This window comes from Yoonia sp. I 8.24, assembly GCF_022096995.1.
Lineage (GTDB): Bacteria > Pseudomonadota > Alphaproteobacteria > Rhodobacterales > Rhodobacteraceae > Yoonia.
The window spans coordinates 455530-513200 of the sequence record NZ_JACXGQ010000001.1 but is presented as its reverse complement, the minus strand read 5'-3'; the positions used below and the strand labels follow the sequence as shown (position 1 = coordinate 513200).

Below are 57671 nucleotides of genomic sequence, written 5' to 3'. Positions count from 1 at the left end.
AAACTAACACGCAGACATACGCTGATGATGGCGTTTGGGTCCGTGGTTGCAACGATGCTACCAATGAGGGCCTTTGCAGCCCTGGACGATGAAGTGGCCGCCTTTACTGGTGGTGCCGAAATGGGGTCCGAGGGCATTACACTGATCGCACCAGAGATTGCCGAGAACGGCAATACCGTGCCGATCGAGGTCAGCGCGCCCGGCGCAGAAGCCATCATCGTTTTCGCCGCTGGCAACCCGACGCCAGCCGTTGCGACATTCAACTTTGGTCCGCTTGCTGCGGCACAATCTGCCGCCACGCGTATTCGTCTTGCTGGTACGCAAGATGTGGTTGCGATTGCACGGATGCCTGACGGCAGCTTTGTAGAAGCGCGTCAGGAAGTAAAAGTGACCATCGGCGGCTGCGGCGGCTGAGTGAAGGAAAGATAAAATGGCAGAAAATGTAAAACCCCGCGTCCGCGTCCCACGCGATGCAACAGCTGGCGAAGCGATCGTTATCAAAACGCTGATCAGCCACACGATGGAATCTGGTCAACGCAAAGACGGCGACGGAAACACAATTCCACGCTCAATCATCAACCGCTTCACTTGTGAGTTCAACGGCGAGCTCGTGATTGATGTCACGCTAGAGCCTGCGATTTCGACAAATCCATACTTCGAGTTTCAAGCGACGGTTCCCGAAACTGGGACATTCGACTTCACTTGGTACGACGACGACGGTGATGTCTACACAGACAGTAAAGACATTACAGTCGGCTAACGACTAAGCGAGCGCCGGGGAGGGCCAAGTACTATGAAATCATTGCTAAAGACAGGCGTTGCAGCTGTCGCGATCTTTGCGGCAAATGTGGCTCAGGCTGACGAAGAAGCCAATCTGGTCATTAACGAAGAAATCGAGATTACGGTACGTACGGACGCACCGGCACACGCAGAAAACCTCAGTACGATCTATTCGGGCTGGGTGTTCCGCTCGGATGAAACGCAGTCTTTGCAAATGGATGACTTTGAAAATCCGGGTATGATTTTCGTCGACGATGCGATTGACACTTGGAATACTGTTGAAGGCTCCGAAGGGAATTCATGTGCATCTTGCCATGGCGAACCCGAGAGCATGGCGGGGGTGCGTGCAGTCTATCCCAAGTGGAACGATGCGGCCGAGGAAGTGCGGACCATCGCGATGCAGGTCAATGACTGCCGGACAGAGCAAATGGGCGCAGAAGAATGGAAATACGACGGGGGCGACATGTTGAACATGGAGGCTTTGTTGGCGTCCTTTTCACGTGGCTTGCCAGTTAACGTTGCAATCGACGGTCCTGTTGAAGCGATGTGGGAATTGGGGCGCGATATCTATTACACACGCTATGGCCAACTTGATCTGTCATGCGCCAATTGCCACGAAGACAACTATGGCAACAACATTCGCGCTGATCACCTGAGCCAAGGTCAGATCAACGGATTCCCGACATATCGTTTGAAAAACGCTAAGCTGAACGGTGTCCAGTCACGTTTCCGGGGTTGTGTGCGCGATACACGCGCCGAAACCTTCTCGGTTGGCTCTGAAGAGTTCATCGCACTCGAGCTTTATGTCGCATCGCGCGGCAACGGTCTGTCGGTCGAAGGACCTTCCGTCCGTAACTAATCATCCTCCCTGAACTGCCCGCACCTCATCATGGGGCGCGGGTTTTTCTCTATCTTTAAACATTCAGCTTTCAGAATGTGATGGCTGTCAATCAGGATAAATCACATGATTTCGCGTAGGGATTTCTTGCAAGCCAGCATGGCAGCATCGGCCATCGTTGGCGCATCGGGTTTCGGAAATTGGGGCAAATTGTCAGCGCAGCAGGCCTTGACCCAAAGTGATCTTTTGCAGTTTGACACATTCGGTAATGTGTCTCTCATCCACATCACGGATATTCATGCCCAGCTGAAACCAATTTGGTTCCGCGAGCCACAGATCAATCTTGGTGTAGGCTCAAATAATGGCCAAGTCCCCCATGTGACTGGCGCGGACTTCCGCAGGCTTTACGGTATCGATGACGGCAGTGCCTCGCATTATGCGCTGAGCTATGATGACTTTTCGGCCCTTGGCCAAGCCTACGGAAAAATGGGCGGCATGGACCGCGTGGCGACTGTTGTGAACAGCATTCGCTCCGACCGCCCCGATGCACTGCTTTTGGACGGTGGTGACACTTGGCACGGGTCCTACACCTGTCACAAAACGCAGGGCCAAGATGTTGTTAACGTCATGAACCTGTTGAAACCAGATGCGATGACATTCCACTGGGAATTCACGCTTGGTTCCGACCGTGTCCGCGACATCGTCGGTGATTTGCCGTTTGCCGCACTTGGCCAAAATATCTTTGACGCTGAATGGGATGAACCTGCAGAAGATTTCGCGCCGTATAAGTTCTATGAAAGCGGTGGCGTGAAAATCGCCGTGATCGGGCAGGCCTTTCCCTACATGCCTATCGCCAACCCCGGTTGGATGTTCCCAGAGTATTCCTTTGGCATTCGCGATCAGCGCATGCAAGAAATGGTTGATGAAGTGCGCGGGCAGGGGGCTGAACTGGTTGTTTGCTTGTCGCACAATGGTTTTGACGTCGACAAAAAGATGGCAGAGCGGGTGACTGGCATCGACGTAATCCTTGCAGGTCACACACATGATGCGCTGCCGGAGCCTGTTTTGATCGGCGAAACGATTGTCGTCGCGTCTGGTTCAAACGGTAAGTTTGTGAGCCGTGTTGACCTTGATGTGCGTGACGGGCGCATGATGGGTTTCCGTCACAAGCTGATCCCGATTTTCGCAGATGTGATTGAACCCGATGCAGAAGTAGCCGCAGCTATTGATGCAGAACGCGCACCGTTCCTTGACGACCTGACCGAAGTTATTGGAAAAACGGCGGACGATACGCTGCTTTATCGCCGGGGCAATTTCAACGGATCTTGGGACGATCTTATATGCGAGGCCCTGATCCAAGAGCGCGAGGCAGACATTTCGATGTCGCCTGGTGTGCGCTGGGGCCCATCCATTATGCCGGGTCAGGATATCACGCGCGAAGATCTATGGAATGTCACATCGATGAGCTATCCAAACGCTTATCGCACTGAAATGACCGGTGAATTCATTCACACGATCATGGAAGACGTAGCAGATAACCTTTTCAATACCGACCCGTATTATCAGCAGGGTGGCGACATGGTGCGCGTGGGTGGCATGGGCTACCGCATCGACATCAACAAGCCGATCGGCGAGCGGGTCACTGAGATGACATTGTTGAAAACTGGCGAAGCGATTGATCCTTCAAAGTCTTACGTCGTGGCCGGTTGGGCATCTGTCAATGAGGGCACCGAAGGTCCACCGATTTGGGACGTGGTCGAAAGCCACATTCGCAATTTGGGCACCGTGAGCGTGAAACCGAACACAAGCGTCCAAGTGGTCGGCGCATAGGAGACAATGGCAATGGATGATTTTTTTAAACCTTCCCGGCGTTCATTCTTACGCGGAAGCGCCGCGATAGCAGCGGGCACCGTTGCGGGCGCGGCCTCAGCGCAAGAGGAGGCGGACCCGCTCATCACTGAGCTGCAAGACTGGGCGTCTTATACGGGCGTAGGTGTTGACGAAACGCCATATGGCTTGCCCATTCGCTTTGAGAGCGATGTTGTCCGTCGTAACGTTGAATGGCTGACCGCGTCGCCCATTTCATCGATTAACTTTACGCCAATTCATGCGCTAGAAGGGACGATCACGCCACAGGGTTGTGCATTTGAGCGTCACCATTCAGGTGCCATCGAATTGACCAAGGACGACTACCGGTTGATGATCAACGGGCTTGTTGATGAGCCGTTGGTATTCACCTACGCTGACCTAGAACGCTTGCCACGTGAAAACCATGTGTATTTCTGCGAATGCGCGGCGAACACAGGCATGGAATGGGCGGGCGCGCAGCTGAATGGTGCGCAGTTCACGCATGGTATGATCCACAATATGGAATATACAGGCGTGCCTTTGCGGACTTTGCTGCGTGAAGCAGGCCTTGATGCGGCTGGTGATATTGCGGACAAATGGGTCTATGTCGAAGGCGCCGATGCGTCATCTAATGGCCGCTCTATCCCGATGGAAAAAGCGCTGGACGATGTTCTGGTCGCGTTCAAAGCAAATGGCGAAGCGCTGCGGATGGAACACGGGTATCCCGTGCGTCTGGTTGTTCCCGGTTGGGAAGGCAATCTATGGGTCAAATGGCTGCGCCGCGTCGAAGTCACTGATATGGCCGTTGGTAGCCGTGAAGAAACATCAAAATACACCGATGTCTACGAGGATGGCACCGCCCGTAAATGGACTTGGGTGATGGATGCGAAATCTGTGATCACGTCACCAAGCCCGCAAATGCCCATTACCCACGGTCCGGGGCCGTTGGTCATTTCTGGCCTCGCTTGGTCCGGTCATGGGCAGATCACCCGCGTTGACGTGTCAAAAGACGGCGGCATCACATGGGAAACAGCGCGCCTTGGCAAACAAGGTGATACCAAAGCGCTGACCCGCTTCTACCTAGACATCGAGTGGAATGGTGATCCGATGCTCTTACAGTCACGTGCGATGGACGAAACGGGCTATGTCCAACCTACCAAAGATCAACTCCGGGACGTGCGTGGTGAAAACGCCGTCTACCATAACAATTGCATTCAAACTTGGTTTGTGAACGCAGAAGGGGTCGCCGAGAATGTCGAAGTCTCTTAATATTTTTATACCTGCAGTATGTGGGACAGGGGTCTTGCTTGGTGCCGCTTATGGCTGGACGGCGCGCGACTACAAGGACACGGAAGTTGACGCGCTTGCGCTCCAATTGGAGCAACTTCAAGCGAGTTCAGAAGCGACCCGCGCAAATGCGCAAGAGGGTGAGGCGCAAGCGCTTCGCCTTCAGTCAGAGCTGGAAACAGCGCAGGAAATGGTAAACGCTGCAACATCCCTTACAGCTCCGGCACCGATCAGCAACGGGTCTTATGACGTTGGGCGCACCGCGCATGAAGATGAGATCGCGGCGTGGGATGTCGACGTCTTGCCCGATGGGCGTGGGCTGCCTGCAGGCAGCGGTGACGTCTATACTGGCGAGGAAGTCTTTGTCGACAAATGCGCCTCTTGCCACGGTGATTTTGCGGAAGGTGTTGGGAACTGGCCCGTGCTTGCAGGCGGTTTCGATACGCTTGCTGACGAAGACCCGGTGAAAACAGTAGGGTCCTATTGGCCGCATCTGTCGACAGCGTGGGACTATATCAACCGGTCAATGCCATTTGGCGAAGCTGGGACGCTCACGGCTGATGAAACCTATGCGATTGTCGCCTACATCATGTATTCCAACGATATGGTCGACGACGACTATGTGTTGAGCCATGAAAACTTTGCTGATGTAGAAATGCACAACAGCGGTGGATTTGTGTTCGATGATCGCCCCGAGCTTGAGTATGCGCAATGGCAGACAGAGCCGTGCATGACCAATTGCAAACCCTCGGTCGAAATCACGATGCGCGCAACCTTCTTAGACGTGACGCCCGATGACGGCGGCGATTCAGTGATGAACGATGGGTCTGCCCATGACAGCCCCGTTTTCACCGCCACGGCGGATGCCTCCAACGACGCTTCGGCTGACGACGGTGAAGCCGAAGCAAATGCAGCGCTGATCGTTGCGGGCGAAGGCGCGTTTCGTCAATGTAAGACCTGTCACGAAGTTGGCGAGGGCGCGAGCAATCGAACCGGGCCTGCCCTGAACGGCATGGTTGGCCGTACGATTGGTACCGTCGATGGGTTCCGCTATTCAGGTGTTTTCCAAGAAGCCGCAGCAGCCGGGACTGTTTGGACCGAAGAAAGCCTTGCGGAGTTTCTGACCGATCCACGCGGGATGATGGCCGGGACAAGAATGTCGTTCCGTGGCGTCCGCGACGAAGCCGATCTTGCTGGACTGATCGCATATATTCAAAGCTTTGCTGAGTGATGCGCGCTGGGCTTCTTTCTGCGGCTATGATTACCATTGCCAGCACTGCCTATGGCGACGCTGGTGGCGATCCAAAAAACGGTGAACGCCTGTTTAATCAATGCAGCGGCTGCCATCAGGTTGGCCAAGGGGCGGTTGATCGGATCGGCCCCCATTTGAATAACATCTTTGACCGTGCAGCGGGGACCGCTCAAGGTTATCGGTATTCGGATAGTTTAGAACGGGCCGCTGCCGGTGGGCTGACGTGGAATTACGAGACCCTCAATAGTTTTGTCGAAAACCCACGCGTATTGGTGTCGCGGACACGGATGAGCTTTCGCGGAATGAACGACCAGCAGGATCGCGATGATCTGTTGGCCTATTTGCGGCAATTTTCGGCAAGCCCCGAAAATATTCCAGAAGCAGCGCCAACAGCGGCGGCGGTTGATCATGAGGTCGCGCCGGAGGTTCTCGCGATTGTTGGTGACCCGGCCTATGGCGAATATCTTTCTGGTGAATGCACCGCGTGTCACCAAACGAGTGGTGCGGGTGATGGCATTCCTGCAATCACAAATTGGCCCAATGACGATTTTGTCACTGCAATGCACGCCTACAAGGTTGGCGTTCGGGCCCATCCAGTTATGCAAATGATGGCGGGGAGGCTGTCAGACGAGGAAATAGCGGCGCTAGCTGCATATTTCGAAAGCATCGAGTGATCGATGCACAATGGGAGGACGATTAATGACATTTAATAGAAGAACGTTCCTAGGCTCAGCGGCACTTACCGCGGGCCTGCTGGCCGCACCAATGGTGCGCGCGCAAGGCAAACCGCGCGTTGTGGTTGTTGGTGGTGGCGCTGGCGGTGCAACAGCCGCGCGCTATATCGCCAAAGACAGTAATGGTGAAATTGATGTCACATTGGTTGAACCAACGCGCACCTATTACACCTGCTTCTTCTCTAACCTTTATCTCGGCGGGTTCCGCACCATGCAGTCACTTGGCCATAGCTATGGCACGTTGGCGGCGGAATATGGGATTAACGTTGTACACGATTGGGCCGTTGGCGTGGACCGTGATGCAAAGACAGTCTCGTTGGCGGGCGGCGCAAGCTTGCCTTACGACCGTTTGATCTTGTCACCCGGGATCGATTTTGTTGACGGCGCCGTTGAAGGCTGGGATGTGTCATCACAAAACGCCATGCCGCACGCTTACAAAGGTGGATCGCAAACTGAACTGCTTAAGGCGCAGATCATGGCGATGCCACAGGGCGGCACCTACGCAATGGTTGCTCCACCAAACCCCTTCCGCTGCCCTCCAGGGCCTTATGAGCGTATCTCGATGGTTGCCCATATGCTTAAGGAGACAAACCCAACCGCAAAGATCTTGATCGCTGACCCGAAAGAGAATTTTTCTAAGCAGGGCCTGTTCGAAGAAGGTTGGAACGACAATTACGCTGGCATGATCGAACGTGTCGGTCCTGACTTCGGGGGGGCAGATGTCGCAGTTGACCCGGCTGCAATGACCTTGTCGATCGACGGTGACGTAAACAATGTCGATGTCTGTAATGTTATCCCAGCCATGAAAGCTGGACGGATCGCCGAAATCGCAGGCATCACTGACGGCAACTGGGCACCCGTAAATGCGGCCGATATGTCTTCCAAGATGGATGATAGTATCCATGTCTTGGGTGATGCAGCGGCACAGGGTGACATGCCGAAATCTGGCTTCGCTGCAAACAGTCAAGCGAAGGTATGTGCGAACGCTGTCCGTGGCGCGTTGACGGGATCAACAGTATTCCCTGCGCGGTTTGCAAATACCTGCTGGTCCCTGATTGACACCGACGATGGAGTGAAAGTTGGCGCGACCTACGAAGCTACCGATGAGAAAATCGCCAAAGTGGACGGTTTCATAAGCCAGACCGGCGAAAGTGATGACGTGCGTGCGGCGACTTACCAAGAATCCATCGGTTGGTACGACGGCATTACCGCCGATATGTTCGGTTAAAAAGCAGGGCGGGCTTTGATTTGTATCATCGCCCGCTTCTGGGCACTCGGATACGCTCGGACCATGGAGGAAGTGATATGAAAAATCTTTATTTTTGCACAGTTTTGAGTGTTCTGGCATCGAATGCGGCGGCCCAAGAAGCGGTGACCTACCCGTTTGCCGGAAGCTTCGACGATGCGACGTTTTCTGTCGAAAGCGCAATCATCGGGCGCGGCCTGGTGATCGACTATGTCAGCCATACGGGGGACATGCTTAATCGCACGGCGGCCGATGTTGGCAGCGATAAGGTGCTTTTTGAAGGCGCCGACATTTTTTTGTTCTGCTCCGCACAGCTTTCACGCGAAGTGATGGAAGCCGATCCGATGAATATCGCGCATTGCCCATACGGTATTTTCGTGACCGATCAAGACGGCGAAGTATCGATTGGCCACCGGGCATACCCTGACGGTGAAATGCAAAAAGTCGAACTGCTGCTGACTGAAATCATACAAGACGCAATCGGCGACTAAGGAAGAAGATGAATTACGACGGTTTTTTTGCGACAGAGCTTCAGGCGTTGCATGACGAAGGCAACTACCGCGTCTTTGCGGACCTTGAGCGGCACAGAGGTAGTTTCCCGACGGCCACTAATCACAGCGCGCAATCGCGCGAAGTGACGATCTGGTGCTCGAATGATTATTTGGGCATGGGCCAGCATCCTGACGTTATTGCAGCGATGCATACTGCCCTTGATAAGGTCGGCGCTGGGGCAGGTGGGACACGCAATATTTCCGGCACGACACATAATCACGTGTTACTAGAAGCAGAGCTTGCTGATTTGCACGGCAAAGAGGCCGCGTTGTTGTTCACCAGTGGATATGTATCAAATTGGGCTGCACTGGGTACGCTTGCGAGCAAGATACCGGACTGTCTGGTTTTGTCGGATGCGCTTAATCATGCGAGCATGATCGAGGGCATTCGTCATTCCAAAGCAGAGCGGCAGATTTGGCGCCACAATGATCTGGAACACCTTGAGACGCTGTTGGCCGCGCAGCCCATAGACCGTCCGAAATTGATTGCGTTTGAAAGCGTCTATTCAATGGATGGCGATATCGCTCCGATCGCTGAAATCTGTGATCTCGCCGATAAATACAATGCCATGACCTATCTAGACGAGGTGCATGCCGTTGGTCTTTATGGGCCCCGTGGCGGTGGCATCGCAGAACGCGAAGGTTTGATGGGTCGGATCACCGTCATCGAAGGCACGCTTGGCAAAGCCTTTGGCGTGATGGGGGGCTATATTGCGGCCTCTGCAAGCCTTTGTGATTTTGTCCGCTCTTTCGCAAGCGGTTTCATCTTTACAACGGCTTTGCCACCCGCAATCGCCGCTGGCGCGACAGCATCGATCAAGCACCTCAAGACCAGCCAGATCGAAAGGCAGCTGCAGAAAGCCAAAGTATCCGACGTGCGCGCGCGGCTCGAGGCCATTGGCATTCCACATATTGACAACCCAAGCCACATCATCCCGGTGATGGTCGGTGATCCGGTCAAGTGCAAATACCTGTCTGACATCTTGATGCGCGACTACGGGATCTACATTCAACCGATCAATTATCCGACTGTTCCAAAGGGAACAGAACGATTGCGGATCACACCTTCGCCGGTCCATTCGGCTGCGGATATTGATCATTTGGTCTCTGCCTTAGAGACGCTGTGGACCCAATGTCAGCTGGCGCGATTGCCCATGGCCGCCCAATAGATTTGATACATATCAAGGCTGTTTGCGCATGTCTTGCTATGAACCAGCCCAATGGGGGGAAGGGGCAGGCCAATGCTAGAAGACTTGATTGAAACCTACGGGAACGGCCCTGTCTTGGCTGTCGTTGGTGGTTTTGTTGGCGTGGTCTTTGGCGCAGCCGCGCAGCATTCGCGCTTTTGCCTGCGTGCAGCCACCGCCGAAGTCGCTGACGGGAAGCTGGGACCGCGCCTTTCAATCTGGTTGATTGCTTTTTCAGCGGCAGTCCTTAGTGTCCAACTCCTCATTTCTACCGATCTTTTAGATGTTTCTGAAAGCCGCCAATTGGGCACAACCGGCAGCATGTCTGGCGCGATCATTGGCGGGGTGATGTTTGGCGTCGGGATGATTTTGGCGCGCGGGTGCGCAAGCAGGTTGCTTATCCTGTCAGCTACCGGAAATTTACGTGCTATCGTAACGGGGCTTGTCCTAACATTGGTCGCACAATCGGCGTTGCGTGGCGTGCTGGCACCCGCACGTGAAAGTCTTGCGGCGATTTGGACGGTACCCGGTGGTTCAGCACGCGACCTCTTGGCGCATCTGGGTGCGACCTCTGGTTTGGTTGCGATTCCCGCGACCTTTGCCGTCATTGGCGCAGTCGTTCATGCGCGCCGCCATGCCGTTCAGACCAGCCACATAATCGCGGCATTGGCCGTTGGCATCGCTGTCGCGTTGGGTTGGCTCGGAACTTACATGGTTGCGATGAATTCCTTTGACGTGGTGGCGATTTCATCGGTGACATTTACGGGTCCATCTACGGATACGCTGATGGGCCTTGTGAATAGCAGGCATATCCCACTGGGGTTTGGCGTCGGGCTCGTGCCGGGTGTCTTTGTCGGGGCAGGGGCGATGGCCCTATTCACAGGCGAGGCTAAAATCCAACGCTTCGGTGCTGACACACCAATGGAAGTCTATTTGGTTGGCGCGGCGTTAATGGGCTTTGGCAGCATGTTGGCGGGGGGCTGCGCGGTGGGTGCAGGCATGTCCGGTGGCGCGATCTTTGCGCTGACAGCTTGGGTCGCGGTCGGCTGTATGTGGGTGGGTGCGATGGTGACCTATCGGTTGATCCACCGCATCGCACCCGTGATGGCCTAGGGCTATTCGAATTCCATCTGTTCGTACACGCGACCGGCGTTCTTTGTTGCCAGCTCTTCAAATGTATCCAAATTCGCGTATGGCGATTGATCGACGTAATAGGCCTCGGCCAAACCGCCCCCTTCATCCAGATGCGCGGCAATTTGGGCGCGCAAGTATTCTAGGTAGCCTTTGGTATAGCGCCGGACCTGATCCATATTGGTTGGGTGCCCGTGGCCGGGAATGACATATGTCGCGTTCAAGGCCTCGAACTCATTATCCCAAGTCTCGAGCCAGTCCAGCGTATAGGTATCCTCGAAGATGGGGAGCATACGTTCATGGAACGCCATGTCGCCCGCGATCACGAGATCCTGATTAGGCAGCCAGACAACAACATCCCCGGCGCTGTGCGAAGGCCCAAGATAGCGGACTTCGATGCGATACTCGCCAAGCTCGACGATGTAATCATCGCTAAATGTCTCGGTCGGACCTTGTAGAAAAGTGCCTTCTGCTTTTTCAAGATTAAGCTGCTGCATCCCTTCAAGGATACGGAATCCACGTTCTTCAAATTCCGATGCGGCATCTTCATGCGCGATGATTGGGACGTTCTGTTCGGCCCAATAGGAATTTCCAAGCATTGCATGGCCTTGGCCGTTTTCATTCACGACTAAGACAACCGGCTGATCGGTCAGGGCTTTGATTTCGTCATGTAGTGCAGCGGCCAAGACATAGGCCCCACCGCCGTTTATCACAACGACCCCTTCGCCGGTAATAATGAAGCTAAGATTGTTGTTGTGGCCGCTGTTTTCATAGGTTGGGGGGGCGGTCGCGCCAATCGCACTATAGACACCGGGGATGAACTCTACCGGGGCGCTATACAACGCTGAGCCGGGGTATTGATCGGCAATATTTTCATTTGCCGTAGCCTGAGACGCACAAACAAGAGCCAGCAACGCTGTGGTTCGATTCATGATTGCTCTCCCACAAAATAATAGCCATCGCCGCGGCGTTCAACACGACCCAATCCGCCACCCGGGAAATGAAAGCCGATCAGGCGCATTTGTGATTGGCTCAGCTGATCGAGCAAAGAAACACGTGTTTCGGCGGCGAGTGGCGCATCTTGATCGGAGCCAGACAGCCATGTTGGCTGTGCGAATGCGATGTGGTGATTTACAATGCTGTCCCCAACAATCATCACGCTTTCGCCACCGATCTGAACCTCGAACGACATGTGGCCAGGCGTGTGCCCGGGGGTCAATCGCGACAAAACGCCAGGCAGAATTTCTTGATCGTCTTCGAAAAGGGTAATCTGTTCGCTTATCTGAGATAGCCGATTTTTCGCCCCCACGGCAAACGTCACGCGCCCTTGGTCAATCGTTGAAACGGTATTGGGATCCGTCCAATAGTCCCACTCTGACCGGCCAATATGATAGGCGGCATCTGGGAACATCAAATCTCCAAAATCATCCAATACACCCCAAAGATGGTCTGGATGTGCATGGGTAAACACAACATCGGTAACATCGTAGGGATCAACGCCCAAAGCATCAAATGCGTCTAGCACTTTACCTGCCGTTGGCATGAATTCCTGACCCGCACCGACGTCAAACAACACAGTGCGATCTGCTGTGCGCAAAAGTGTAACGTTGCAATCGGGGGTGAAGGCGTCACCGGTAATGCCATATTCGGCGAGAATGGCATCCGTCCCTGCAGGTGGGGTTTCGCCCAATGAGAAGCTTCTTGGTAGCACCAGATTACCATCACTGAGCGTGTCGAGCCGCGTTTCGCCGCTATCCAAGGAACTTTGCGCCCAAGTGGTTGTCGGAAGCGCAAGTGACATCGCTGCTGCTGAAGTGCTGGAAATCATCTGTCGCCGGGAAAAAGTCATAACGGTACCTCATATTCAGTTTTTTGAATAGTATCACGAAGTTTGAGATTAGGAAGGATTCATACCCACACAAATCTGATGCCGTTTCCCAATGCTTTTTGCATGCAGTAACGCTGAAGTTGGCCGTTAGGTGGGCTGTTGGCGAATAGCTAGATTCTGTTCGTCACCGTCAAAATTACTTCTACTCCGCGAGTTTCCATACCGGGCAGCTGCAGTCTCAATGCAATATCACGAAACCATCATCAACCACGCGCCATTAAGGGGGGGGCGGGGATGCTACATCTGCCGTTAAGTATTATTGCATGATGGCGGAGGCTCAGGCAGCCGTTATGCTGTGTCGTCCAATAACAGCACGAACCATAACGCTATAAAAATATAGCGAGGCATCGCGGTTGCTGTAACATTGCGTTGCTTCGTGTTTGTCCCAATGCTACTTGTGATGGCGGGTAGGTTGGGTGGTACGTATTGTAACGGCTTGCCGCGCGTCCTGCGTGTCTTAAGGAATAGCCATGCCTAAAAAAGCAACTGAACTATCAACAGTAGAAGTTAAACGGCTCAAACATTCGGGCAAAGGTCGCAATCAAACCTTTGCGGTCGGTGGTGTTGATGGTTTGTTGTTGCAAGTGACGCCTGTGAATGGGCGGTCATGGTTGTTGCGCTGTAAAATCGGTGACAAACGGCGAAGCATCGGTTTGGGCGGTTATCCCGACGTGACATTGGCACAAGCGCGTGAACGAGCAAGAGAAGCACGGGACCTAATTTGGCAGGGAATTGACCCAATTGAACATCGGAAGGCCAACCGCGCTGCGCTGCTGACGGCGCAACGTCGTGGTTTGTTATTCGAGGATGCGATGGAACGCTATCTTGAGGGCAAGCTGCAAGAGTTTAAAAACCCAAAACACTGTAAGCAATGGCGAGCCACGCTAGACAAATATGCAATTCCGACTTTAGGTAAGATGCTCGTCGCAGATATAGATGTCTCTGACATTCAACGAACGCTGGAACCGATCTGGACGAGCAAGACAGAAACGGCGTCTCGGTTACGAGGGCGTATTGAGGGTGTCATGGCTTGGGCAAGTGTGGCGGGGCATCGGTCCGGCGACAATCCGGCGAGGTGGAAGGGCAATCTTGATGCAGTTTTGCCAAAGCCGTCCAAGCTGGCAAAGGTCGTGCATCATCCAGCTTTGGCAATGGACGACGTCGTAAGCTGGTTTTCTGATGTGCAAGGCCGTGACGGTTTCGCGTCACGTGCCTTAGAGTTTATGGCAATGGTCGCGGCGCGATCCGGTGAAGTGCGGGGAGCAGTGTGGTCTGAGCTGGATTTGGATAAAGCTGTTTGGACGATACCGTCTGAGAGAATGAAGGCGGGGTCCGAACATCGCGTTCCGTTGACACAAGAAGCTGTTGATCTGTTGAAAAGTCTGGACCGGTTTGCCGGGTCCGACTTCGTCTTTCCGGCTCCGCGCGGTGGCAAATTATCGGACGCAGCCCTATCGGCCTGCATGAAGCGAATACACGCGCGTAAGCCAAACCAATATTTAGACAGGCAATCGGGGCGTCCAGCGGTTCCTCACGGGTTGCGTAGTACGTTCCGCGATTGGGCGGCTGAACGCACAGAATATCCACGCGAGATGGCAGAAATAGCTTTGGCGCATACAGTAGGATCGGAAGTTGAACGGGCTTATCGACGCGGTGACATGGTTGAAAAACGGCGAGGCATGATGGCTGCGTGGGGGCGTTTTTTGCGTGGTGAGGTTGGCCAAAAAGTGGTGAGTATGGGAGCAGTCGGTTGATGGATTTTTCGCATTTTGATGATGGCCCCTTACGCAAAGCCAAAGAGGGTGATTTGAAGGCGCTCATTGACCGTCTTCGTGAAGAAAAATGTCTATTGCGTCAGGACGAACGAGAGTTTTTAGCGAATTTTCTTGAGGCTAAGCCAAAAAAGCGAGGGCCAAAGGGAGAAATTTCTAAATCTGATAAGAATGTTTTCGAAGCCGTTACCTACCTCGTGGAAGAACAGAATATAAAAAAACAAGCTGCCGAAATGCAGGTTGCTGAGATTGTCCGTATATCTGACCGCGCGGTAAGGAAGATTGTCAAAAAGTGCAAAGACGACCATTTTTTCTTGTTTTTCCGGGATATTGAAGCGATGGCTGAGACGTCTCTGCTGCCTGCGTACGCTACTCCATCTATGCCTAAGGCCATTAAAGCTGCGTCATGTTTCGGTAAGAAAATTGAGCCGGAACCGGAGACAGCAACAGTCCCTTATCTACTTAGGAACGAGTTTCACGACAAATAAGTTCCGACGCTTTCTTTTGCTTTTGTTGAATCTATGTGAATATTGGGGAGCATCTTGTAACAATGAGGTGCCGCCATGGCCGAAACATATCTAGCCGATACTGATCTTGCGGGACGGTACAATATCGCCCGAAATACTGTCTGGCGTTGGCATCGCGAGAATGCAAAATTTCCGCGCGCTGTCCGGCTTAGCCCTAACTGTACACGGTGGAAGCTATCCGAAATCGAGGTTTGGGAAGCTACTCAAATTGATGCAGCATGATGGTCTTTCAATATTTTCCTGACCTGACATCAGCATTAATAAGAAGCACCACTAAAATTCCACGTGTCGTTCGAATTTTACAAAACGATACGGTAGATTTTCGAGCGTATAAGCTTTTTTCTGAAAATGAGGCTAATGAAAATAGGCGTAATGACTAAATAATTTCAGTTCCAAATTCCATGTGATCCTCTTCATTCTCAGTTGCGCTACACAATTAGCTCCATGAAGCGTCCATTAAATATGATTTTCTGGATATCTTTTCGGGGGATTTGAAAATGAGAATTCAGGCGCGAAATTTTGTTTAGCAAGATGACCAAATCACGTGCGTGATCAAACATTGCGGATCGTCAGCGCGCGGCCCCAAAACTTAATCTAATCTACCTTAGCACGAAAAATTTCAAGTTTTGTCCAAGACCGCATTCGAACAGCCAAGAGCTGCCGTTAGCTAAAAGGGGCATGTAACACCCCCCTCCACGAATACGAAAGAGAAGTAAAATACATATGAACGGACAAATTTTACATAGCGGTTTTGATGGGTTGCGGTTCACAATTCAGACCGAGATCACGGTGAAATTGCGTAATAAACTGGATGAGGCAAAAATCCACGCGGAACAATCCGGTAGTGATTGTGATCTGTACTTTGGCAATCGGGTTCTTTCGGTCACTAAAAAGGGCGGGCGTAATTATAACTGTCATACCGGCCAACATGGGGCCGTTTGGATATTTCAAGACCCCGAAAATCGTATTCCGAACAACCCCGGCGTCACGGTTGACTTTCGCGCGCTTGGGTTGGCGACTGGCGGGCTTGACCACGCAGAGCTGCATTTTCGGGATATGATGGTTGCGTTTGAAATTCCTTACACCGAAAATCAGTTGCGTGTATCCCGCGTAGATTTCGCCGTAGATATTTTGGCTCCGTCATTTGAACTAGACAGGCGCGCTCTGATTACGCCGCCCGGCACTCAGATCACCGAATACGCTGGCATAGTAACAGAGGCGACGAACGGACGTGCTACAGGCTTGCGTGCCGGAGCGATCAATAGCCGCCAAATTGCGATTTACGATAAACGCGGTGAAATCATGCAAAAGGCTAAACTTGGTTGGCTGGAAATCTGGCACGCGGAGCGAAAAAAATGCGGACAACCTCTCCTCGATTTGAATAATCGTTTAGAAAGCCAAATTTGGCGATTTGAACTACGCTTGGGACAAAAGCAATTACGCGGTAAATTTGCAATGCACACGTGGCTAGACCTGCGCGACACCATTGGTGACGCCTGCAATGACGCACTGGGCCGCATGCGATATTGTGTCGTTGGGAACGACAGCAATCGTGCCCGTTGGCCCGTGCATGAGTTATGGCAGCAATTTGTCGATACTATCGGCAGCGACCTTTCCGCGCATTGTTGCGGCGTCCAGCCTGATCAGGTGATCCATGCCAACCGGAGTGCAAAAATGCGCGAATTGGATCGGCAGTTGCTTGGGTTGTTTGTTAGTCGGGCGGCTATTTCGGATGTACCTGTAGATGAGTTTTATGCGTTTATGGAACGCCATGTGGATGCGTTGCAACACTACAGCGAAGAGCACCCAAAGGCGCTAAACGAACGGCTGCAGAAAGCGAGTGGTCGGTATCAATTGACCTAATGTTGGGCTTCGTTCGTCTTGTTCTCGCTGCTAGTTGTTTTAAGCTGACGGTTACCTAGTCCACCCAGTTTGACTTTGACTATGGATTTATTGGGCAGTATCCGCCCAGATTTTTGGGCTCTTCGCCTTTCGGCTCGGGAGTAACTAGACACTTCATCTCTTTAGAGCATGGCCTTGGGTCAGTTTATGACGCAAAGGTCAAAGTCATCTGACGTTCAACATTGTGTGGAACGACACATATTTCTACCTTTTTCACAACGTTACGTCGTTGATTTTGTATCAATCCCATTTTGGCCGACGCATTACTTTTACCTTTTGCGTCTCATAGTCTTAGCTTTTGGGAAAAGCAGCCGTTATCATCAGTGTATTGAGTTTAGGTTTCAAAGGTCTGTGCAGCGGGCAATACTATTGCGATTCGCGTATTTGTTTTGTCGTGGGCGGTCTGCGGATTATCTACTTTGTGGCTGTTTCCCCATTGACATCAATTGGATAAAATAGCCTCAATTAATCCACTTGGAGCTATCAATGATCGTCCCATTGCATCACTTTTGACCGTTTCCGCCTTTACCTTTGCAATCTTCGGTTGACGTTGCTCGCCTAGATTGATCTTAGAGGAGCTAACATTTTCTTAAGGAATTTATTGATGCGTTTGAATGTCTTGGCTTCTTTGACTGTTGCGACTTTTTCTTTTGCCACCGCTGTCTTTGCTGATGTTGATGATGGAATTGCGTTTTTGGATGCGGGCGATGTCGCCTCTGCGGCGACGGAATTTGCGGCGGCTTACGAGGCTGGTGTGCCTGAGGGCGCGTTTTATCTGGGTCGTTTGTTTGAATTGGGCCTGGGGACTGAGCAAGATGAGATGCGGGCTGCGAACCTTTATAGTGCGGCGGTTGATGCGGGATCTGTTAAGGCGCAGGTGCGTTTGGGGCTGATGTATCACGAAGGTCGGGTGCTTTTGCGCGACTACGTTGAGGGATCACGCCTGTTGTGCGCAGCGGCCGAGGCGGGTGACGCGGACGGGCAATTGAACTGCGGTTTGGCCTATCAGATTGGACGCGGGCTTCCTGCGGATGACGCTAAGGCGGTGGACTATTGGCAGCGCTCTGCGGATCAAGGCAATATTTTAGCGATGAATGTGCTGGGGCAGACAGCCTTGGACGCGGGCGATATCAGTGCTGCGGGCACGCATTTTAAACAGGCGGCCGATTTGGGCAATGCGGGCGGTATGTTTGAATACGCCAAGCTGGTGTCAGAAACCCACCCTGTGGCGGCTTATTCTTATGCGAACTTAGCTGTTGTGCGCGGGCTCTCTGAGGCTGCGGTTTGGCGGGATCAATTTGAGGCGGGCTTGAGCGCTGCTGATATTGAAGCCGGGCAAGCCATGGCGCGCGCGTGGACCGAAGAACGTATCTTGGCCGAAGCCGAGTAACCACGCAGATGCGGTGGTTTATTAGCCCTATAGCAATCATCGCGGCGCAACCGGCACTGGCGCAGGGTTTTTGCCTGCCGATTGACACGATCGATGTCTCTGGTGCGACCATTATCAGTGATGCGCAGATGGCCGAGGCGGTTGCGCCGTTTGCCGGCAATTGTTTGGGTATGGAACAGATCAATGCGGCGCTTGAGGCGGTGACGTTTCTATACGTGGATCGCGGCTATATCACGGCGCGGGCCTATCTGCCGGAACAAGACATTGCGGATCGGGGCTTGGATATTACGGTTGTCGAAGGCGAACTTGCGGGCATCCGGTTTAATGGTGAGGCCCGTCCGCTTTGGGAAAAGATCGCATTTCCTGGGCTGATTGGGCAGACGGCAAACCTGCGCGATATTGAACAGGGTTTGGATATTATCCGGGGCATGCCAGCCTATACGGCGACGATGGAAATCACCGCCGGAGAGGCCGAGGGGCAGTCGATTTTAGATGTGGATGCGACCGCCGACAAACGCTGGACGGCCCGGTTTGGCATGAACAACCACGGCACGCCGGGCAGTGGCGAATATAATGCGACGGCTGATTTTACCTATGATCACCTATTGGGTTTGAATGAAACCTGGTCGTTGAACATATCGCGCGGCGCCGAGGCAAACCCGCTTGGGTCTGACACGGGCGGTGCTGCGACCTTGAACTATGGTGCGGGGCTGCGTCTGCCGTATGGGCCATGGACGTTGCAGGGAAACTACAAGCATTCTTATTATGAAACCGACACATTGGGTCCGATCACCAGCATCGGCACGGATGGCTGGACCGATACTGCTGATATCAGCCTGTCGCGTGTGGTTCATCGCAACCAAGATAGCAAAACCAGTGTGACGGGTGTCGTGAATTGGCGCGATAATGTGAACCGGATTGCCGAGATCGAAATCAACGCGTCAAGTCGTACATTGGCAAGCGCGCGTCTTGATCTTGATCATGAACGCAGCCTTTGGGGCGGCCATTTAGCGGCGCGGCTAGGATATGAGCAAGGGCTTGATGCCTTTGATGCAGAGGTTGCGGCAGATCCGCTGGTCGGTCCAAACCCGCAGTTTGCGCTGGTTGATTTTGAACTGCGGTATAATCGTGGCTGGGCACGCGAGGGCGGTAATATCAACGCGTCGACAACACTGCGGGGGCAGTGGAGCGATGACACGCTTTATGGCGCGTACCGCATGGGGCTTGGTAGTCTCTCATCGGTGCGTGGGGCAAAAACCTATGACTATGAAACCAGTGACGCCGGGCTTTTTAGCGGCGACACAGGGTTGATTTGGCGCAATGATGTGTCCTGGACGACACCGCTGCCTTTGCCGACAATGCTTGGTGCCTTACAGGTCTATGGCGGTCTTGATGCCGGGGTTGTTGAGGTGGATGACAGTGATCAAGCTAAACCGCTTGTCGGTAGCGCGGTCGGGTTGCGCACAGTGGGCAGCACGGTTGCAATTGATTTGGCTTGGCAGCAGGTTTTGACGATGCCAAACGGCGCAACACCGCCTGATGGCATTGCGCTTCTTTCTATTTCTACACATTTTTGACCTATGCATTAGGATAGCCTTTATGAAACGCCGATTGAACAAAGCGATCCATAACTTCACCAGCTGGCTCAGCATTTTCTTGATCACGGCGCAGCCGATTATGGCGCAGTCGATTGTGTCTGATGACACCGGTCCGGTGGTGATTGAATCGGCCAACGGTACCACGATGGTGATGATCAGCACGCCTGATGCAAATGGCGTGTCGCACAATACCTTTGTTGAATTTAGCGTGGGCCCAGATGGCGCGATCCTCAATAACGTCGGCGAAAACACTGCGACAACCCAGCTTGGCGGGATTGTGCAGGGCAATAGCAACCTTGCGGGTGGCACGGCCTCGGTTATCATCAACGAGGTGACCAGCACCAATCCGTCCGTCTTGAACGGCTATCTAGAGGTCGGTGGTGACCGCGCGGATGTGATTGTCGCGAACCCTTACGGGATCACCTGCGATGGCTGCGGGTTTATCAATACCGACCGGTTGACGGTCACGACGGGCAGCACGACTTATGACGGCGATACGTTCACCGGGTTCTCGGTGGATGGTGGGGCTGTCAATATTTTGGGCGGCGGGCTTGATGCGACTGATACGACGCGGTTTGACCTGATCTCGCGTCAGATCACAGTTGCAGGTGCGGTACATGGGCAGCGTATTCGTGTGATCGCGGGCCGCAATGACGTGATTTACGCCACGGGTGAGGTCACAGAAAAGGCGGATGATGGGTCGACGGCCCCGACATTGGCGATTGATTCCACGGTTGTTGGCGGCATGTATGCCAATGCGATCACGATTACCTCGACCGAAGACGGTGTTGGCGTGCGCGCGCCCACAGAAATGGCGGCAAATGCCGGTGAGATGATGATCACAGCCGATGGCCGTTTGGTCATGGGCAGCGCCAGTGCAACAGGCAGTATCACAGCAACCAGCACAACAAGTGACGTTGAAATTGAAGGCACGGTTGTTGCGACACAGAATGTGAATGTGACCACGGCCGAAGATTTGGTCTTGGCGGCGAATGCAAAATTGGTTGCAGATGTCGCGGCTGATCTGATGGTTGGGAATGATCTGACGGTCGGCACTGGCGCTGAAATTGCCAGCGGGGCAGCGCTTGATATCGATGTGACGGGCGCTGTGCAGGTTGCATCTGCGGCGGATGTGATCGCGGCGGGCAATGCGACCGTGACGGCGGCAAGCGTGACCAATGATGGCACATTGGCGTCTTCAGGTGGCACATTGGACGTGACCGCGGGCGACATCACCAACAGCGGCTTAATGTTTGGCGATAGCCTGATTGCCCTGCGCAGCGATGGGGCAATTTTAAACGATGGCGGTGAAATTGTTGCCAATGGAAATATCAACATCGGTGGGGCGACGGTCACGCGGGCGGCGAATTTTACCAATCAAAACGCGGGCCGGGTTGAGACGATTACGGGCGATATCACCATCGCCGCGACGGATTTTTTAAATACACGCGCGGCGCCCGTTGTTGATGCCGCCTATACGGTTGATCCGGACGATCTTGGTGACGCGACCTGCACGGGGGATGATTGCATCGATCCGCTTGTGTTGGCGGGGGCTGTGACGGTGACGGGTGAAGCCGCGCAGATTATCTCGGCGGGGGATATCACGCTGACGGGCGATAGCCTTGTGAACCAATACAGCCAGATCACGGCGTTTGGTGATATTGCAATCACGGCGGCATCGCTCGAAAACATCGGGGCCAATATTTACGAGCCGACAGCGGGTGATCCGGGCGCATTGACGTTCGTAGGCGCTGTGTTTGGCACGATCGAGGCCGGCGGCACGCTGAGCGCAAATGTATCAGGTTATACGCAAAACGGCGCGGCCGCAGATGATGTTGTGGTTGAGGCCGGTGCGGGTGTTGATCTTGCTGACACGGTCTCTGGCTCCATCGGCGATTCCGCACTGTTGATCGTGAACACCGATCCAACGGCCGATTTTTTGGTCGAAACCCGCGATGAATTTGTCGATCTTGATCAGTTTGTATCGTCTGACTACTTTTTGACGGCGATTGAGTACGACCCCGAACTCAAACGGTTTGGCGATGCCTATGCCGAGGCGCTGTATATCCGCAAACAGCTTTTGGCACTGCTTGGGCAGTTGATCCTGACCGCGGGCGTTGATGAACGCGCGCAAATCCAAGCGATGTATGACAATGCGATTGATGCGCAGCAAAACCTTGACCTGACGGTTGGGGTCGCACTGACGCCCGATCAAATTGGTGCGCTGACAAGCGATATTATCTGGCTTGAAGAGACCGTGATCGACGGGCAAACCGTGCTGGCACCCAAGGTCTATCTGGCCAATCCTGAAATCCGTTTGGCGGGGCTGAATGGCGCGATGATTGTCGCCCGCGAGGTCAGCTTCCGCGGTGGTGACTTTACCAACAATGGCACGCTGCGCGCGCAAGATGGGCTTGCTGTGGTGTCAACCGGAACCTTTAGCACAAGCGGCACGCTGAGTGCGCAAGATGTGTTTGTCAGCGCCGAAACCATCAATGTAGAGACCGCAGCACATCAGGTCGTAACCTTGCGCAATGGCGAAACATCGGCGTTCATGGCGGCTCTTTTGGCGAGCTTTACAGGCGACGATGCGTCTGCGCCAGAATTGGACCGCCAAGACCGCGCGGCGCGCCCGTCAACAATCGAGGCAGGCGGTACATTGGTGCTGCGCGCGAGTAATGACATCACGACCGCCGGGGCAGATATATCGGCTGGGTCCGGGGCTGCGTTTGTGGCAGGCGGTAATATCACCATCGGGGCGTTGGCCTTATCGCGCGCCAAAGGCGACGAAACAGGATCGAACCACCACCGGATCGAAAGCCTGACCCATCTGACCAGCACCATCACATCGGGTGGCGATATTACCTTGCTGTCATCGGGCGATGCGGATGGTCAAAACGACATCTTGCTCGAAGCTGCAACGCTTGAGGCCGCAGGTGCCATCAGCATGGTCGCGCGCGATGGTGATATCGTGTTGGGCGCAGTGGCGGATATGTATTTTAGCGACCGTGCAACCAGCAGCAGTTCCTTTTTTGGCTTCAAAAAGAAACAAACCCGCGATCAGGTTTTGGATATCTCGCATCAGGTGACATCCCTGAGCGGGAACGAAATCGTCGCCGTCGCAGCACAGAATTTGCAGATCGACGGGACGCGTTTTGTGGTCAGCGGCACGGCGGATGGCGATGCGGCGGCGGGTGAATTGGCGCTGATTTCTGTCAACGGCAGCACGGCGTTTAACGCGCCGGTCGATATCCGCGCTGAATCGCATTACCGCAGCAGCAGTTTGTTTTGGGGCTTGATCTCGAACAGCAAAGATCTGCGCACGCTCGCGTCGCAAGCCCAAGGTGCAAGCGCCGACACGGTAGGTGATCTGCTGATCAACTCGGGCGCTGACCTGACCATGACGGCAGTTGATTTTGATATCGACGGGCAGTTCCACACGGATGTTGCAGGCGCGACATATCTGCTGGCTGCCATTGATATGGATTACCAAGCCCTGATCCAGCACAAAGACAACGGCGTCATCATGACCGATATCCGCTCTGAGGATATGGCCGAGCGCGTGACCTATAACGGGATCGTGGCGGCGGGCGGGGTCAACTTTGACGCGGACAGCCCGATTATCTTTGCAGGGCTTCGGCATCCGCTGCTCGATAGCGCGCATCCGGCGGCTTGGGTGGCTGGCGATGATGACGGGCGGATCAATCTTGCCGGCGTCTATCTGGACGAACAAAGTGATGACGCAGACGACGATAGCGATGCGGCCGAAGAAGACCACTGGCGCGACAACACCGATTGGGCCGAGGACGACGGCACCGTCGAAAAAGTCCTCTCACCACTGCCCACAAGCGCGGACGGCGCAGAATACGCCTACATCGCAGGCCTCCTGGGACGCGACACAACAATCAACGACCCAATCACACTCGTCAGCTACGAATTCTATGAGAAAAAACAAGCGCTAAACCCGGCCTTTAGCGCACTGGTTGCAGTTGCGCTCTCAACAACGGGTGTCGGCTCGAGCGTCGCCATGTCGATTGGTCTGGGTGGCGGGGCCGCGAGCACTGCGTTTGTAAGCTCTGTCATGATGAGCACCTTAAACGGTGCCGTCTCAGGTGACCTTGATATTGAGAAAATCCTCGGCGACGCCGCATTCGCCGCCATCAGCGCAGGGATCACCGCAGAAATCAATCTCGACGCGCTGACCGGCGAGGCTGGCGGGTCTAGCTGGGTTGGCGTCACTGCGAAAAACGGATCGGCTATCTTATCGACCGACGCTATTTTAAACGGGGTCGCCAATGCGACCGTTTCTGCAGGGCTCAGCACTGTCGTCTATGACACCGACTTTGGCGATAACTTCCGGTCAAACATGCGCAGCTTTGGGATCAGCCAAGCAACAAGCGCGTTGCAGTTCGGTATTGGGGAAATCAAAGAAGGATCACAGATCGCCGACGGCAGCTTTGGCGCGGCGTTAATGCACGGCGTCGTCGGTTGCGCGGCGGCGGCGGCTTCGGATGGGGATTGTGGTTCTGGGTTTGCGACGGCCTTTGCAACTGAGATGGTCGCCGGGCAATTGTCCGCAAACTTTGATGCCGACCCCGGAATGGACGCGGGCCAGGCCGAGGCCGCACGCCTGACCTTCGAGCAAGACCGCGCGGCCCTTGTCGGCGCCGCCCTCGGCTACATCACCTCAGGCGGCAACGCCATCAACGTCAACCAAGGATCATCCATCGCAAGATCCGCCGTCACATATAACAGACAGCTGCATATCCGCGAAGCAGAATTGATTGGACTGTACGCTGGTATTTTTGCACGAGAACAGAACATTAGCGTTGAAGAAGCAACAACGTTATTGACCGCAGAAACGCTCCGTGGCGTGTCAGATGACTTTTCGTATCTTGAAGAGAACGACGCAGCTCGTTCATTCCTTGATGGCTTGAAGTATGCAGGCGAAGTAGTTGACGGCCAAACCCTATTTGGACAATTGGATCGCGGATCCGCCGAGTATCAGAACTCGACTATAAACATGGGCGATATGGTGCAAACCAACGCTCTGTTGGCCACCGCTGACCTGCATGCGTTTAACAAGGCGCTTGCACTGTCGGATGATGAGGCTAGCTGGACCTACACTGACCCGTTAGCCCCCAGCTTTTTAGGTACGGCTGTATCCGGCGCGGGCAGCGATCTGACGGTTTATGCGAGCAGCTATGAGCGGACTGATGCGGAAGGTTTTTTTGAGGCGAACCGCCTGTGGGGGAGCGTCTACACCGGGATCGGGAATTCGCTGGAGGAGCAATACCGCGCCGGCCTCATTGACAACACTGATTTCGTCTATATCGCTGATAGTGCCGAGGACTTTCGCAACATCGGTGCCGGTACCGCTCTAATCAACAAGCAAAACTTGGGCCGTCTTATTCAAGATGGGCTCGTCGGCATTGGGGAAGTGCGGGCGACGGGCCAACAATTCAATGCGGACGGTTCGCTCAACGTCTTTTGGGCGACTCATCAGGACAATATTCTGGATGCGGCTGTCGTCGGTATGATTGCTGCAGGGGGGCTCGCAGTTCGCGGAGCGATGCCTCACGGCCCAGAGATCACTGTCAGCCAGCAGGGCATTCGTATAGGTCAGGCTGAAGTGCCCGCGGGTTCAGCAATCGTCCGCGATGGCACGGTGCAGTTGAATCAGAATATTACCACCCCGGCCGGGCATACAATACCCGCAGGATCAATCGTGACGGAAAGCGGCGGGGCCATAAAGGTCGTAATGCCCGGCGGAACCGTGGTCACGGGGCGGACCGCAGAGCTCACGGGTGGCGTACCAATGATTTCGGCTACAAATACTGGACTGCCATCTAGTTATACTCGCAACGCTGATGGCACGATCAGTGGACCAGGCAATCTGAGTGGTCAGCAGGCAGTATTCCGAGAAACAGGCGATGTGACTGCCGATGGCGGCGCTATCTTGCAACGTGAGAGCGGCGGTTATTACTCGATAGATGCGAACGGCAACCAGCAGTACATCCCTGTTGCTGATCTTCCGACAAACCTGCAAACGCGGGGGGAAACCCCTTGGCAGCAATCGCAGACCTATATTCAAGATCAAGTTGGCGGTCGTGAAATTAGCTACCTGAATGGTGAGGTAGTGCCGCATGGGACGCCGGGCAGTGTACGGCCAGATGCGGTTCCTAACTGTACGCAATGCTTCGAAGTGAAGAACTACGACTTGTCCAGCACCAGCGGTCAGAACAGTTTGGTGAACACGACGGTTGAGCAGATCAACACACGTGCGACACATTTGCCCGATGGGATGCAGCAAAATATCTCGATTGATATCACTGGGCAGAACGTTTCGATTGTAACCCGTGAGGCAATTACGGATCGAATTGTGCAGAGCTCTAACGGTGCTGTTAGTTCTGGCGATATACGCTTCTTTGAAATCGAATGACTGATTGAAAGTGAATAAAGTGGGTAGTGAATACCATAAAAAATATCGATTTGGGATTATGGACCCTAGCCTGACACGCGGGATTGGATGGGTTGGTGATGTAGTCGCTTTCTTTGATGCTGTAAAATTGGCTGTGGACGAGCCAGAGCGGAACTACCCATTTTTATGGTCACTGCGTCGTAAACCAGTTTTTGGTTTGGATATGTTGCCCTTGTTTGAGGAGGCTCAAAAGATACGGCTACTTATGGAAGATGTCCCCATGACTGACGAGGTTCTTGCAAAGCTGCATTTGGATCGTGAGAATACCAAATTAAAGACGGAAGCCGCGACCTTGGCTGGCGTTTTTGAAAGAATGTTCAAAACTTTGGCGGAAGACGGGCCTGAACTTGTACGTCTTCGTATGGCGAAAGCTGATAGCGGGATCCTGGAAACTGGCTCTATACGCCTTGGTCCTGTCGAGCCGCTAGTGCCATCAAGCTTCTTTCAAAAGTTGCCTGCATCTGCGTTTGACGATGCCGATCCGCCGTTGTGGTTGCGTGATGAGATTTTTGACCAAGAGTTTTACGCTGGAAAGATTTAGCCCTACTCTTCTTCGTCCGCCTCTTCATAGACAAGCCTTTGCAACGCGAGTGTCACCACTTCGCCCATGGTTTGTTTTGTCTGTGCTGCGTAGATTTTGGCGTCCCAGAGGGTATCTTCGTTGATATTGCGGATGGGCGTTTTGTTCATTGTGATGGCCATATCGATGAGTGTCGGCTAAGTTAACGTATGGGTTTTCTGCGTCATCTTTTGGGTATTTTTGCCGCCATTGTGCTTTGCGCGTTCGGCGCCACTGCGGCCCCTGCGCTGCCGTCGTTTTCCATTCACCAAACAGCCCCTACAATGGACGCGGGCCAGGCCGAGGCCGCGCGGCAAGCTTTTGAGCAAGACCGCGCCGCCCTTGTCGGCGCCGCGCTCGGCTACATCACCTCAGGCGGCAACGCAGTCAACGTCAACCAAGGATCAGCCATCGCAAGATCCGCCGTCACATATAACAGACAGCTGCATATCCGAGAAGCAGAGCTCATTGAACGCTATGCCGATGATTTTGCTGAAGAATCTTGCCGAACAACAAACGTATGTTTGTCGCGTGATGAGGCTATTGTCATTCTGACGGCAGCCGCGCTGGCACGAGTGGATGGCGCATTTAGGGATGGTGCTATTGCTGACGGTGTAACGCCATATTTACCACAAGATTACGCTGATGCCTTTCTTGACGGGCTGGGTGCAGGTGAAACAATTGAGGGGACTGATCAAACGCTATTTGCGGCGACTGAAGAACAGTTCCGAAACCATCAGCTGAATGCCGGAACCTTGTTGGATGTAAGGCGGTACTACGACCTCGCATCATTGTACGGCAGCCATGGTCAGCGCGGTTACAATGATGCGTTCACCGTCGCGCTCGCCTCGTTGGAAGGTCAAATTGTAACATACGATTCGCCCGAAGATATGGCGATACTGCAAGCGCAGTTGCGAGAACTGCCAACAGCAGAACTTCAGGGGATTGCCGCCCAAATAGCAATCAGCGGTGAAGGTTATGGTGTTGTGCTTGCTGCCGGGACACTGCTGACTGACTTAAGCGGTCAAATTACCAACACTGAAATGGCTGACTTGGTCGCGCAGAACGCAGTAGATGCGACCGAACTTGGCGTCGCGATGATGCAAGAGATCGCAGATAAGTACGGTCGCGGCGAACCGCTGACGGACGATGAACGGTGGCTATTGACGGTGGCCGTTGGGGGTGGCATGGCCGCGACTGGGGGCCGACCCGCGTTGAACTGGCTGCGGACCGTGCAGCTGCCAAGATTTCAAAGACTAGTAGCTACAAATACAGCAGGCATCCCCGAAGGGTCTCGAGAAATCCAATCTGTCGGTGCTGCTGTAAATGCGCCTCCAGGCTTCAAGGTTTATCAAGCTCCAAACGGACAAAGGTACTTTGAATCCCCGGGTGGTTTGGTTTACGGGCCCGGCTCGCAGCATGGAGACCGCTTGACGCATGTTCTCGATCACACTCAACCGAATCCAAACAAGACTACACATACCGTTTTTAATGAGTCGGGTGACCGTGCACTTGCGCTCGTGGATGAGGCTTGGACCACGAGAGGGATCCCTGTCCCGGGCGATCCTGGCGCATATGTTGTGCCGATGGGCCGTGTGGTTGGTACAGCGGGAGAAACGAACATCCGAGTTATTGTGAAGCCCGGCACAAGTGAAATTATTTCGGCGTACCCACAATGATAGAGAATGCAATTTGTGAATGCCCACGATGCGGACAAGGGGCTGTCTTACCTGCTAGAGTTAAGAAGAACGGGCGCACAATCTATCTTTGCAACGAATGCGACGCCGTTTGGTTTTCTGTGGGAAGCATCGAATACGCGACGTTCAACTTTTTCAACTATTATATGGAGCGTTTGGGTTTGCCTGATCTCTGGTCGGAATTGGAAGTTTTAAGCGCGAGTGATCACTCCGCCGATTCCACTGGTTGATACTCTGGCGCTAAATCGAGCAATTCAACCGCCAATTGATCCATCGGTCAATGTTGCTAGTGCACAACATATTCTTTACGGAGACGGGACGGGGGAGACCATCTTTGGCCTAGCCTACCGGGAAATACACCTTTTCCAAGAAGCTGGGATGGAAATCGCCGTATGTCTACGGCCTCAGATATTGCTACCGACCCCAACCTGCTCTGGAAACCGCAAACGGGCAGTGGTGGTCTATATACGAAGTCTGGAAGGCCCGCACGTTTTGTAGTAGTCGATCAAAATGGAAATCTTCCGGTCGTTGACGGCGTTTCAATAAAGGTAATTGTTGAACCTGCGGGAACTGGGATCGTAACTTCACACGTTCAGTACTGATATGGAAAAGACAGAAAAAAAATATTATTGTTGCTAGATCAGTTTAGGACACGTCTTCCGATAGAAATCGTTGATGAGCTGTACTCTTTGACAACCCATCGAGAATGGGGGGGCGCGGTAGAGAATATGTGTGTGCAGTTATTCGAATTAGATATTACCCCTAGCGCAGATGAAATCGTCAGCATAAAGGATTTGTGTGATGAAATGAAACTAAGCGCCGACACCTGGCAGTTTTTGAGCACATAGTTACTGCCGGTTTTGTTGCGATACACTTGGTCTATTTGAGGCCCCTAGGTTTTGTATCAATATCCTTACAGCTAAACTTGGCTGACCGCAGTGCCCGGTCGGAGATGAATGATGACAGTAGAGAAATTTGATCTAAAGCTGATAAAAAAAATAGCTTTGGTGTTTGCGCTGAGCGAAAGAAGCAGACAGTCAACCGAGTACCTCCGTCTGGTATCTCTGCTAAATACAAAGGGCGGAGAGGAAATTAGCCCGGGTTGTTTTTTGATCGCAGGGGCCCATAAAATTTTCGTAAATGATTTAGGCGAATACTTAGACTTCATGGAAGATAATGATTCACTTCTAGTATTTAACGGACTTGAAATAGAAGCCGGTGCTACCTTCTGGCTCCCTCAAAAAATACGTCCAAGCATCCGTATAACAGAGTAAGGTATATTTTTGACAGCCGAACGCTATAATGTAAAATATGTGACTGTAAGGTTTCACGAAACCTTGTGCTACTCAGGTGCCGAATAACATGGCTAATTGGTCTCAAAATAAGGCGGGTAGCTGGCTCCAAGTGCGGCATGCGGTGCTTGCTATTTGCGAGAAGCCTGCAAGTTATCTTTTAGACCTCATAAATGATCTATCTTTGGACCCAGACGCTTTCGAAAGATTTATCGCTTGCGTATGCTGTGATAGCTTTTTTCAGTATGGTGAAGGGTATTTCGTACACATGCCTGCGAGTTTAGTCGAAGACTATCGTTTTAATGGTGCGGTTGAAATATCATGGGATCAGTTCGACGGACAGGAGCGCATTCAATCCATACCATTGGACACCTTCGTGCTTTGCATGAAAATTATCATTTTGTACTATGCAAGCTCAATCAATACGACATATCAACCTTGGAACAGAATCGATATGCTGGATAGAATTCTGAAAAAACACAAAGACGTAAGCACCTAGATTTACGGGCTATTTTCTCAAAATGTGATTCCTGTGATGCCAATCGCTAAGGGCAACTCAATGGTTCGACATGTCCTATTGCACTTTACAGTGCAGCTATTGATTGCTTTCTGTGAGATCTCTAAATTGTCGGCCTCGGACGGGGATTGCGGATCCAGGTTTGTGACGGCCTTTGCATCCGAGATTGTCGCGGGGCAATTATCCGCAAGCTTTGAAACCGACCCCGCAATGGACGCGGCCGAGGCCGGAGTTGACGCGACGCTCACATCGGGGCTCAGTACGGCCGTCTATGAAACCGATTTTCTTGATAGCTTTGGCGCAAGCATGCGGTCCAGCGCGATCAACCTCACGATGGCGGACCTGCAAAACGGGATCGGGGATGGGGTCACGAAAGGGCTTTACCAAGAAGGCGACCTCGCCCACGCAGCCCTACACGGGTTGGTGGGTTGCGCCGCCGCTGAAGCGCTCGACGGCAACTGCGCATCAGGCGCGCCGCAGCAGCCATCGCGCAGTCGATCTATGCAGGGATGCAAGAGGGAGGGGCACCGCAGCGCGACGCATACGGTTCTGATCATGATTTTTTTGCAGCGCACGCGGCATGGAAGGCTGACGTCGCACAGCAGGCCAATCTTATCGGCGCTTCTGTTGGGTATGTTACCTCTGGGGGCAGCGCCGCCAATGTCAACAACGGTGCATCTATCGCGCGTTCCGGCGCATTGAATAACTATCTTAAACACACTGAACTTGCGCGGGCGCGGGCGCTGTTTGATGAACGTGAGAGCCTTATAAAACAAAGAAGGCGCCTCTCCTCCTCTGCCTGCCTGTTCTGCTATGAAGAGGAGATCAGGTTACTGTCGGCGCAGCTTGACCAGATCGCGTTAGAAATTAATGAACTGCAGACCTCCTCAGCAGCCAATACGCTGGCGTTGATGGCTGCCTGTGACGTCGGCAATACGACCGAATGTCAAACCCTCCGGGACGAGGCCGCTTACTATCTGGATAACACGGACGGTTGGTTCGGCATGGAATCCCGTCTTGGACGGGTGTTTGACGTATCCGCTGGAGCGATGGAGGGCGTTGATGTCGACTGGGGCGGCAATCTCGATAGATGGCTCACAGATGCGTATGACGTGGCCGCATTAGATTCAAATGCGGACTGGGGTGTAATCGACAGCTCAGTTGCGGACTATGCGATCGCTCGCGACGGGTGGATAAACATTGGCGTTGGAACGGGTGCCGTTGCGGTGTCTGTGCTTGGGTGCATCGGCACCTCAGGCTTGGGCTGTGCCGCGATTGTTGGTGGCGCGGTACTGGCTGAAAGCAACACGATCTACGATGGCGCGGCCACGGTGATCACGGGTAGCTCCCAAGACGGATATATCAAAAACCTGCTGTTGGCTGCGGACTTTACAGATGCAGAAGCCGACCAGTATGAGCGCTGGATTGAAAACGGGCTGGCTGTTGCCACAATCGGCATTGACGGCGTTATAGTTATTCGCAGTACTAGTGGCGCGCAGCTTAATACAGGGCGGCAGACGGTTAGCGATTTTGTTGCTACAAATAGAACATTCGATTTTGTAGAAACACAGTCGGGTACTCATTTGCGCAGAACTGTTTGAATAGCCCCTAGTTTCTTAGACACTTTCTTGGTTCACATTGCGCTGTCTGTTTTCGAAGTCGACGGGCGACAGCATCCCGTTTCTGGCATGTTTGCGTTTCGGGTATAGAACATTTCGATGTAATCGAAGACGTCCTGTCTGGCTTGCTCGCGGGTTTTGTATGTGCGGCGGTGAATGCGCTCGCGCTTGAGCATTTACCCTATGGCGGGTAGGTTGTCTGGTAGGTTTGTTGGGGTGATGTTTTAAATCACAAAATCAACAGCTTAACCACGTTTGTGGCGGAGGCTCAGGGATTCGAACCCTGGGAGGACTTTCACCCTCGTCGGTTTTCAAGACCGGTGCATTCGACCACTCTGCCAAGCCTCCGTTGGGCGGTCTCTAACGGTAATGAAATGATTCGAAAAGCAACTTTTTGCATTGGGGGATTCCGCCGACAATTTTGTGATGACTCTTCCCTAAACGGCAGCGGGGCGCTATCGTTCGCGAAAGCAGGTGCCGCGTCGCGGGTTTGTCATTTTTGATGGCGAAGTTATTCGTGTAGTCACATAAAATGAATGCAGCTGGGAAAACGGCGCGATCCCCACAAATTGGTGGGGCAAAATATAGGGGCGAAAAATGACAGGTATATATTTCAGAACCGGGCGTCGTGCCCCATTTGGGATCGCATTGGTTGCCGTGCTTGGGCTTGCGGCCTGCGAAGAAGGCGGGGGCGATATGTTTGCACCGCGCGCAGAGAGTGCGGCGCAAACCGGTCCTACGCAGATGGTCCAAACAGACCGCGATGTTGAACGCCCCGATATTTTTGATGTCACGGACCGCGGGCTGTGGGACGGGCGCCCGTCGCTTGGCGGTATTTGGGTGGCACATCCCGATGTCCAAGACCCTGAGCGTGTGATCATTCGCAACACGGAAAATGGCCAGTCGGTTGTTGGTGCCTTGTTCCGGCGCGAACGTGAAAACCCAGGCCCGCTGCTGCAGGTCTCATCTGACGCCGCGACAGAGTTGGGCCTTTTGGCCGGCGCACCGACTGAGCTGAGCGTCATCGTCTTGCGGCGTGAAGAAATCGAAGTCCCCGCAGAAGTCGTCGAGGACCCGCAAGACAATGCGGTCGTCGCAAGCCTTGCCGCCCCGGTCACTGTTGCCGCAACTGCGTTGGATGACGTTCCTGCTGTGGATGTAGACGTGTCCGCTGCGGATGGCGCAGATACCCCTGCGGTCGATCCGATCGCTGGTGCCGCCGCTGCAATTGCTGCGGTGGAAGCGGCAGAAGCCACAGATGAAGTCGAAGCGCCCGCCGCTGTCGGAGGTGCGACTGCCCCATTGGCCCAAATCGGGGTCTTTAGCGTGGAAGGTAACGCCAATAACGCGGCGCAAGCAATTCGCGGCGCTGGCATCCCATCGTCGGTTGAACCGCAAGATGCGGGCGGGCGCACTGTTTGGCGGGTCGTTGCTGGGCCGGTTTCAGATGATGCGACGCTGGCGCAGCTCAAATCACTTGGCTTTGTTGATGCGTTTATCGTGGACGCGCAATAGCGCCCCTAACTTCGGAGCACAGATCAGATGACCCTTTCTCACTTTCGTTTTGCCGTGATCGCGCTTTGGTTTGGTGCGACGGCGGGCTTTGCGCAGACCTTCGAAACGACTGCGCGTGCGGCCTATGTTTTCGATCAAACTACTGGCACTGTGCTTTTGGCCAAAGACGAAGACGTGCCTTTGCCACCTGCGTCGATGTCCAAGCTGATGACAATCTATATGGCGTTTGAGGCGATCGCGGACGGCCGTCTGACGATTGACGAGGAATTGCCCGTATCTTCACATGCTGCGTCTTACACAGGGTCGTCGATGTTTTTGGATACCACTGACCGGGTGCGTGTCGAAGACCTTTTGCGCGGCGTGATCATCCTGTCCGGCAATGACGCAAGCGCGGTTTTGGCCGAAACCTTGTCGCCGGATGGAACCGAGGCGGGCTTTGCCCGGATGATGACCCAACGCGCCCAACAGATGGGCATGGAAAATTCGACCTTTGCCAATTCAAACGGCTGGCCCGCGGCCGGACATCGCATGTCTGTCGAAGACCTCGGCATTCTGGCCGATGCGCTGATCCGCGATTTCCCAACCTATTACCCGCTGTTCGCTGAACGCGAATTCGCTTTTGATGGCCGCGTGCCCAGCAATTCGCGCAACCGAAACCCGATTCTATCGCTTGGCATTGGCGCAGATGGTCTAAAAACCGGCCACACCTCCGAAGCAGGCTACGGGCTTGTCGGCTCTGCTAAACAAGGGGACCGCCGGATTATCTTTGTGCTTACCGGGCTGCCGACCGAACAGGCGCGCGCCGAAGAATCCGAGCGTCTTGTGAACTGGGCCTACCGTCAGTTTGCGCAAAAAGATGTCGTTGATGCGGGGCACCGGATTGCAACGGCGGATGTTTGGATGGGCGCGCAGACCACTGTGGGGCTGACAGTTGCCGAAGATCTGTCGATGTTGGTGCCTGTGCTGAACCAAGGCACCGTTGATGCAGAAGTTGTTTACAACGGCCCGATCCAAGCGCCGATTGCAGCGGGTGATCCGCTGGCAGAATTGGTGATCCAACTTGATGGGTTGCCTGAAAAACGTATCCCCTTGGTTGCTGACGCCGATGTGCCAGCGGGCGGGTTTACGACGCGGTTGCGGACCGCAGCGCATGTGCTTTGGACTAAGTTCGGACCGCAACCCGGTGCGGCTGACGACGCCGCATGACATCGCCTAAGTTTATTACGTTTGAGGGGATCGACGGGTCTGGTAAATCCACGCAGTCGCGCTTGTTTGCAGATCGCCTGCGTGCGCAAGGACGCGATGTGATCCTCACGCGTGAACCCGGCGGCAGCCCCGGCGCAGAAGAAATCCGCCAGCTGCTGCTGACAGGCGACACGGATCGCTGGTCGGCGGAAACTGAAATCTTGCTCTTCACCGCCGCGCGCCGAGATCATCTTGAAAAGACAATCCAACCTGCTTTGGCGGCTGGTAAAACGGTGATCTGTGACCGCTTTGCCGATAGCACGCGGGTTTATCAGGGCGCGACCCGTGGTGATTTGCGCGCGATGGTCGACAGCCTGCATACGCTGATGATTGGGCGCGAACCTGATTTGACATTTATTATCGACATGGACCCCGCGATGGCGCTGGAACGCGGGCTTGCCCGTAAATCTGGTGAAGATCGGTTCGAGGATTTTGGACTCGGTTTTCAAGAAACCCTGCGTCACGGGTTTCTGGCGCTGGCACATGTGCAACCCGACCGGTGCGTGTTGGTTGATGGCAACCGCACACCAGACCAAATTGCCAGCGAAATCGCGGCCCATCTATGAGCGATGACACGCTGCCAGAACCTGACCGGATTGACGGCGCGCCGCATCCGCGCGAAACCCGGTATTTGTTCGGCCAAGCACTGGCAGAGGCGGATTTCCTTGATGCGTTTCAATCGGGGCGGATGCATTCGGGCTGGTTGATCACGGGGCCGCGCGGCGTTGGTAAGGCGACGCTGGCGTGGAAGATCGCGACGTTTCTGTTGGCTGACGAAGGGCTGGGTCTGTTTGGCGACCCAACGCTTGATGTCGACCCCGAACATCCCGATGCGCGACTGATGCAAGCGGGCGCACATCCGCGGCTTTCTGTGATCCGCCGCCCTTGGGATGATAAGACCAAGAAACTGCGCGCTGAAATTACGGTTGATGCCGTGCGCAAGCTCAAGACCTTTTTTCAGATGTCGTCAGCAGATGGCGGACGGCGCGTTGTCATCGTGGATGCGGCGGATGAATTGAACCGCAACGCGGCCAATGCAATTCTAAAAGAACTCGAAGAGCCGCCTGCCAATACAGTGATCTTGCTCATTGCCCATCAACCTTCACGCCTTTTACCAACGATCCGGTCGCGGTGCCGGGTTTTGCGATGCAACACCTTGGGCGCTGATGATTTGCAAAAGGCATTGTCGCAAGCAGGGCACGACGCCGATAATGCAGATAGCCTTGCCCCATTAGCTGGTGGGTCAGCGGGCGACGCGATCCGACTTTTGAACCACGACGGCCTCCAGCTTTATGCGGAACTGATCCGCCTGTTTAACGGGATGCCCCGCATTGATCGGCCGATGGCGCTTAAACTTGCTGATAGTTGCACCGGACGTGCCGCAGACGTGCGCTATGGCATGGTATTGGACTTGATTGATCTGTTTTTGTCACGTGCCGCGCGCGCCGGGCTGTTGGGGCAACCCCTGACCGAAGGTGCGCCGGGTGAGGGCGCGCTGCTGGCACGCATCGCACCCAATGACCTGATGGCGCGTAATTGGGCGCAGTTGCAACAGGATCTATCCAACAGATCGCGTCATGGGCGCGCGGTGAACCTTGACCCTGCCGCGCTGATCCTTGATATCATTTTCAAGATCGAAGAAACGGCGCTTGGCGTCGCTGCCGCCTGAAAGCCACCCCAATGACACAGCCCACCATCGTCGATAGCCATTGCCATCTCGATTTCCCCGATTTTGATGCGGAACGCCCTGATGTGATCCAGCGCGCGCTGGACGCCGGGGTTGAGCGTATGGTGACGATCTGCACGCGCCTTCGGTTGGAGCCCCAAGTGCGCGCCATCGCCGAAGAATTCGCCCCTGTTTTCTATGCCGCAGGCACCCACCCGATGAGCGCCGCAGAAGAGCCACTAGCGACTGTCGATGAATTGGTGGCGCTCTCTGCGCATCCGAAATTTGTGGGCATCGGCGAAACCGGGCTCGATTATCACTACACCGCCAAAAGCATGGATATTCAGCAACAAAGCCTGCGTGTGCATATCGCTGCGGCGCGCGAAACTAAACTGCCGCTAATTATCCATGCACGGGCCGCCGACGACGATATGGCGCGTATTCTGGCCGAAGAATATGCAAACGGGGCCTATTCATGCGTGATGCATTGTTTTTCCAGCTCTGCCGCGCTTGCGACCGCAGCGCTTGATCTCGGGTTTTATTTGTCGATGTCTGGCATCGCGGCCTTTCCCAAAAGCCAAGAGCTGCGCGATATTTTCGTGGCTGCCCCTATTGACCGAATTTTGGTGGAAACCGACAGCCCCTACCTTGCGCCGCCACCGCACCGGGGCAAGCGTAATGAACCCGCGTTTTCTGCACTGACCGCAAAGGTAGGTGCCGAAGCGTTCGGCATGGATTACGCGGATTTTGCGCGGCAAACCACTGCGAATTTTGATCGGCTGTTCTGGAAAGCACGCGCATGAGCGACACTCTCACAGTGACCATTTTAGGCTGTGGATCGTCGGGCGGTGTGCCGCGTTTGGGCGGGCTGTGGGGGGATTGCGACCCGGATAACCCCAAAAACCGCAGGCAGCGGTGCTCAATTCTACTGACCCGATCAAACGGGCAGGGTGAAACGAAGGTCTTAATTGATACCTCGCCAGATCTACGGAACCAGCTGCTAGACGCAGGTGTTGGGACCTTGGACGCTGTGATTTATACCCATGCCCATGCAGACCATGTGCATGGGATCGATGACCTGCGCATGATCGTTTTTAACACGCGCGAAATGCTACCTGTTTGGGCCGATCCTGACACCGCCAAAGCGCTGCGTGATCGGTTTGGTTATATCTTTGAAACGCCTGAAGGTTCTTCTTATCCGCCGATTTGCAAGCTGCATGAGATGGACGGCGATGTCACGATCACCGGGGCAGGGGGCGCAATCACGCTCACCCCGTTTACGGTCACGCATGGCGGGATTGACGCGCTTGGGTTTAGGTTCGACGATGTGGCCTATATCCCTGATGTGTCCGCGATCCCTGATCCGGCGTGGGCCAAGCTAGATGGGCTCGCGTGTTGGATCATCGACGCGTTGCGCCGCACGCCGCACCCGTCCCATGCACACCTTGAACAAACGCTGAATTGGATAGCAGAACTGCGGCCAAAACAGGCAGTGCTGACAAATATGCATAATGATCTGGATTTCGCGGCGGTTGCCGCTGAAACCCCCGCGCATGTGCAGCCAGCCTATGATGGTATGACACTAACGTTTGACGTCACCTAACCCAAAGGACCAGCCGCATGAGCGCATTGATCGACGTTATCATGCCCGTATTCTTGGTGATCGGGTTTGGGTATCTGGCCGTCTGGAAAGGCTATTTTTCCGAAAGCGGCGTCGACGGGTTGATGAAGTTCAGCCAAGGGTTCGCGATCCCTTGTCTACTATTTACCGCGATTTCAACGTTGGATTTAGAGCAAAACTTTGACCTCGCTCTGTTAGGGTCATTCTATACAGGGGCGCTGGCGGGGTTCTTCATTGGGTTCGTGGGCGGGCGTGTCTTGTTCAAGCGTGACTGGCAAGACTGCGTGGTCTTCGGGTTCTGCGGATTGTTTTCGAACTCTTTGCTATTAGGGGTGCCGATCACGGAACGCGCCTATGGCCCCGACGCGCTTGAAGCGAACTATGCGATCATCGCCATTCATTCGCCGTTTTGTTACGGCGTTGGGATCACCGCGATGGAGATCGCGCGCAATTGGGGCGGCAGTGTTGCGGCCCTGCCGCGCAAGGTGCTCAAAGCGATGTTTAGCAACGCGTTAATTATTGGTGTCAGCCTCGGGTTCGTTGTGAACCTTGGCGGTGTGCATGTGCCACATGTCTTGAATGATGCGGTTGGATTGATTGCGCGCGCGGCCTTGCCTGCGGCGCTGTTTGGCCTTGGTGGGGTGCTGTATCACTACCGCCCCGAAGGTGACATGCGGGCGATCATGTTTGTTGTCTCGATCTCATTGGTGATGCACCCGGTCATCGTCTGGTTGTTGGCGGATTTCAACGATCTTAGCCTATCTGCTTCACGCTCTGCGGTGATGACCAGTGCGATGGCGCCGGGGATCAATGCCTATGTGTTCGCCAATATGTATGGCCGGGCCAAGCGGGTCGCAGCATCAGCGGTGCTGATGGGGACCGGGTTGTCAATTATCACGGTCTGGACCTGGTTGCATATCCTTCCCTAACGCAAAAGGCAGACCCGGATGGGTCTGCCTTTGTGCACTCATCTGTCAACGGTACTTAGGTTGGTGACATGCCGCGCAGCCGTTCCGACCGCCGCCGTAGCAGTTCAACCGTTGCCAGCAGCAAGATTGAAATGCCAACAAGAACAGTTGCCACCGCAAGGATTGTTGGGCTGATCTGTTCGCGCAGCCCTGTGAACATTTGCCAAGGCAGAGTTTTCTGGGCCGCGGCGCCAACGAATAGCACGACGACGACTTCGTCAAATGATGTGATAAAGGCGAACAGCCCACCTGAAATCACGCCGGGCAGGATCAGCGGCATCTGTACCCGAAAAAACGTAACCGTTGGTGTCGCGCCCATATTGGCCGCGGCCCGCGTCAGCGATTGATCAAACCCGACGAGCGTTGCGGTCACAGTAATAATCACGAATGGAATACCAAGTGCTGCATGTGCCAAGATCACTTTGATATAGCCCGAAAGCGATTTTGAAATCCCGAACGTGTTTTCCATCCACAGACCCATTTGGCTGTAGAAAAAGAACATGCCTGTCGCTGAAATGATCAGCGGTACAATCATCGGTGAAATCAAAATCGCCATGATCCCACGCCGGAACGGTACGTGTGATTGTGACAGACCGATGGCTGCCAATGTGCCCAATGAAACCGAGATAATCGTCGCAAAGGGCGCAATGATCAACGAGTTCTTCAGCGGGCGGATCCAGTCCTGGTTAGAAAAGAAGTCGCGGTAGTGTTTGAGCGAATAGCCTTCCGGGTCCAGCGCCAACATCTCTGGCGTGAAGGTAAAGAAGTCTTGGGCGTTGAACGACAACGGAATGATGATGATAATCGGGGCGATCAAGAAGAACAGGATCAACCCGACGATCACACGAAAGCTGTAGTACCAGATCTTTTGACCGGTGGTTGCATAGATTGGCAAGCTCATCTGATCAGCCTCCTAGTTTCACGTTGTCGATGCCGACGATCCGATCGTAGGCCCAATAAAGCGCTAGAACGATAGCCAGAAGGATTGCGCCCAGTGCGGCGGCCAAGCCCCAGTTAAGCGAGCTTGAGATGTGATAAGCGATCCGGTTCGAGATAAAGACACCTTTGGTCCCACCCACGATTTCCGGCGTGATGTAGTAGCCAATCGACAAGATGAACACGAGGATCGACCCCGCGCCAATACCTGGCACAGATTGCGGGAAATAAACGCGCCAGAAGGCAGTCCAATTGGTTGCGCCCAGTGATTTGGCCGCACGCAGGTAGCTGATCGGAATGGTCTGCATCACGGAATAAAGCGGCAAGATCATAAAGGGTAGCAAGATATGCGTCATCGCAATCACGGTACCTGTGGCGTTGTTGATCAGGGCAAGCCGGTTGTCATCGGCAATGAACCCAACCCAGACTAGCAGGTCGTTGATGACCCCTTGGTTTTGCAGCAGCACTTTCCATGCAGATGTCCGTACCAGCAAAGATGTCCAGAACGGCAGCAGCACAAGGATCATCAAAAGGTTGGCTTTGCGTGCCGGCAGATTCGCAAGCATCCAAGCGACAGGGTAGCCCAGCAAAATGCAGCTGATGGTGATGGTCATCGACATGATCATCGTGCGCAAAAACAAGGTCAGGTAGACTTGTTCGTTCTCGGGCTGCCACTCGATTCCGTCTGTGGTCTTTTGCAAATCAATCGCGTTCAAGAAATAGCCGTTCGTGTAAGCCGGGCTATAAGTATAGATGGTTTCCCAAACTTCAGGGTTTTGCCAATCGTCGTCAACATCGGTAAATGTCGCGATGACGTCTTCAGTTTCAAAGCTCGGCGCCGCAGCCGCAGCCGTGCTCACAAGACCGGCAAGCGGGCCGGGAATGTCGACGGAGGGCGAAGCAATCAAATCTTGGTAAAGCGCCAAGGATACGATGTGCCACGGTTCTTCTTCGGTGGGACTATCATTGTCTCCAGATTGGATGACGCGGGCGAAATCGGCATAGATGTCGGCAGTTTGGGGCAGCATGTCAATCGCTGTGGCTGACACGACAAAGGCGGGTTCATCTCCTTCACCGTCCCATGCGGCTTGTGCGGCAATCCAGTCGGGGTCCGCCATCAACGTGACCCATGTGGCCGGATCTTCCCATGCTGGATCAAGTGCTACCAATTGGTCCGTGTAAATTTCGCCAATATCATCAACCCGGCGGCCCGTTTTACGGAACAGCGATGAAATACCTGACAGTTCGTAGTTCAGCCGGCTGCCCAAACGTGTGTGTTCTTTAAGCTCAACCGCGACTGCCAAATCCTTGGCAAGCGCGTCAAATACCGTGGCAGGGGGAAGATCATTTTCCTGCGTGTCCCAGTCATCAAGGGCGACAACGGTGCGCGGGATGGTTTCGCTCACAATACCGTTTTCGACCGAACGGAACAGCATTTGCCCGATGGGGTAGATGAATGTCGCCAGAATAAACAGAAGAAGAGGTAAAATCAGGACCAGCGCGCGCATCTTTTGGCGGCGCAATGCGCGATTAAGGCTCGCCTTAAGTGGTGTGCCATCTGCGGCGAGGACTTGCTCTGCCATGTGTTCTAAACCCCTTCGACCAAGATGATCATGCTTGTTGCGTTTTCGCGGCGGATACGCGCGACCTCTTGGTATTCTTTGGAATAATATAGCGCCTTGGCGCTTGCGTAGTCTGGAAATTCAAAGATCACATGGCGGTCAAGCTGGGCCCCTTCGGGCACTTCGCTTGGGCCACCACGGACGATTGGTTTGCCACCGTGGGCTGCGATCATGGGCGTGTCTCGGGTAATGTATTCCTGATAAGCGTCAGGATTGTTCACCGTGATATGGCCGATGATATAGCCTTTTGGCATCTTGAATTCCCGTGGATGAAATATGCGCAAGGCAGGTTGCCCCACCTTGCGCAGATGCTAAGGCTTATTGTGCGAGCCAGCTCTGGAATTTTGCATCCAGATCGTCGCGGTAATCAGCCCACCACTCGTAGTTATACAAGAAGGTGTTTGTCGCGTTCGCAGGGTCGGTTGGCATATGTGGTGCCATGTCGATACCCAATGTTGCGTGCTGACCAACCAAAGGCGCAGATGATGCACGTGCTGGACCGTAAGAGATATATTTCGCTTGGTCAGCAAGACGCTGTGTGTCTGTCGCAAAGTAGATGTAGTCCAACGCGCGTGCTTCGCGCTCTGGGCTGAGACCCGCTGGGATGATCCAACCGTCAAGGTCGAACACTTGCGCGTCCCACAGCATGGCGACGGGCTGGTCTTGTTCTTCGATCAGGCTGAACAGACGACCATTATATGTTGTGCCCATGACGACTTCGCCGTCAGCCAACAATTGCGGGGTATCTGCACCAGCAGACCACCAAACAACGCTGTCTTTGATCGTGTCAAGCTTGGCGAATGCCTGTGCTTGGCCTTCTTCTGTTTCGAGAACGTCATAGACGTCTTCTTTTGCAACGCCGTCACAAAGCAACGCCCATTCCATGTTGTTGATTGGGCGCTTTTCAAGCGAACGCATGCCTGGATAAGCTTCAAGATCGAACATCGCGCAGATGGATGTTGGTGGCGTGTCACCAACCATATCTGTGCGGTAACCAGCAGTTGTCGAATACACGATCTGCGGGATAAAGCAGTCAGATACAAGCAGATCGCCAAAGTCGTCAGAGGCAGAAGAGCCGTCATCGCCTGGGGCAAGTTGTTCGTCAGCGTCGATTTCCAGCGCAAGGCCTTCGTCGCAAAGACGGATTGCGTCAGATGCCACAACGTCGACAACATCCCATGTGATATTGCCCGCTTCGTTCATCGCACGCAGTTTCGCAACTGCTTCGTTTGAACTTTCATCGTTGATGATGGTGACGCCAGTGTTTTCGGAATAGGGGTCGTGGTAGGCGGCCTGTTGTGATGCAGAATATGCGCCACCCCAGCTAACGATGGTCATTTCGTCGGCCATGTGGCCGTCTGCGATAGCTGTCGAACCAGCCAGCGTCAGAGCCGAAGTGGCCATGAGTGCTTTGGTCAAAGTCATTTTAGTCTCCCGTTCGTTTACCCGGATTATTACGTGCGAACCTACCTTCCGGGTGAAGGCAGGCTCTGTTTCAGCCGTTACGCATCAAGCGCGCGGCAATCTTGTGCAAGCCAGCCAATTTCGATTTGGCTGCCCGGCGTCAGGCGGACCTGATCAGGGGCATTGCGTGATTTGATCACGAAATCGTCGGTCCCGGCGACGCGCAGACGCGTCCGGAAAATGTCACCCATATAGATGAACTCTAGGACTTCAGCCTTGAGCGTATGTGCGTCGGGGCTCAGACGGGACTTGTCGAATTCAACCCGTTCTGGACGGATTGACACTTTGGTCCGCTCGCCCACTTTGCTGACATTGACAGGCATCGCATCAATAACATCGCCACTGTCGAGTTTCACAATGCAGCTATCGCCGCGCATTTCCTGCACAACACCTTCTAGCGTGTTGTTTTCGCCAATGAACTGCGCAACGAAGCTGTTTTGCGGTGCTTCATAGAGCTCATCTGGTGGGGCAAGCTGCTGAATGCGCCCGTCGTCAAATACAGCGACGCGGTCTGACATTGTCAGCGCTTCGGTTTGGTCGTGGGTCACGTAAACAACGGTGATCCCCAAATCATGGGCCAGTTTAGTGATCTCGAACTGGAGCGTTTCGCGCAATTGTTTATCAAGCGCACCTAGCGGTTCATCCATCAAAACAAGTTCAGGTTCAAACACCAAAGCGCGCGCAAGTGCGATCCGTTGTTGCTGACCACCCGAAAGCTGGGCAGGGCGGCGGCCTGCAAAATCTTGCATCTGCACCATACCAAGCGCGCGCATGACTTTTTCTTCGCGGGTCGATTTGCCAATTTTGCGCACTTCAAGCGGGAAGGACAGGTTTTCGGCAACGGTCATATGCGGGAAAAGCGCGTAGTTTTGGAACACCATGCCAATGCCGCGTTTGTGTGGTGGGATGTTGTTGATTGAAACGCCATCAAGCCGGATCGCACCATGCGTGGCCGTTTCAAACCCAGCGAGCATCATCAGGCAGGTGGTTTTGCCAGATCCTGATGGCCCTAGCATTGTTAGGAATTCGCCCTTAGGCATTGACAGGTTTAGGTCTTTTACGACCAAATTTTCACCGTCATAACTTTTTTGTACGCGTTCGAATTCTACGAACGCCGTGTCGCTCTTGGCTTCTGACAAACCAGCTCCCCCGAGGATTGGTATTTTCAAGGCCAACTAAAACGGGCCTCAGATCAATTTGCAACGCGAAAGGCGGAAAATCCAAGTATCCGGATAATGTGACTGCTTGAAGGGCGTTTTTTAGGCTTCTTTGGTTGCCCCGCGCTGTTATATTAGTCGATTTGATCGTGCTTGGCTGCGCATTTTTTGTGAATCTGGTCGGATACCGCAAATTTTTGCGGGCGCGCCGCCCCGTCAATGGGCATTTGCACAAAAAATGACAGCGTAAAAGGCTAACGTGAGAAATTACGTAGTTGCGAATTATTCTCATTTACAGTTGCGAATTATTCTCATATGCAAGTCGTAAGAGAAATTAGTGGAGCATGGAAATGCACTATCCTGTTAAGCAGATCGTTTTGGGTGGCATCGTTGCGCTGTCGGGTACTGCGGCCATCGCGGATGAAGATAAATTCAAAGCCGTGACGACGTTCACTGTGATTGCGGATATGGCGCGCAATGTGGCAGGGGATGTGGCAATTGTCGAAAGCGTCACAAGACCCGGCGCAGAAATTCACGGGTATCAGCCAACGCCGCGCGATATTATTCGTGCGCATGATGCCGATTTGATTTTGTGGAACGGGATGAACCTTGAACTGTGGTTCGCGCAGTTCTTAGATAATCTGGGTGATGTGCCCAGCGTGACGCTTACAGATGGGATCACCCCGATCAGCATTGCGGCGGGTGAATATGAAGGCAAACCAAACCCGCATGCTTGGATGAGCCTGCAAAGCGCGCTGATCTATGTCGATAACATTCGTGACGCCTTTGTTTTGCATGACCCAGAAAATGCGGAAATCTATACGGCTAACGCGGAGGCTTATAAGGCCGAGATCGCAGCGACCATCGCCCCGCTGCGCGCAGCCATTTTGGCTGTTCCCGAAGATGAGCGTTGGCTGGTGACCTGCGAAGGCGCATTTAGCTATCTTGCGCGCGATTTTGAAATGCACGAGCTTTACCTTTGGCCGATGAACGCGGATGCGCAAGGCACGCCGCAACAGGTGCGCAACGTGATTGACACGGTCCGCGAACATGACATCAGCGCGGTGTTTTGCGAAAGCACGGTCTTGCAGGCACCTGCCGAACAGGTCGCGCGTGAAACTGATGCCGATTACGCTGGCGTGCTTTATGTCGACAGCCTGACCGAAACAGACGGCCCCGTGCCGACCTATATCGACCTGCTGCGCGTCACTTCTGAAACCATCGCAAAAGGCCTAACGGAATGACAAATGGTATTGTCGCAGATGATGTGACGGTCACATACCGCAACGGGCATACCGCTTTGCGCCATGCAAGTTTCGAAATTCCCACAGGCACGATTGCGGCTTTGGTCGGGGTCAATGGCGCGGGGAAATCCACGCTGTTTAAGGCGATCATGGGGTTCGTACCCGCATCTGGTGGCAGTATCAGCGTGCTTGATATGCCGGTGAAAGAGGCCCTGCGCCAAAATATCGTGGCCTATGTTCCGCAATCCGAAGAGGTCGATTGGACCTTTCCGGTCTTGGTCGAAGACGTGGTCATGATGGGGCGCTATGGCCACATGGGTTTTTTGCGCCGCCCCAAGCAAGCCGATCAAGAGGCGGTCACCGCTGCATTGGCGCGCGTCGGCATGGTCGATTTTCGGCACCGCCAAATTGGTGAACTTTCAGGTGGCCAGCGCAAACGTGTCTTTTTGGCCCGTGCATTGGCGCAAGAAGGCAAAGTGATCTTGCTAGATGAACCCTTCACAGGTGTTGACGTGCAGACCGAAGACGCGATTATCGCGCTGCTGCGCGACATGCGCGACGAAGGTCGCGTGATGCTGGTTTCGACACATAACCTTGGGTCGGTGCCGGAATTTTGTGACCGGACGATTTTGGTCAAAGAAACGGTGCTGGCTTACGGCCCAACCGAGACCACATTTACCCGCGAGAATTTAGAACATGCATTTGGCGGGGTGCTACGGCACTTTGTCTTGGGCGGCTCTGATTTGCACGATGATGACGATAGCCGCCAAGTCACCGTGATCTCGGATGATGAACGCCCCTTTGTTGTGTATGATGAAGGCCGTGCAAAATGATCGATACATTGCTGCAACCGTTTAGCTACGCCTATATGTTCAATGCAATGTGGGTCAGCGCGTTGGTTGGCGGAGTTTGCGCATTTTTATCCGCTTATTTGATGCTCAAAGGCTGGTCCTTGATCGGGGATGCACTTTCACACGCGATCGTGCCGGGCGTCGCCGGAGCCTATATGCTTGGCCTGCCATTTGCGCTGGGGGCCTTTGCCGCGGGCGGCTTGGCCGCAGGGTCGATGCTGTTTTTAAACCAACGATCGGGCCTAAAAGAAGATACGATCATCGGGATTATCTTTACCTCTTTCTTTGGGCTTGGCCTGTTTATGGTGTCGCTTTCGCCGACGTCAGTCAGCGTTGAAACCATCACGATGGGTAATATTCTGGCGATCACCCCGTCGGACACATGGCAGTTGGCGATCATCGGGTTCGTGACTTTGGCGGTGCTTTTGGCCAAGTGGAAAGATCTGATGGTCACATTTTTTGACGAAACCCATGCACGCTCCATTGGGTTGCGTGTGGATCTGCTTAAGGCGGTGTTTTTTACACTGCTGTCCGCGTCCTGTGTGGCGGCATTGCAAACTGTTGGCGCGTTTTTGGTGATCGCGATGGTAGTGACGCCGGGGGCGACAGCCTATCTGCTGACCGACCGTTTCCCGCGCTTGCTCATGCTGAGCGTGGCGATTGGGGCAGGGACCAGCTTTGTCGGGGCCTATCTGAGCTATTTCCTCGATGGGGCGACAGGCGGGTTGATTGTGACTTTGCAAACCCTGATCTTCTTGGCGGTTTTCACTTTCGCACCTAAACACGGGTATCTCGCCGCGCGTCGCCGCGCCGCAGATGCACTAAAGGCGACGTGATGGAGAGCCTGCTTTTCCCGTTTCAATTTGCCTTTATGACCAAGGCGTTTTTGATGATGGCGATCATCGCGGTGCCGACCAGCCTGTTGTCGTGCTATCTGGTGCTAAAGGGCTGGTCATTGATGGGCGACGCGATCAGCCACGCCGTTTTGCCGGGTGTCGTGCTGGCGTATCTGTTGCATATCCCATTGATTGTCGGGGCGTTTTGCGCGGGTATGGTCTGCGCGGTAGCGACTGGGTTTCTGGCCGAGAACAGCCGGGTGAAACAAGACACCGTCATGGGGATCGTGTTTTCGGGGATGTTTGGGTTTGGCATCGTGCTTTATACGAAAATCACCACAGATGTGCATCTTGACCATATCCTGTTTGGGAACATGCTGGGGGTCAGCAAGGGCGAGCTTTGGACGGCGGGGCTGATTGCTGGGTTCGTCGGTCTGGTGGTCTTGGCCAAACGGCGTGATCTGTTGCTGCATGCGTTTGACCCGGTGCAGGCCCAAGCAGTGGGGTTGCGCGTTGGTTGGCTTCACTATGGGCTTTTGACCTTGATTTCGATGACAATCGTGGCGACGTTGTCAGCGGTTGGAATCATCCTTGCGATTGGGTTGCTGATCGCGCCGGGGGCCATCGCGTTTTTGCTGACAAATCGGTTTTCTTACATGTTGGCAATTGCGGTGGCGGTGACGATGCTTTCGGGATTCATTGGCATATACATTAGCTTTTTTATCGATAGCGCACCTGCGCCAACTGTGATTTTAGTGCTGACGATTTTGTTCATTGGCGCATTTATCCGCGCAAGCCGAAAGTCGCGTCAAGTTACGATTGCTGATTGATTTTCATTGAATGCGTGGGCGTTGCATGAAAACTTGCCCCGAGCGCAGGACAAGGTGACTTAGCATGGGTGACATATGGGAGGGGATCAGTGCTGGCTTTTGGCTGGTGGTCACTCTCGACCCCGATTTGGTTGAAATCACCCTGATGTCGCTGCGTGTGACGGTGACAGCGACCATTGTTGCGTCGTGCCTTGCGCTCCCGTTTGGGGCGTGGCTTGCGATCCGGCGGTTTCGATATCGGCGTTTTGTCATTGCGGTGCTCAACGCGCTGATGGGATTGCCGCCAGTTGTCGTTGGCTTGATTGTCTATCTAATGCTGTCGCGCTCGGGGCCATTTGGCGTGCTGGGGCTACTGTTTACGCCCACGGCAATGATCATCGCTCAAGTGATTATTGTCACGCCGCTAATCGCATCGATTGCGCATCAGGCGATCCGCGATATTTGGGCGGAATACCATGATCTGTTGATTTCCATGTCGACAAGCAAGTGGCAGCGGATTTTGACCCTGATTTGGGACGGGCGGCGCGCGTTGTTGACAGCGGCCTTGGCCGGATTTGGCCGCGCCATTGGCGAGGTGGGCGCAATCATGATTGTCGGTGGGAACATCGATCACGCGACGCGGGTATTGACCACGGCGATTGCTTTGGAAACCGGCAAAGGGGATTTTTCCTTGGCGCTTGGGTTGGGTTTTGTGTTGATAGGCTTAGCCGTCACTGTGAACATTCTGATCCATGCGATTGGGCGGACAGAAAGAGATGGTAAATGGTGACACCAATTTTGCCGCTAGTTATGTCGGGGGCGGTGGTTAAACGGCGCTCAAAGACCCTGTTGGGGCCGGTTGATCTGACCATTTCGCAAAGCGGGTTCACAATCATCATGGGGCCAAATGGGGCTGGCAAGACGACGTTACTGCGCAGCCTGCACGGGCTTGAACGTTTCGCGCAGGGGCAGCAGAGATGGCAGGTGCCGCTGCAAGAGGCACGCCGCCGCCAAGGGTTTGTGTTTCAGTCGCCAATTATGTTGCGCCGCAGTGTTTTGGAGAACCTAATCTATCCGCTGAGGCTCCGAGGCACCAAAAGGGGGAGGGCCACTGCGCTTGCGCGGGACTGGGCGCAGCGCGTGGGGCTTGACGATGCATTGGATCACCCCGCGCCACAGCTTTCGGGGGGCGAAAAACAAAAACTCGCCTTGGCGCGTGCGCTGATCCCCCAACCCGATATTGTTTTCCTTGATGAGCCTTGCGCCAATTTGGACGGGCGCGCCACACGCGAAATCGAAACCATCTTGCAAAAGGCCAACGCCGCAGGCACCCGGATCGTCATGGCGACCCATAATATCGGTCAGGCAAAAAGGTTGGCCACGGATGTTGTGTTCCTTTTGAACGGCCAAATCGCGGAACAAAGCCCGGCCCACGCCTTTTTTAACACCCCCCAAACGCCGCAAGCTGCGGCCTTACTTAGAGGAGATATCGTCGAATGATTCGTATTTTAGCCTGTGTTTTGGCACTAACAGGAACCACAGTGAGCGCGCAGACGCTCAAGGTCGCGGTAACAACCTCGTTTCACAACTCTGGCTTGTCGGACATCTTGCTACCCGCAATTGCCGAAGATACTGGGATTGAAGTGCAATTGCTCGTGGTGGGCACGGGACAAGCCCTCCGCTTGGGGGAAGCAGGCGATGTGGATGCGATTTTGGTGCATTCGCGCGCGTCCGAAGAAGCGTTTATCGCGAACGGCTATGGCACGCACCGCCGCGAAATCATGTACAATGATTTTGTATTTGTCGGGCCGAACGCAGATCCGGCTGCTGTCGCTGATGCCACAAGCGCTGCTGATGCGCTGACCCGTATCGCGCAAACAGAAGCAATTTTTGTCAGCCGCGGCGACGACAGTGGCACCCATAAAAAAGAACTCTCACTGTGGGATGCCGCTGATGTGGCGCGCGGCGGCGATTGGTATCGGCCTGTAGGGGCGGGCATGGGCGCTGCATTGAATACAGCGGCGGGCATGGATGCCTATATCATCGCCGACCGCGCAAGCTGGCTGAACTTTGGGAACAAAGCTGATCTGGACTTGTTGTTTGCAGGCGACCCCGTGCTATTCAACCAATACGCCTATATTCCCGTTGACCCGGCACTGCATCCACATGTGAAAAACGATGTCGCACTGGCGCTTGAGGACTGGCTGACCGGAGAGCATGCTGCGATGCTAATCAATGGCTATACGATCAATGGCGAGACCTTGTTCACCTTCAATGCACAAACCGGGTCTTGAATTGGTGGCGATCAAGTTTAGTCAAAATTGATCGCGCCCGCCCTCAATGTTGATGCGGATCGTCGTCGAGCGATCCGTGAATTGCGAATTGATCAAGCCCGGCGGATTGCGGTGCCACGAGGCGGTAGCTTTCTTTGACGCCCGCATCGGTCAATTCCCGGCTTACCATCAACAATGTATTGGGATCTTGATCCGCACAAAGCGCTGACATCTGCGCGATTTCTTCTTGGGCCACGCCGGTTGCCGCTGCGATATCAGGGGCACCGTAATGGCTGACAAAATGCGCGGCAAGCGCGTGGGTCAAGGCTGCCAGCTCACCGTCTTCGATTTTACTGATCGCGACGACGGTGGCCCGGCCAAAGGTCTCTAGCCCAAGCCAACCATTGGCAAACGCCTGTCTGGCCTTGCCAGATAGATCACCTTGCGACCAATTCGAAAACTCAAACCCGCCTGAAATACACCATTCGCCTGTGCGTGCAGGCGTGTGAAAAATCATTTGATCGCTTTCGTCAAAATGAATCGCGCGGGCAAAATAGCTGTCGGTCATGCGGGCTCCAGCAAGGTTGTGAGCGGGGTAAGAGTGGTTGCACCATTCGATTTACGTAGCAGGCCAAGATCAGGATCAAGCCCCAGATCAGCCCCATCTTTGTGCCACAAACCGGCAAAGGCGCTGTGGATCGCGCGCGCGCCGTCGGCGGACCATTGGTTCACCCAGATCAACGTGTGCCGCGCCCATGCTGCGACCAGATCGGCTGGGGCAATATCACTGCAACCTTCGTCATAAAGCGCGGTCACATCAGGCGTATCACCCGGCACGGCATTGGCTGACCAAAGCGGCAAACTTAGTGAGATAATCAACCAATCGGGCAGGGCGTCGGGGGTATTTGTGCTGGCTGCGGCCGTCAGGGCGCCGCAGCTTGCACCATTCACCATCAATCTGCCGTCCCATTTCAAATTGACCGCGACCTCTGGCGGGGCGAGCGCGCCAAGCGCATTCTGAAACCCAATCCCGCAGACGGGCAACATTGCCATCGCTTGGGCTAATGGCACTTCGGGGGCAAAGATGATCGCCGCCTGAAGCTCTGCACCTGAGAGGTTATAAACCAATGTGCCTGCATCGCAGCCCGCGCGCGCCATACGTTCGGCGACCGCGCTTGGCTGTTCAACCGTGGCAACCCCGTGAAACAATGGTGGCAAAAGCAGTCCGGTCATGCCGTCCCGTCAGCGATCAATTGGCGCGCGATGGTGCGAAACGCTTGGGCGGCGGGACTATCGGGTTTTGACGTCACAATGGGCGCCCCCCCATCCGCCGCCAAGCGGATATCAAGATGCAGGGGCAGCTCTGCCAGCAAAGGTACATTCAGTTTGGCCGCCTCTGCGGTTACGCCGCCATGTCCAAACGTATGTTCCTCATGGCCGCAGCTTGAACAGATATGTGTGCTCATATTTTCGATCATGCCAATGATTGGCGTGCCGAGCTGTTGAAACATATCAATACCTTTGCGCGCATCAAGCAAGGCCACGTCTTGCGGTGTCGAGACGACAATCGCGCCTGACAGATCAAATTTTTGGGCCAGCGTCATTTGCACATCGCCCGTGCCCGGCGGCAAATCAACGATCAACACATCCAGCGCGCCCCATTGCACCTGCGTCATCATTTGTTGCAAGGCACCCATCAGCATTGGCCCACGCCAGACGACGGCCTGATCGTCATTTTGCATCAATCCAATCGACATCATCGTGACGCCGTGGTTGCGCATTGGCAAAATAGTCTTGCCATCAGGCGAGGCGGGCCGTCCAGAGACACCCAGCATGCGCGGTTGCGATGGCCCGTACACATCAGCGTCAAGCAGTCCAACGCGCCTCCCTTCGGCAGCAAGCGCACAGGCCAGATTGGCCGAGACCGTCGATTTCCCGACCCCGCCCTTGCCCGATGCAATGGCCACGATCCGATCGATGCCGGGGACTTTTTGCGGGCCTTTCGGCGCGGCAGGTTTGCCGAGCTTCAAATCCGGTGGGGCGGCGGGGGTGCTATGCGCGGTCATCACAGCAGAGACAGCGCCAATGCCGGGCATCGCTTCAAGCGCCGCTTGGGCGGCGGCGCGTACCGGCTCCATTTGGGATGCCAAGGCGGGCGCCACTTCGAAGACAAAGCGCGCATTGCCCGCATCAACAGCCAAGGCCCGCACAAGTCCCGCAGCCATGATATCATCGCCTGAAACAGGGTCTGTAACCGTCTTGAGGGTCGCAATCACTGCGTCACGTGTGATGCTCACTTACGTGTCCTGCCCGGTAATTGTGCCGATGACAACATGTTCAAGATCAAGATCATCAATGCGTAATACGACCTTGGCTTCAAAGGTTTTTCCGGCGGTTTCGGCTTCACGCATTGCGGTCTCAATTGCTTGCTGGGAAGTCACCCCAACCTGTTTGAGAAACTTACGCATCGACATGTTGAAATCATCGCTCATTGGTGGTGGTCCTTGTTAATGGTCGCTGCGCTTTGACAGGTAATCATCGGTGGTGCGCACGGCGGGGCGTTCGGCCCCAGTAAACGGATTGTCTGTCGCGTGATACTGCGCCTGAATGCGGCAGCTGTCACACATTTGGATCATTTTGGCAGCGTCGGGATTGGCGAACATCGCGTGCTTACCAGCCAGCTTTTCCGTGATCTTTTCGATTGTGGATTTGACCCCAAACAGGCTGCCACAGGTAATACAGGCAAAGGGTTCCTCTTCGTTGAGCACCACCTGTGATAGCGCGCTATCGGTCAGGTTCATTCGCGGCTCAAGCGTGATTGCTTTTTCAGGGCAGATATTGCTGCACAGCCCACATTGGAGACAGGCGTCTTCTTGAAATCTGAGCTGCGGCATATCAGGGTTGTCTGCCAATGCCCCCGACGGGCACAATGACACGCATGATAGGCATAATGTGCAGGCATCGGCATCGACCAAAACCGCGCCGTAGGGGGCGGTTTCGGGCAGGGGAAGGATCGCATCTGCTTGCAAGGCTTTGGTCGCAGTGCGGGCGACTTGCCGACGGGTGCCAAGAGGCAAAATTGGGCTGGTAACCGCATCAGACGCCTGCGCGGCATATAGGTAATCAGACAGCGCATCCGGGTCAGCCATGTCCAACAGTGGCACTGCGCGTCCGCTAAGCGCTGCCGCTAAGGCGGCTTCTTGCGCGATGGTGTCGCGGTCGGATTTCGGCCCTACCAACACCAGGATATCCGCAAAACCAGCCCCAAAAGCGGCAAGCATTTCTGCATGACCGAAACCCGCAAGCGCTGACAGATCCATCGGGATCACATCCGCCGGCAGCCCCCGCCCAAACCGCGCGGCGAGCGCGATCATCTCCGTTCCGTGGAGATCGTCGTGGACCAACAGGCGTGGATTTTCACCGCCCGCGTTGCGAAACGTGCGGGCCAGCGTTTCAATATGCCGGAATATATCACCCGTCGCGGGGGCATCATAGGCAATCGCCCCTGATGGGCACAGCGCAGCACAGGCCCCACAGCCTGCGCAGATCAGCGGATCAATCGCTACATGATCGCCAACTGAGGTAATTGCGCCAGTGGGGCAAGCGTCTAAACAATTGCTACAGGCGGCTTTTTCTGCGCGCTTATGGGCGCACAAGCTGGGCTCCAGCTGCACATAAAGCGGCTTTTCAAACGTCCCGACCATCTGCGCGGCATCAAAGATGGCCTTTGCTACGGACGGCGCGTGTTTGGGGTCAGCGCGTAGGTAGCCGTCGCGCTTTTCAGGCGCGGGAAACAACGAAGGGTTGCCTGTCAGGTCAAGTATGATGTCGCAAACTGAACGCGCGCCATCTTGCGGCTCTGACCATGTAGGTGCAGCCCGACCGCCCGGGTTGCGTTCTTGGAACGCGTTGATCTGAATGGTGAAATTCGCGAGGCTTCCCTGCATATGGTGGAGGTCCCCTTTGATAACATCGAATGCAGCCTGCGGGACGGGGTCGGTCTCGCCGCTAAGGAGAACGGTAATACTTAGTGAGTTGGCTAACTGATTGGCGGCATCTAATGCTACTTCCTCAGGGCCGATTATCAGACATTGCCCCTGTGACGTGATGTCGCGCAGTTTTGGGGCGGGCTGCGGCAACAGAGCCGCCGCGGTCAAAGCGGCCATTTTGGCCGTCGTGGCGCCTGCATCATCACCGGCCCAACCGGCCCGATCACGCAGATCAAAACACTGTGGTTCTTGCACCCCAATATCAAAGGCAAGTTCTTCAAAACGCTGCTGTTCTTGCGCGCAAGCGATAAGTGCATCGCCGGCTCGCAATGCCTCTGCCGCGCTGTCAATTTCGCGCGTGCACAGCGCTGTGTGGACGCGCGAACAGGCTAATCCCGTTGCATCCGAAATGGCCGCGGCATCAATTTTCTGACTGCCCAAACAATCACATAAAATCAAATGTTTACCTATGGTCATCGCCACTACTATTCCCGGATTTGCGTCGTCTGATTTCGGTTTAACTTAGGCGCTGCGGGCCCCGGAATGAAACCCCCAAAATAATAGGCGCCATGCTGCGTCGCGGCATAACTCTGTGATAATAATGCTTTTTTTGAGATGGGTTTTGGTGCAGTCTAAGGTAAGATTCTGGAGAAGGCAGCTTTGATCCGCAACCCACATCAGTTTCAATCAATGCCAATTGGCGTTGTCGTGCGGCGCAGTCCGGGCACAACGCGATGGGTGAAATGGGCGTGGCGCGCTGTGGCTGTTTTGCCGGGCGCGGGCCCTGCTGATTGGACACAGCTACGCGATCAAGATAATACAACTGATTTTCATGCCGCCACTGTCCTGCTCGAATTGCACGGTGCCGATTGTGAAGCCTATCTGACAGCTCTGGCTGACAAAGCCCCCGCGATTTATGTGGTGATGCGCGCAAGCGGTGACGCTGATCAGCCGTTTCACATCAAACTTGCGACGGCCTCTCCTTACGAGGCGCAAGATTACGCGGACAATGGTGATGACATCGTCGAAAAAATCATGATGCCCGCAGGTGTGATTGCTTGGGTACGTGATTTCGCGGATGCACATTTCGAAGAAGAAGTATTTATCAAGCGCCGCCGGGACCGGGCGCGGATTGATGGTGCGGATGACGGCATAGGTGATGCGCGGATCACGCAGCTTACGGATGTTTACCGCGCGCCGACCCGCAAGGGAGAGCGCGCATGACCGAAGACTTCTGGACCCGTCGCAAAGCACAAGTAGCTGCCGAAGCACAGGCAGAGGCCGCAGAGAAACGCGCCGCACCGGAGTCTGATTTTTCTGAGATGTCCGATGCAGAGGTCTTGGCCGCGCTCGACCTTCCCGATCCTGATCAACTGGTTGCAGGGGATGACATCAAAGGTTTCATGCTCAGGAATGTACCCGATCATTTACGACGCCGTGCGCTGCGTAAGCTTTGGCGGCTTAACCCTGTCCTTGCCAATGTTGATGGCTTGGTCGATTACGGGCAGGATTTCACTGATAATGCGATGGTGGTCGAAAGTTTACAGACAGCCTATCAGGTCGGCAAGGGCATGATGGCGCATCTCGAAAAACTGGCAGGGCCTGCAACGCCCCTAGATCTGGATGCCCCCTCCGAGGAAGAGATCGCTGACGCCCCGATCGCGCTGGCTGAGGCTGAAGCCCCAGTGTCAGACCCAGTTGAAAACGTCGCAGAAATCGCGGTTGAAATCAGCGCCCCGCCACGCCGCCGGATGCGGTTCGATCTCGCACAAGAGGCCACCGTATGACCGCAGTTGATATTCAGATCACCATTGATGCCGAAGATCGGCTGCGCGCCGATCTTTATAATTTTTTGGGGCTACTTTTGTCGGGGCCACCTGATGAGATGCTTTTGGCGCAATCGGCGGCGCTTGCGGGGGATGACACTGATCTGGGGAAGGCGATTACGCAATTGGCGCAGGTTGCGCGCGTCACGAAACCCAAATCCGTCACGCGCGAATTTAACGCTTTGTTCATTGGATTGGGGCGCGGTGAATTACTGCCCTTTGCCAGTTACTATCTCACCGGGTTTTTAAATGAAAAGCCGCTTGCGGCTTTGCGCGCTGATATGACAGCGCGCGGGATCGCGCGCGCGCCGAATGTCTATGAGCCCGAAGACAATATCGCGTCCTTGATGGAAATGATGGGCGGGCTCATCGTTGGCCGATTTACCGGCGGGGCCGCTGATTTGGACGCGCAAAAGGCGTTCTTTAACAAGCATGTGGGGTCTTGGGCTGGGCATTTTTACGATGACCTAGCAGGGGCAAAAAATTCGGTTTTCTACGCGTCTGTGGGCGCTGTGGGGCGGGCATTTATGGACATTGAACGCGAAGCGTTTCGGATGATTGCGGAGTAATCCGCGCTAGCAAACAACAAAGGGAGACAATCCGATGGCACAGACCAAAGAGGGCGGCAACAGCCGCCGCGATTTTCTAAAACTTGGGGTGGTAGCGCCCACTGCTGCAGCCGTGGCCATTTCTGGAACGCAAGCGGCGGCACAGCCTGTCGATCTGACTTCTAATAAACTGCAAGACACGGACCATACTCGTGCTTACTTCGAAAGCGCCCGTTTTTAAGGACGTTCCTCACTAACCCAGCAAGCCCGCTTCTTGGGGCCAGCAAGGGAGATAAGATATGCTTCGGAAAAAGACCACAGGCGCAGCTACCCGCGTCGGATTTCAAACCCCATCGACCAAAGGGGCCATCGATAGGCGCACATTTTTGCGTGGGTCGGGGCTGACCATTGGTGGTTTGACCGCGATTGCCGCAACAGGTGGCACAGTGACCGCCGCCAATGCCCAAGAGGCCGTTGCAGGTGCCGTTGAAACCATCAAATCCGTTTGTACCCACTGTTCTGTCGGTTGCACCGTCATCGCAGAGGTCGATAATGGCGTTTGGGTCGGTCAAGAACCCGCATGGGACAGCCCGTTTAACCTAGGGGCGCATTGTGCCAAAGGGGCGGCGGTGCGTGAACACGCCCATGGCGAACGTCGCCTGCGCTACCCGATGAAGCGTGAAAACGGTGAATGGGTCCGGCTGAGCTGGGAACAAGCCATCGACGAAATCGGTGACGGTATGATGAATATCCGCGATGAGAGCGGCCCTGACAGCGTGTATTGGCTCGGCTCTGCAAAGCATAACAACGAACAAGCCTATCTTTTCCGCAAGTTCGCCGCCTATTGGGGCACCAATAACGTCGATCACCAAGCCCGGATTTGTCACTCTACCACTGTTGCGGGTGTGGCGAATACATGGGGCTATGGTGCGATGACCAATAGCTTCAATGATATGCACCAATCGCGTGCGATCTTTATCATTGGCGGCAACCCGGCCGAAGCGC

The 57671-nt window shown here is 54.4% G+C and carries 56 protein-coding genes, 1 tRNA gene and 2 pseudogenes (2 of these 59 only partly in view); 44 read left to right on the top strand and 15 right to left on the bottom strand.

All coding sequences use genetic code 11. The annotated features are described in order from the left end of the window. The 11 genes from soxY to Yoon_RS02560 all read left to right on the top strand — a co-directional run. Positions 1–414, top strand: partial view of a thiosulfate oxidation carrier protein SoxY gene (soxY, locus tag Yoon_RS02610; protein WP_238109861.1) — the 3' portion only. The gene continues 3 nt to the left of window position 1, outside the view; the window shows 414 of its 417 coding nt (coding positions 4–417); the start codon falls outside the window, past its left edge; it ends in the stop codon at positions 412–414. Positions 415–430: 16 nt separating this feature from the next. After that, the gene (gene soxZ, locus Yoon_RS02605) at positions 431–760 is read left to right on the top strand and encodes a thiosulfate oxidation carrier complex protein SoxZ (RefSeq protein WP_238109859.1); all 330 of its coding nucleotides are present in this window, start codon (positions 431–433) and stop codon (positions 758–760) included. Between the two features lie 33 nt (positions 761–793). Further along, positions 794–1639 (top strand): sulfur oxidation c-type cytochrome SoxA, encoded by an 846-nt coding sequence (gene soxA / locus Yoon_RS02600; protein ID WP_238109857.1) that lies wholly within the window; start codon positions 794–796, stop codon positions 1637–1639. 105 nt (positions 1640–1744) lie between these two features. Continuing rightward, the gene (gene soxB / locus Yoon_RS02595) at positions 1745–3448 is read left to right on the top strand and encodes a thiosulfohydrolase SoxB (protein ID WP_238109856.1); all 1704 of its coding nucleotides are present in this window, start codon (positions 1745–1747) and stop codon (positions 3446–3448) included. 12 nt (positions 3449–3460) lie between these two features. Then, positions 3461–4735, top strand: coding sequence for a sulfite dehydrogenase (gene soxC, locus Yoon_RS02590; protein WP_238109855.1), 1275 nt, complete (start codon positions 3461–3463; stop codon positions 4733–4735). Then, positions 4719–5984, top strand: coding sequence for a c-type cytochrome (locus Yoon_RS02585; protein WP_238109854.1), 1266 nt, complete (start codon positions 4719–4721; stop codon positions 5982–5984). The genes soxC and Yoon_RS02585 overlap by 17 nt, the downstream gene beginning before the upstream one ends. Continuing rightward, entirely contained in the window at positions 5984–6679 is a 696-nt protein-coding gene (locus Yoon_RS02580; protein WP_238109853.1) for a c-type cytochrome, read from the top strand. Before Yoon_RS02585 ends, Yoon_RS02580 begins: the two co-directional genes overlap by 1 nt. A 25-nt stretch (positions 6680–6704) precedes the next feature. Then, complete coding sequence (locus Yoon_RS02575) at positions 6705–7967, top strand: NAD(P)/FAD-dependent oxidoreductase (protein ID WP_238109850.1); 1263 nt, start codon at positions 6705–6707, stop codon at positions 7965–7967. Positions 7968–8044: 77 nt separating this feature from the next. Further along, positions 8045–8476, top strand: a complete 432-nt coding sequence (locus Yoon_RS02570) for a DUF302 domain-containing protein (RefSeq protein WP_238109849.1) — start codon at positions 8045–8047, stop codon at positions 8474–8476. Positions 8477–8484: 8 nt separating this feature from the next. Continuing rightward, on the top strand, positions 8485–9705 hold the full coding sequence (gene hemA, locus Yoon_RS02565) for a 5-aminolevulinate synthase (protein WP_238109843.1): 1221 nt from the start codon (positions 8485–8487) through the stop codon (positions 9703–9705). A 72-nt stretch (positions 9706–9777) separates the two neighbouring features. Further along, positions 9778–10836, top strand: coding sequence for a YeeE/YedE family protein (locus Yoon_RS02560; RefSeq protein WP_238109841.1), 1059 nt, complete (start codon positions 9778–9780; stop codon positions 10834–10836). Positions 10837–10838: 2 nt separating this feature from the next. Here Yoon_RS02560 and Yoon_RS02555 read toward each other — a convergent pair whose 3' ends face one another. Together Yoon_RS02555 and Yoon_RS02550 are read right to left on the bottom strand one after the other, a co-directional pair. Beyond that, a complete protein-coding gene (locus tag Yoon_RS02555) occupies positions 10839–11786 on the bottom strand; it encodes an MBL fold metallo-hydrolase (RefSeq protein ID WP_238109839.1) in 948 nt (315 codons plus the stop codon). Then, the gene (locus Yoon_RS02550; RefSeq protein ID WP_238109837.1) at positions 11783–12703 is read right to left on the bottom strand and encodes an MBL fold metallo-hydrolase; all 921 of its coding nucleotides are present in this window, start codon (positions 12701–12703) and stop codon (positions 11783–11785) included. Before Yoon_RS02550 ends, Yoon_RS02555 begins: the two co-directional genes overlap by 4 nt. A 509-nt stretch (positions 12704–13212) precedes the next feature. Between Yoon_RS02550 and Yoon_RS02545 the strand changes: the two genes are divergently transcribed. The 8 genes from Yoon_RS02545 to Yoon_RS02515 all read left to right on the top strand — a co-directional run bounded on the left by Yoon_RS02545 (position 13213) and on the right by Yoon_RS02515 (position 26953). Next, positions 13213–14496, top strand: coding sequence for a site-specific integrase (locus Yoon_RS02545; RefSeq protein ID WP_238109835.1), 1284 nt, complete (start codon positions 13213–13215; stop codon positions 14494–14496). Beyond that, positions 14496–15002, top strand: coding sequence for a hypothetical protein (locus Yoon_RS02540; RefSeq protein WP_238109834.1), 507 nt, complete (start codon positions 14496–14498; stop codon positions 15000–15002). Before Yoon_RS02545 ends, Yoon_RS02540 begins: the two co-directional genes overlap by 1 nt. 75 nt (positions 15003–15077) lie before the next feature. After that, on the top strand, positions 15078–15263 hold the full coding sequence (locus Yoon_RS17965) for a helix-turn-helix transcriptional regulator (protein WP_370642081.1): 186 nt from the start codon (positions 15078–15080) through the stop codon (positions 15261–15263). A 501-nt stretch (positions 15264–15764) separates the two neighbouring features. Then, complete coding sequence (locus tag Yoon_RS02535) at positions 15765–16904, top strand: hypothetical protein (RefSeq protein ID WP_238109833.1); 1140 nt, start codon at positions 15765–15767, stop codon at positions 16902–16904. A 643-nt stretch (positions 16905–17547) separates the two neighbouring features. Next, entirely contained in the window at positions 17548–18333 is a 786-nt protein-coding gene (locus Yoon_RS02530; RefSeq protein WP_238109832.1) for a tetratricopeptide repeat protein, read from the top strand. 8 nt (positions 18334–18341) lie between these two features. After that, entirely contained in the window at positions 18342–19910 is a 1569-nt protein-coding gene (locus tag Yoon_RS02525) for a ShlB/FhaC/HecB family hemolysin secretion/activation protein (RefSeq protein ID WP_238109831.1), read from the top strand. Between the two features lie 22 nt (positions 19911–19932). Then, the gene (locus Yoon_RS02520; protein WP_238109826.1) at positions 19933–26373 is read left to right on the top strand and encodes a filamentous hemagglutinin N-terminal domain-containing protein; all 6441 of its coding nucleotides are present in this window, start codon (positions 19933–19935) and stop codon (positions 26371–26373) included. Positions 26374–26377: 4 nt separating this feature from the next. Then, the gene (locus Yoon_RS02515) at positions 26378–26953 is read left to right on the top strand and encodes a hypothetical protein (protein ID WP_238109824.1); all 576 of its coding nucleotides are present in this window, start codon (positions 26378–26380) and stop codon (positions 26951–26953) included. A gap of 2 nt (positions 26954–26955) precedes the next feature. On the opposite strand, the gene Yoon_RS02510 is transcribed toward Yoon_RS02515, so the two are convergent. Further along, entirely contained in the window at positions 26956–27102 is a 147-nt protein-coding gene (locus Yoon_RS02510) for a hypothetical protein (RefSeq protein WP_238109822.1), read from the bottom strand. Positions 27103–27141: 39 nt separating this feature from the next. Here Yoon_RS02510 and Yoon_RS02505 point away from each other — a divergent pair, with 39 nt between their 5' ends. The 6 genes from Yoon_RS02505 to Yoon_RS02485 all read left to right on the top strand — a co-directional run bounded on the left by Yoon_RS02505 (position 27142) and on the right by Yoon_RS02485 (position 32078). Further along, positions 27142–28650, top strand: a complete 1509-nt coding sequence (locus tag Yoon_RS02505; protein WP_238109821.1) for a hypothetical protein — start codon at positions 27142–27144, stop codon at positions 28648–28650. 647 nt (positions 28651–29297) lie between these two features. Next, the gene (locus tag Yoon_RS17960; RefSeq protein ID WP_370642080.1) at positions 29298–29516 is read left to right on the top strand and encodes a MafI family immunity protein; all 219 of its coding nucleotides are present in this window, start codon (positions 29298–29300) and stop codon (positions 29514–29516) included. A gap of 108 nt (positions 29517–29624) precedes the next feature. Further along, complete coding sequence (locus Yoon_RS02500) at positions 29625–29942, top strand: hypothetical protein (protein ID WP_238109820.1); 318 nt, start codon at positions 29625–29627, stop codon at positions 29940–29942. 88 nt (positions 29943–30030) lie between these two features. Further along, on the top strand, positions 30031–30459 hold the full coding sequence (locus Yoon_RS02495) for a hypothetical protein (protein ID WP_238109819.1): 429 nt from the start codon (positions 30031–30033) through the stop codon (positions 30457–30459). A 162-nt stretch (positions 30460–30621) separates the two neighbouring features. After that, the gene (locus Yoon_RS02490) at positions 30622–31179 is read left to right on the top strand and encodes a DUF637 domain-containing protein (protein ID WP_238109818.1); all 558 of its coding nucleotides are present in this window, start codon (positions 30622–30624) and stop codon (positions 31177–31179) included. Next, positions 31176–32078, top strand: coding sequence for a hypothetical protein (locus Yoon_RS02485; RefSeq protein ID WP_238109817.1), 903 nt, complete (start codon positions 31176–31178; stop codon positions 32076–32078). The genes Yoon_RS02490 and Yoon_RS02485 overlap by 4 nt, the downstream gene beginning before the upstream one ends. A 15-nt stretch (positions 32079–32093) precedes the next feature. Here Yoon_RS02485 and Yoon_RS02480 read toward each other — a convergent pair. After that, positions 32094–32272: pseudogene (locus Yoon_RS02480) on the bottom strand (IS3 family transposase); the annotation flags it as partial. An 82-nt stretch (positions 32273–32354) separates the two neighbouring features. Next, positions 32355–32444, bottom strand: a tRNA-Ser gene (locus tag Yoon_RS02475). A 249-nt stretch (positions 32445–32693) separates the two neighbouring features. On the opposite strand from Yoon_RS02475, the gene Yoon_RS02470 reads away from it, so the two are divergent. The 7 genes from Yoon_RS02470 to Yoon_RS02440 are packed head-to-tail and all read left to right on the top strand — an operon-like array spanning position 32694 to position 39072. Beyond that, a complete protein-coding gene (locus Yoon_RS02470) occupies positions 32694–33611 on the top strand; it encodes an SPOR domain-containing protein (protein ID WP_238109816.1) in 918 nt (305 codons plus the stop codon). 27 nt (positions 33612–33638) lie between these two features. Then, entirely contained in the window at positions 33639–34817 is a 1179-nt protein-coding gene (locus Yoon_RS02465) for a D-alanyl-D-alanine carboxypeptidase family protein (RefSeq protein ID WP_238109815.1), read from the top strand. Beyond that, the gene (gene tmk, locus Yoon_RS02460) at positions 34814–35422 is read left to right on the top strand and encodes a dTMP kinase (RefSeq protein WP_238109813.1); all 609 of its coding nucleotides are present in this window, start codon (positions 34814–34816) and stop codon (positions 35420–35422) included. Before Yoon_RS02465 ends, tmk begins: the two co-directional genes overlap by 4 nt. Continuing rightward, positions 35419–36525: a DNA polymerase III subunit delta' gene (locus Yoon_RS02455; RefSeq protein ID WP_238109811.1), complete on the top strand. Its 1107-nt coding sequence runs from the start codon at positions 35419–35421 to the stop codon at positions 36523–36525. Before tmk ends, Yoon_RS02455 begins: the two co-directional genes overlap by 4 nt. An 11-nt stretch (positions 36526–36536) precedes the next feature. Next, positions 36537–37325 (top strand): TatD family hydrolase, encoded by a 789-nt coding sequence (locus tag Yoon_RS02450; protein WP_238109809.1) that lies wholly within the window; start codon positions 36537–36539, stop codon positions 37323–37325. Then, positions 37322–38125 carry an MBL fold metallo-hydrolase gene (locus Yoon_RS02445; RefSeq protein WP_238109807.1) on the top strand — a complete coding sequence of 268 codons (804 nt, stop codon included), beginning with the start codon at positions 37322–37324 and terminating at the stop codon, positions 38123–38125. The genes Yoon_RS02450 and Yoon_RS02445 overlap by 4 nt, the downstream gene beginning before the upstream one ends. 17 nt (positions 38126–38142) lie before the next feature. Then, complete coding sequence (locus tag Yoon_RS02440) at positions 38143–39072, top strand: AEC family transporter (RefSeq protein WP_238109806.1); 930 nt, start codon at positions 38143–38145, stop codon at positions 39070–39072. A 55-nt stretch (positions 39073–39127) separates the two neighbouring features. Here the strand turns inward: Yoon_RS02440 and Yoon_RS02435 are convergent. From Yoon_RS02435 to Yoon_RS02415, 5 genes and pseudogenes are all read right to left on the bottom strand, one after another. Then, positions 39128–40006: pseudogene (locus Yoon_RS02435) on the bottom strand (ABC transporter permease); the annotation flags it as partial. Positions 40007–40016: 10 nt separating this feature from the next. After that, a complete protein-coding gene (locus Yoon_RS02430; RefSeq protein WP_238109804.1) occupies positions 40017–41630 on the bottom strand; it encodes an ABC transporter permease in 1614 nt (537 codons plus the stop codon). Between the two features lie 5 nt (positions 41631–41635). Continuing rightward, positions 41636–41923, bottom strand: coding sequence for a DUF1330 domain-containing protein (locus Yoon_RS02425; protein ID WP_238109802.1), 288 nt, complete (start codon positions 41921–41923; stop codon positions 41636–41638). Positions 41924–41987: 64 nt separating this feature from the next. Next, positions 41988–43094, bottom strand: a complete 1107-nt coding sequence (locus Yoon_RS02420; protein WP_238109800.1) for an extracellular solute-binding protein — start codon at positions 43092–43094, stop codon at positions 41988–41990. A 77-nt stretch (positions 43095–43171) separates the two neighbouring features. Continuing rightward, on the bottom strand, positions 43172–44272 hold the full coding sequence (locus Yoon_RS02415) for an ABC transporter ATP-binding protein (RefSeq protein WP_238109799.1): 1101 nt from the start codon (positions 44270–44272) through the stop codon (positions 43172–43174). A 368-nt stretch (positions 44273–44640) separates the two neighbouring features. Here Yoon_RS02415 and Yoon_RS02410 point away from each other — a divergent pair, with 368 nt between their 5' ends. The 7 genes from Yoon_RS02410 (at position 44641) to Yoon_RS02380 (ending at position 50324) form a co-directional block, all read left to right on the top strand. After that, positions 44641–45534, top strand: coding sequence for a metal ABC transporter substrate-binding protein (locus tag Yoon_RS02410; RefSeq protein WP_304957294.1), 894 nt, complete (start codon positions 44641–44643; stop codon positions 45532–45534). Then, on the top strand, positions 45531–46367 hold the full coding sequence (locus tag Yoon_RS02405; protein ID WP_238109797.1) for a manganese/iron ABC transporter ATP-binding protein: 837 nt from the start codon (positions 45531–45533) through the stop codon (positions 46365–46367). Before Yoon_RS02410 ends, Yoon_RS02405 begins: the two co-directional genes overlap by 4 nt. After that, positions 46364–47221, top strand: a complete 858-nt coding sequence (locus tag Yoon_RS02400) for a metal ABC transporter permease (protein WP_238109796.1) — start codon at positions 46364–46366, stop codon at positions 47219–47221. Before Yoon_RS02405 ends, Yoon_RS02400 begins: the two co-directional genes overlap by 4 nt. Then, on the top strand, positions 47221–48051 hold the full coding sequence (locus Yoon_RS02395) for a metal ABC transporter permease (protein ID WP_304957293.1): 831 nt from the start codon (positions 47221–47223) through the stop codon (positions 48049–48051). The genes Yoon_RS02400 and Yoon_RS02395 overlap by 1 nt, the downstream gene beginning before the upstream one ends. A gap of 64 nt (positions 48052–48115) precedes the next feature. Then, the gene (locus Yoon_RS02390; RefSeq protein WP_238109795.1) at positions 48116–48820 is read left to right on the top strand and encodes an ABC transporter permease; all 705 of its coding nucleotides are present in this window, start codon (positions 48116–48118) and stop codon (positions 48818–48820) included. Further along, complete coding sequence (locus Yoon_RS02385) at positions 48814–49530, top strand: ATP-binding cassette domain-containing protein (RefSeq protein ID WP_238109794.1); 717 nt, start codon at positions 48814–48816, stop codon at positions 49528–49530. Before Yoon_RS02390 ends, Yoon_RS02385 begins: the two co-directional genes overlap by 7 nt. Beyond that, complete coding sequence (locus Yoon_RS02380; protein WP_238109793.1) at positions 49527–50324, top strand: substrate-binding domain-containing protein; 798 nt, start codon at positions 49527–49529, stop codon at positions 50322–50324. Before Yoon_RS02385 ends, Yoon_RS02380 begins: the two co-directional genes overlap by 4 nt. A gap of 43 nt (positions 50325–50367) precedes the next feature. On the opposite strand, the gene Yoon_RS02375 is transcribed toward Yoon_RS02380, so the two are convergent. Genes Yoon_RS02375 through Yoon_RS02355 form a run of 5 tightly spaced genes read right to left on the bottom strand, consistent with a single transcriptional unit; the run spans position 50368 to position 54763 of the window. Further along, complete coding sequence (locus Yoon_RS02375) at positions 50368–50871, bottom strand: DUF6505 family protein (protein ID WP_238109792.1); 504 nt, start codon at positions 50869–50871, stop codon at positions 50368–50370. After that, positions 50868–51536, bottom strand: a complete 669-nt coding sequence (locus tag Yoon_RS02370) for a biotin/lipoate--protein ligase family protein (protein ID WP_238109790.1) — start codon at positions 51534–51536, stop codon at positions 50868–50870. The genes Yoon_RS02375 and Yoon_RS02370 overlap by 4 nt, the downstream gene beginning before the upstream one ends. Then, positions 51533–52600 (bottom strand): Mrp/NBP35 family ATP-binding protein, encoded by a 1068-nt coding sequence (locus Yoon_RS02365; protein WP_238109789.1) that lies wholly within the window; start codon positions 52598–52600, stop codon positions 51533–51535. The genes Yoon_RS02370 and Yoon_RS02365 overlap by 4 nt, the downstream gene beginning before the upstream one ends. Next, the gene (locus tag Yoon_RS02360; protein ID WP_238109788.1) at positions 52601–52795 is read right to left on the bottom strand and encodes a DUF6494 family protein; all 195 of its coding nucleotides are present in this window, start codon (positions 52793–52795) and stop codon (positions 52601–52603) included. A gap of 15 nt (positions 52796–52810) precedes the next feature. Further along, positions 52811–54763, bottom strand: a complete 1953-nt coding sequence (locus Yoon_RS02355) for a 4Fe-4S binding protein (RefSeq protein ID WP_238109992.1) — start codon at positions 54761–54763, stop codon at positions 52811–52813. Between the two features lie 189 nt (positions 54764–54952). On the opposite strand from Yoon_RS02355, the gene Yoon_RS02350 reads away from it, so the two are divergent. The 5 genes in view from Yoon_RS02350 to Yoon_RS02330 are tightly spaced (at most 58 nt apart) and all read left to right on the top strand, a layout consistent with a single transcriptional unit that may run on beyond the window. Continuing rightward, positions 54953–55516 (top strand): DUF3305 domain-containing protein, encoded by a 564-nt coding sequence (locus Yoon_RS02350; RefSeq protein WP_370642078.1) that lies wholly within the window; start codon positions 54953–54955, stop codon positions 55514–55516. Next, a complete protein-coding gene (locus Yoon_RS02345) occupies positions 55513–56079 on the top strand; it encodes a DUF3306 domain-containing protein (protein ID WP_238109787.1) in 567 nt (188 codons plus the stop codon). Before Yoon_RS02350 ends, Yoon_RS02345 begins: the two co-directional genes overlap by 4 nt. After that, positions 56076–56687, top strand: coding sequence for a molecular chaperone (locus Yoon_RS02340; RefSeq protein WP_238109786.1), 612 nt, complete (start codon positions 56076–56078; stop codon positions 56685–56687). Before Yoon_RS02345 ends, Yoon_RS02340 begins: the two co-directional genes overlap by 4 nt. Positions 56688–56721: 34 nt before the next feature. Then, a complete protein-coding gene (locus Yoon_RS02335) occupies positions 56722–56907 on the top strand; it encodes a twin-arginine translocation signal domain-containing protein (protein ID WP_238109785.1) in 186 nt (61 codons plus the stop codon). A gap of 58 nt (positions 56908–56965) precedes the next feature. Further along, positions 56966–57671, top strand: partial view of a formate dehydrogenase subunit alpha gene (locus tag Yoon_RS02330; RefSeq protein ID WP_238109784.1) — the 5' end (the start) only. 2156 nt of this gene lie beyond the right edge of the window; the window shows 706 of its 2862 coding nt (coding positions 1–706); its start codon is at positions 56966–56968; its stop codon lies beyond the right edge, outside the window.

Excerpts from the sequence above, each read along its gene's own strand:
- Yoon_RS02505 (WP_238109821.1), top strand. The coding sequence starts at position 27,142 with ATGGGTTTTCTGCGTCATCTTTTGGGTATTTTTGCCGCCATTGTGCTT.
- Yoon_RS02495 (WP_238109819.1), top strand. The coding sequence starts at position 30,031 with ATGGCTAATTGGTCTCAAAATAAGGCGGGTAGCTGGCTCCAAGTGCGG.
- Yoon_RS02395 (WP_304957293.1), top strand. The coding sequence starts at position 47,221 with ATGGAGAGCCTGCTTTTCCCGTTTCAATTTGCCTTTATGACCAAGGCG.
- Yoon_RS02450 (WP_238109809.1), top strand. The coding sequence starts at position 36,537 with ATGACACAGCCCACCATCGTCGATAGCCATTGCCATCTCGATTTCCCC.
- Yoon_RS02470 (WP_238109816.1), top strand. The coding sequence starts at position 32,694 with ATGACAGGTATATATTTCAGAACCGGGCGTCGTGCCCCATTTGGGATC.
- Yoon_RS02465 (WP_238109815.1), top strand. The coding sequence starts at position 33,639 with ATGACCCTTTCTCACTTTCGTTTTGCCGTGATCGCGCTTTGGTTTGGT.
- tmk (WP_238109813.1), top strand. The coding sequence starts at position 34,814 with ATGACATCGCCTAAGTTTATTACGTTTGAGGGGATCGACGGGTCTGGT.
- Yoon_RS02445 (WP_238109807.1), top strand. The coding sequence starts at position 37,322 with ATGAGCGACACTCTCACAGTGACCATTTTAGGCTGTGGATCGTCGGGC.
- Yoon_RS02380 (WP_238109793.1), top strand. The coding sequence starts at position 49,527 with ATGATTCGTATTTTAGCCTGTGTTTTGGCACTAACAGGAACCACAGTG.
- soxC (WP_238109855.1), top strand. The coding sequence starts at position 3,461 with ATGGATGATTTTTTTAAACCTTCCCGGCGTTCATTCTTACGCGGAAGC.
- Yoon_RS02390 (WP_238109795.1), top strand. The coding sequence starts at position 48,116 with ATGGGTGACATATGGGAGGGGATCAGTGCTGGCTTTTGGCTGGTGGTC.
- Yoon_RS02455 (WP_238109811.1), top strand. The coding sequence starts at position 35,419 with ATGAGCGATGACACGCTGCCAGAACCTGACCGGATTGACGGCGCGCCG.
- soxB (WP_238109856.1), top strand. The coding sequence starts at position 1,745 with ATGATTTCGCGTAGGGATTTCTTGCAAGCCAGCATGGCAGCATCGGCC.
- Yoon_RS17965 (WP_370642081.1), top strand. The coding sequence starts at position 15,078 with ATGGCCGAAACATATCTAGCCGATACTGATCTTGCGGGACGGTACAAT.
- Yoon_RS02405 (WP_238109797.1), top strand. The coding sequence starts at position 45,531 with ATGACAAATGGTATTGTCGCAGATGATGTGACGGTCACATACCGCAAC.
- Yoon_RS02550 (WP_238109837.1), bottom strand. The coding sequence starts at position 12,703 with ATGACTTTTTCCCGGCGACAGATGATTTCCAGCACTTCAGCAGCAGCG.
- Yoon_RS02340 (WP_238109786.1), top strand. The coding sequence starts at position 56,076 with ATGACCGCAGTTGATATTCAGATCACCATTGATGCCGAAGATCGGCTG.
- Yoon_RS02375 (WP_238109792.1), bottom strand. The coding sequence starts at position 50,871 with ATGACCGACAGCTATTTTGCCCGCGCGATTCATTTTGACGAAAGCGAT.
- Yoon_RS02560 (WP_238109841.1), top strand. The coding sequence starts at position 9,778 with ATGCTAGAAGACTTGATTGAAACCTACGGGAACGGCCCTGTCTTGGCT.
- Yoon_RS02535 (WP_238109833.1), top strand. The coding sequence starts at position 15,765 with ATGAACGGACAAATTTTACATAGCGGTTTTGATGGGTTGCGGTTCACA.
- Yoon_RS02580 (WP_238109853.1), top strand. The coding sequence starts at position 5,984 with ATGCGCGCTGGGCTTCTTTCTGCGGCTATGATTACCATTGCCAGCACT.
- Yoon_RS02500 (WP_238109820.1), top strand. The coding sequence starts at position 29,625 with ATGATGACAGTAGAGAAATTTGATCTAAAGCTGATAAAAAAAATAGCT.
- Yoon_RS02420 (WP_238109800.1), bottom strand. The coding sequence starts at position 43,094 with ATGACTTTGACCAAAGCACTCATGGCCACTTCGGCTCTGACGCTGGCT.
- soxA (WP_238109857.1), top strand. The coding sequence starts at position 794 with ATGAAATCATTGCTAAAGACAGGCGTTGCAGCTGTCGCGATCTTTGCG.
- Yoon_RS02525 (WP_238109831.1), top strand. The coding sequence starts at position 18,342 with ATGCGGTGGTTTATTAGCCCTATAGCAATCATCGCGGCGCAACCGGCA.
- Yoon_RS02545 (WP_238109835.1), top strand. The coding sequence starts at position 13,213 with ATGCCTAAAAAAGCAACTGAACTATCAACAGTAGAAGTTAAACGGCTC.
- soxZ (WP_238109859.1), top strand. The coding sequence starts at position 431 with ATGGCAGAAAATGTAAAACCCCGCGTCCGCGTCCCACGCGATGCAACA.
- Yoon_RS02410 (WP_304957294.1), top strand. The coding sequence starts at position 44,641 with ATGCACTATCCTGTTAAGCAGATCGTTTTGGGTGGCATCGTTGCGCTG.
- Yoon_RS02360 (WP_238109788.1), bottom strand. The coding sequence starts at position 52,795 with ATGAGCGATGATTTCAACATGTCGATGCGTAAGTTTCTCAAACAGGTT.
- Yoon_RS02370 (WP_238109790.1), bottom strand. The coding sequence starts at position 51,536 with ATGACCGGACTGCTTTTGCCACCATTGTTTCACGGGGTTGCCACGGTT.
- Yoon_RS02540 (WP_238109834.1), top strand. The coding sequence starts at position 14,496 with ATGGATTTTTCGCATTTTGATGATGGCCCCTTACGCAAAGCCAAAGAG.
- Yoon_RS02575 (WP_238109850.1), top strand. The coding sequence starts at position 6,705 with ATGACATTTAATAGAAGAACGTTCCTAGGCTCAGCGGCACTTACCGCG.
- Yoon_RS02345 (WP_238109787.1), top strand. The coding sequence starts at position 55,513 with ATGACCGAAGACTTCTGGACCCGTCGCAAAGCACAAGTAGCTGCCGAA.
- Yoon_RS02400 (WP_238109796.1), top strand. The coding sequence starts at position 46,364 with ATGATCGATACATTGCTGCAACCGTTTAGCTACGCCTATATGTTCAAT.
- Yoon_RS02510 (WP_238109822.1), bottom strand. The coding sequence starts at position 27,102 with ATGAACAAAACGCCCATCCGCAATATCAACGAAGATACCCTCTGGGAC.
- Yoon_RS02530 (WP_238109832.1), top strand. The coding sequence starts at position 17,548 with ATGCGTTTGAATGTCTTGGCTTCTTTGACTGTTGCGACTTTTTCTTTT.
- hemA (WP_238109843.1), top strand. The coding sequence starts at position 8,485 with ATGAATTACGACGGTTTTTTTGCGACAGAGCTTCAGGCGTTGCATGAC.
- Yoon_RS02385 (WP_238109794.1), top strand. The coding sequence starts at position 48,814 with ATGGTGACACCAATTTTGCCGCTAGTTATGTCGGGGGCGGTGGTTAAA.
- Yoon_RS02585 (WP_238109854.1), top strand. The coding sequence starts at position 4,719 with ATGTCGAAGTCTCTTAATATTTTTATACCTGCAGTATGTGGGACAGGG.
- Yoon_RS02425 (WP_238109802.1), bottom strand. The coding sequence starts at position 41,923 with ATGCCAAAAGGCTATATCATCGGCCATATCACGGTGAACAATCCTGAC.
- Yoon_RS02430 (WP_238109804.1), bottom strand. The coding sequence starts at position 41,630 with ATGGCAGAGCAAGTCCTCGCCGCAGATGGCACACCACTTAAGGCGAGC.
- Yoon_RS02440 (WP_238109806.1), top strand. The coding sequence starts at position 38,143 with ATGAGCGCATTGATCGACGTTATCATGCCCGTATTCTTGGTGATCGGG.
- Yoon_RS02520 (WP_238109826.1), top strand. The coding sequence starts at position 19,933 with ATGAAACGCCGATTGAACAAAGCGATCCATAACTTCACCAGCTGGCTC.
- Yoon_RS02570 (WP_238109849.1), top strand. The coding sequence starts at position 8,045 with ATGAAAAATCTTTATTTTTGCACAGTTTTGAGTGTTCTGGCATCGAAT.
- Yoon_RS02335 (WP_238109785.1), top strand. The coding sequence starts at position 56,722 with ATGGCACAGACCAAAGAGGGCGGCAACAGCCGCCGCGATTTTCTAAAA.
- Yoon_RS02555 (WP_238109839.1), bottom strand. The coding sequence starts at position 11,786 with ATGAATCGAACCACAGCGTTGCTGGCTCTTGTTTGTGCGTCTCAGGCT.